Annotated in this window: 43 protein-coding genes, 1 tRNA gene and 1 pseudogene (1 of these 45 running past the window's edge); 24 read left to right on the forward strand and 21 right to left on the reverse strand. The window is 74.1% G+C overall.

Annotated elements, in window-relative coordinates:
- Positions 1 to 742, reverse strand: the 5' portion of a protein-coding gene (locus ACPFP2_RS05960; RefSeq protein ID WP_424086874.1) for a sensor histidine kinase. 428 nt of this gene lie to the left of the window's left edge; 742 of the gene's 1170 nt are visible here — the first part of the coding sequence; the start codon lies at positions 740 to 742; the stop codon falls past the left edge of the window.
- Between the two features lie 193 nt (positions 743 to 935).
- Here ACPFP2_RS05960 and ACPFP2_RS05965 point away from each other — a divergent pair, with 193 nt between their 5' ends.
- Together ACPFP2_RS05965 and ACPFP2_RS05970 are read left to right on the forward strand one after the other, a co-directional pair.
- Positions 936 to 1475 carry a hypothetical protein gene (locus ACPFP2_RS05965; protein ID WP_424086876.1) on the forward strand — a complete coding sequence of 180 codons (540 nt, stop codon included), beginning with the start codon at positions 936 to 938 and terminating at the stop codon, positions 1473 to 1475.
- A gap of 101 nt (positions 1476 to 1576) precedes the next feature.
- The gene (locus tag ACPFP2_RS05970; RefSeq protein WP_424086878.1) at positions 1577 to 1984 is read left to right on the forward strand and encodes a hypothetical protein; all 408 of its coding nucleotides are present in this window, start codon (positions 1577 to 1579) and stop codon (positions 1982 to 1984) included.
- Positions 1985 to 2130: 146 nt separating this feature from the next.
- Here the strand turns inward: ACPFP2_RS05970 and ACPFP2_RS05975 are convergent, their stop codons facing one another.
- On the reverse strand, positions 2131 to 2799 hold the full coding sequence (locus tag ACPFP2_RS05975; RefSeq protein WP_424086880.1) for a hypothetical protein: 669 nt from the start codon (positions 2797 to 2799) through the stop codon (positions 2131 to 2133).
- 274 nt (positions 2800 to 3073) lie between these two features.
- Here ACPFP2_RS05975 and ACPFP2_RS05980 point away from each other — a divergent pair, with 274 nt between their 5' ends.
- Complete coding sequence (locus ACPFP2_RS05980) at positions 3074 to 3613, forward strand: copper resistance CopC family protein (protein ID WP_424086881.1); 540 nt, start codon at positions 3074 to 3076, stop codon at positions 3611 to 3613.
- Positions 3614 to 3668: 55 nt separating this feature from the next.
- On the opposite strand, the gene gltX is transcribed toward ACPFP2_RS05980, so the two are convergent.
- The 3 genes from gltX to ACPFP2_RS05995 all read right to left on the reverse strand — a co-directional run bounded on the left by gltX (position 3669) and on the right by ACPFP2_RS05995 (position 7880).
- Positions 3669 to 5078 (reverse strand): glutamate--tRNA ligase, encoded by a 1410-nt coding sequence (gltX, locus tag ACPFP2_RS05985; protein ID WP_424086883.1) that lies wholly within the window; start codon positions 5076 to 5078, stop codon positions 3669 to 3671.
- 202 nt (positions 5079 to 5280) lie between these two features.
- The gene (locus ACPFP2_RS05990; protein ID WP_424086885.1) at positions 5281 to 6558 is read right to left on the reverse strand and encodes an MFS transporter; all 1278 of its coding nucleotides are present in this window, start codon (positions 6556 to 6558) and stop codon (positions 5281 to 5283) included.
- The gene (locus tag ACPFP2_RS05995) at positions 6555 to 7880 is read right to left on the reverse strand and encodes a GH1 family beta-glucosidase (protein ID WP_424086887.1); all 1326 of its coding nucleotides are present in this window, start codon (positions 7878 to 7880) and stop codon (positions 6555 to 6557) included. The genes ACPFP2_RS05990 and ACPFP2_RS05995 overlap by 4 nt, the downstream gene beginning before the upstream one ends.
- Before the next feature lie 185 nt (positions 7881 to 8065).
- Here ACPFP2_RS05995 and ACPFP2_RS06000 point away from each other — a divergent pair, with 185 nt between their 5' ends.
- A complete protein-coding gene (locus ACPFP2_RS06000) occupies positions 8066 to 8512 on the forward strand; it encodes an SRPBCC family protein (RefSeq protein ID WP_424086889.1) in 447 nt (148 codons plus the stop codon).
- A 96-nt stretch (positions 8513 to 8608) separates the two neighbouring features.
- Here ACPFP2_RS06000 and ACPFP2_RS06005 read toward each other — a convergent pair whose 3' ends face one another.
- From ACPFP2_RS06005 to aceE, 3 genes are all read right to left on the reverse strand, one after another.
- Positions 8609 to 9526: a hypothetical protein gene (locus tag ACPFP2_RS06005; protein ID WP_424086891.1), complete on the reverse strand. Its 918-nt coding sequence runs from the start codon at positions 9524 to 9526 to the stop codon at positions 8609 to 8611.
- Positions 9523 to 10812 carry a choice-of-anchor B family protein gene (locus tag ACPFP2_RS06010; protein WP_424086893.1) on the reverse strand — a complete coding sequence of 430 codons (1290 nt, stop codon included), beginning with the start codon at positions 10810 to 10812 and terminating at the stop codon, positions 9523 to 9525. The genes ACPFP2_RS06005 and ACPFP2_RS06010 overlap by 4 nt, the downstream gene beginning before the upstream one ends.
- A 261-nt stretch (positions 10813 to 11073) precedes the next feature.
- Positions 11074 to 13812: a pyruvate dehydrogenase (acetyl-transferring), homodimeric type gene (aceE, locus tag ACPFP2_RS06015; protein ID WP_424086895.1), complete on the reverse strand. Its 2739-nt coding sequence runs from the start codon at positions 13810 to 13812 to the stop codon at positions 11074 to 11076.
- Between the two features lie 184 nt (positions 13813 to 13996).
- Here aceE and ACPFP2_RS06020 point away from each other — a divergent pair, with 184 nt between their 5' ends.
- The 7 genes from ACPFP2_RS06020 to ACPFP2_RS06050 all read left to right on the forward strand — a co-directional run bounded on the left by ACPFP2_RS06020 (position 13997) and on the right by ACPFP2_RS06050 (position 19630).
- A complete protein-coding gene (locus ACPFP2_RS06020) occupies positions 13997 to 14380 on the forward strand; it encodes a hypothetical protein (RefSeq protein WP_424086897.1) in 384 nt (127 codons plus the stop codon).
- A gap of 23 nt (positions 14381 to 14403) precedes the next feature.
- Positions 14404 to 14808: a YjbQ family protein gene (locus ACPFP2_RS06025; RefSeq protein ID WP_424086899.1), complete on the forward strand. Its 405-nt coding sequence runs from the start codon at positions 14404 to 14406 to the stop codon at positions 14806 to 14808.
- A gap of 379 nt (positions 14809 to 15187) precedes the next feature.
- Positions 15188 to 15583: a MarR family winged helix-turn-helix transcriptional regulator gene (locus ACPFP2_RS06030; protein WP_424086983.1), complete on the forward strand. Its 396-nt coding sequence runs from the start codon at positions 15188 to 15190 to the stop codon at positions 15581 to 15583.
- A 51-nt stretch (positions 15584 to 15634) separates the two neighbouring features.
- Positions 15635 to 18376, forward strand: a complete 2742-nt coding sequence (locus tag ACPFP2_RS06035) for a transketolase C-terminal domain-containing protein (protein WP_424086901.1) — start codon at positions 15635 to 15637, stop codon at positions 18374 to 18376.
- Between the two features lie 111 nt (positions 18377 to 18487).
- A complete protein-coding gene (locus tag ACPFP2_RS06040; RefSeq protein WP_424086903.1) occupies positions 18488 to 18925 on the forward strand; it encodes a DUF3052 domain-containing protein in 438 nt (145 codons plus the stop codon).
- Between the two features lie 81 nt (positions 18926 to 19006).
- A complete protein-coding gene (locus ACPFP2_RS06045) occupies positions 19007 to 19474 on the forward strand; it encodes a peroxiredoxin (RefSeq protein WP_424086905.1) in 468 nt (155 codons plus the stop codon).
- Between the two features lie 84 nt (positions 19475 to 19558).
- Positions 19559 to 19630 (forward strand) — tRNA-Val (locus ACPFP2_RS06050).
- 57 nt (positions 19631 to 19687) lie between these two features.
- On the opposite strand, the gene ACPFP2_RS06055 is transcribed toward ACPFP2_RS06050, so the two are convergent.
- From ACPFP2_RS06055 to ACPFP2_RS06075, 5 genes are all read right to left on the reverse strand, one after another.
- Positions 19688 to 20323: a hypothetical protein gene (locus ACPFP2_RS06055; protein ID WP_424086907.1), complete on the reverse strand. Its 636-nt coding sequence runs from the start codon at positions 20321 to 20323 to the stop codon at positions 19688 to 19690.
- Positions 20324 to 20405: 82 nt separating this feature from the next.
- Positions 20406 to 24320: a trypsin-like peptidase domain-containing protein gene (locus tag ACPFP2_RS06060; protein ID WP_424086909.1), complete on the reverse strand. Its 3915-nt coding sequence runs from the start codon at positions 24318 to 24320 to the stop codon at positions 20406 to 20408.
- 36 nt (positions 24321 to 24356) lie between these two features.
- Entirely contained in the window at positions 24357 to 25241 is an 885-nt protein-coding gene (locus tag ACPFP2_RS06065) for a pentapeptide repeat-containing protein (RefSeq protein ID WP_424086911.1), read from the reverse strand.
- Complete coding sequence (locus ACPFP2_RS06070; protein WP_424086913.1) at positions 25231 to 25584, reverse strand: hypothetical protein; 354 nt, start codon at positions 25582 to 25584, stop codon at positions 25231 to 25233. Before ACPFP2_RS06070 ends, ACPFP2_RS06065 begins: the two co-directional genes overlap by 11 nt.
- Positions 25585 to 25759: 175 nt before the next feature.
- Complete coding sequence (locus tag ACPFP2_RS06075) at positions 25760 to 26383, reverse strand: TetR/AcrR family transcriptional regulator (protein ID WP_424086915.1); 624 nt, start codon at positions 26381 to 26383, stop codon at positions 25760 to 25762.
- A 48-nt stretch (positions 26384 to 26431) separates the two neighbouring features.
- Between ACPFP2_RS06075 and ACPFP2_RS06080 the strand changes: the two genes are divergently transcribed.
- Positions 26432 to 27424 (forward strand): DUF2867 domain-containing protein, encoded by a 993-nt coding sequence (locus ACPFP2_RS06080; protein WP_424086917.1) that lies wholly within the window; start codon positions 26432 to 26434, stop codon positions 27422 to 27424.
- A gap of 135 nt (positions 27425 to 27559) precedes the next feature.
- Here ACPFP2_RS06080 and ACPFP2_RS06085 read toward each other — a convergent pair whose 3' ends face one another.
- Positions 27560 to 28432 carry a hypothetical protein gene (locus ACPFP2_RS06085; protein WP_424086919.1) on the reverse strand — a complete coding sequence of 291 codons (873 nt, stop codon included), beginning with the start codon at positions 28430 to 28432 and terminating at the stop codon, positions 27560 to 27562.
- A gap of 133 nt (positions 28433 to 28565) precedes the next feature.
- Between ACPFP2_RS06085 and ACPFP2_RS06090 the strand changes: the two genes are divergently transcribed.
- Complete coding sequence (locus ACPFP2_RS06090; protein ID WP_424086921.1) at positions 28566 to 30488, forward strand: sigma-70 family RNA polymerase sigma factor; 1923 nt, start codon at positions 28566 to 28568, stop codon at positions 30486 to 30488.
- Between the two features lie 120 nt (positions 30489 to 30608).
- Complete coding sequence (locus tag ACPFP2_RS06095; RefSeq protein ID WP_424086923.1) at positions 30609 to 31406, forward strand: alpha/beta fold hydrolase; 798 nt, start codon at positions 30609 to 30611, stop codon at positions 31404 to 31406.
- Between the two features lie 135 nt (positions 31407 to 31541).
- Here ACPFP2_RS06095 and ACPFP2_RS06100 read toward each other — a convergent pair.
- From ACPFP2_RS06100 to ACPFP2_RS06115, 4 genes and pseudogenes are all read right to left on the reverse strand, one after another.
- Positions 31542 to 32287 (reverse strand): annotated as a pseudogene (locus tag ACPFP2_RS06100) (SDR family oxidoreductase).
- Positions 32288 to 32399: 112 nt separating this feature from the next.
- Complete coding sequence (locus tag ACPFP2_RS06105; protein ID WP_424086924.1) at positions 32400 to 32609, reverse strand: DNA-binding protein; 210 nt, start codon at positions 32607 to 32609, stop codon at positions 32400 to 32402.
- Between the two features lie 52 nt (positions 32610 to 32661).
- Positions 32662 to 33597: an aminoglycoside phosphotransferase family protein gene (locus ACPFP2_RS06110; protein ID WP_424086926.1), complete on the reverse strand. Its 936-nt coding sequence runs from the start codon at positions 33595 to 33597 to the stop codon at positions 32662 to 32664.
- A 48-nt stretch (positions 33598 to 33645) separates the two neighbouring features.
- Positions 33646 to 34215 carry a dihydrofolate reductase family protein gene (locus ACPFP2_RS06115; RefSeq protein ID WP_424086928.1) on the reverse strand — a complete coding sequence of 190 codons (570 nt, stop codon included), beginning with the start codon at positions 34213 to 34215 and terminating at the stop codon, positions 33646 to 33648.
- 76 nt (positions 34216 to 34291) lie between these two features.
- Between ACPFP2_RS06115 and ACPFP2_RS06120 the strand changes: the two genes are divergently transcribed.
- A complete protein-coding gene (locus tag ACPFP2_RS06120; RefSeq protein WP_424086930.1) occupies positions 34292 to 34867 on the forward strand; it encodes a TetR/AcrR family transcriptional regulator in 576 nt (191 codons plus the stop codon).
- 146 nt (positions 34868 to 35013) lie between these two features.
- The gene (locus ACPFP2_RS06125) at positions 35014 to 36162 is read left to right on the forward strand and encodes a polysaccharide pyruvyl transferase family protein (RefSeq protein ID WP_424086932.1); all 1149 of its coding nucleotides are present in this window, start codon (positions 35014 to 35016) and stop codon (positions 36160 to 36162) included.
- A gap of 53 nt (positions 36163 to 36215) precedes the next feature.
- On the opposite strand, the gene ACPFP2_RS06130 is transcribed toward ACPFP2_RS06125, so the two are convergent.
- Complete coding sequence (locus ACPFP2_RS06130; RefSeq protein WP_091291638.1) at positions 36216 to 36413, reverse strand: hypothetical protein; 198 nt, start codon at positions 36411 to 36413, stop codon at positions 36216 to 36218.
- An 84-nt stretch (positions 36414 to 36497) separates the two neighbouring features.
- Between ACPFP2_RS06130 and ACPFP2_RS06135 the strand changes: the two genes are divergently transcribed.
- Positions 36498 to 37019: a DinB family protein gene (locus tag ACPFP2_RS06135; protein ID WP_424086934.1), complete on the forward strand. Its 522-nt coding sequence runs from the start codon at positions 36498 to 36500 to the stop codon at positions 37017 to 37019.
- Positions 37020 to 37068: 49 nt separating this feature from the next.
- Here the strand turns inward: ACPFP2_RS06135 and ACPFP2_RS06140 are convergent, their stop codons facing one another.
- Positions 37069 to 37944, reverse strand: a complete 876-nt coding sequence (locus ACPFP2_RS06140) for a carbohydrate kinase family protein (protein ID WP_424086936.1) — start codon at positions 37942 to 37944, stop codon at positions 37069 to 37071.
- Positions 37945 to 38006: 62 nt separating this feature from the next.
- On the opposite strand from ACPFP2_RS06140, the gene ACPFP2_RS06145 reads away from it, so the two are divergent.
- Together ACPFP2_RS06145 and ACPFP2_RS06150 are read left to right on the forward strand one after the other, a co-directional pair.
- The gene (locus ACPFP2_RS06145; protein ID WP_424086938.1) at positions 38007 to 41276 is read left to right on the forward strand and encodes an SNF2-related protein; all 3270 of its coding nucleotides are present in this window, start codon (positions 38007 to 38009) and stop codon (positions 41274 to 41276) included.
- Positions 41273 to 42274 (forward strand): SWIM zinc finger family protein, encoded by a 1002-nt coding sequence (locus tag ACPFP2_RS06150; RefSeq protein WP_424086940.1) that lies wholly within the window; start codon positions 41273 to 41275, stop codon positions 42272 to 42274. Before ACPFP2_RS06145 ends, ACPFP2_RS06150 begins: the two co-directional genes overlap by 4 nt.
- Positions 42275 to 42414: 140 nt before the next feature.
- On the opposite strand, the gene ACPFP2_RS06155 is transcribed toward ACPFP2_RS06150, so the two are convergent.
- On the reverse strand, positions 42415 to 42672 hold the full coding sequence (locus tag ACPFP2_RS06155; RefSeq protein WP_424086942.1) for a DUF3040 domain-containing protein: 258 nt from the start codon (positions 42670 to 42672) through the stop codon (positions 42415 to 42417).
- Positions 42673 to 43117: 445 nt separating this feature from the next.
- Between ACPFP2_RS06155 and ACPFP2_RS06160 the strand changes: the two genes are divergently transcribed.
- Genes ACPFP2_RS06160 through ACPFP2_RS06180 form a run of 5 tightly spaced genes read left to right on the forward strand, consistent with a single transcriptional unit; the run spans position 43118 to position 49283 of the window.
- Entirely contained in the window at positions 43118 to 45118 is a 2001-nt protein-coding gene (locus ACPFP2_RS06160; protein ID WP_424086943.1) for a DUF1800 domain-containing protein, read from the forward strand.
- 8 nt (positions 45119 to 45126) lie between these two features.
- Positions 45127 to 46506 (forward strand): DUF1501 domain-containing protein, encoded by a 1380-nt coding sequence (locus ACPFP2_RS06165; RefSeq protein WP_424086945.1) that lies wholly within the window; start codon positions 45127 to 45129, stop codon positions 46504 to 46506.
- A complete protein-coding gene (locus ACPFP2_RS06170; RefSeq protein ID WP_424086947.1) occupies positions 46503 to 47924 on the forward strand; it encodes a ferredoxin reductase family protein in 1422 nt (473 codons plus the stop codon). The genes ACPFP2_RS06165 and ACPFP2_RS06170 overlap by 4 nt, the downstream gene beginning before the upstream one ends.
- A 14-nt stretch (positions 47925 to 47938) precedes the next feature.
- Positions 47939 to 48511 carry an FMN-binding protein gene (locus ACPFP2_RS06175; RefSeq protein WP_424086949.1) on the forward strand — a complete coding sequence of 191 codons (573 nt, stop codon included), beginning with the start codon at positions 47939 to 47941 and terminating at the stop codon, positions 48509 to 48511.
- Positions 48512 to 48560: 49 nt separating this feature from the next.
- Positions 48561 to 49283 carry an FAD:protein FMN transferase gene (locus ACPFP2_RS06180; protein ID WP_424086985.1) on the forward strand — a complete coding sequence of 241 codons (723 nt, stop codon included), beginning with the start codon at positions 48561 to 48563 and terminating at the stop codon, positions 49281 to 49283.
- Positions 49284 to 49317 lie beyond the last annotated feature (34 nt).

The raw sequence follows: 49317 nt of genomic DNA on the forward strand, positions 1-49317 counted from the left end.
TCAGCTGGCGCATCTCCGCCATGCCCTGCACGCTGCTCTCCCGGATCACCCGCAGCGCCGCGTCGACCCGGGTCCGCTCCAGCTCCGGCGCGGAGAGCACGGCGGTGGCGTGCAGGGCCACCGCGCTCAGGTGGTTGGCCACCACGTCGTGCAGCTCCCGGGCCATCCGGGCGCGTTCGGCGAGCACCGCCTGGCGGCGGTCCAGCTCGGCCAGCCGGGCGGTCTGCTCGGCCCGGGTCCGTTCGGCCGCCGCCTGGTCCCGGTACTGGCGCACGCTGACGCCGGTCAGCACCGGCAGCACACCGCCCAGCACGAACGGCACCCCGGCCGCCGCGCCGCGCCAGCCCCAGAGCACGGTGCCGATCACCACCCCGGCCACGCTGAGCCAGACCGTGACCCGCAGCAGCCAGCGCCGCACCCGGGGCGGGCCGTAGACGCAGGCGTCGTAGAGCACCTGGGTGTAGACCAGGGCCGTGCCCAGCGACACGCCGAGCGCCGTGTCGGCCAGCACGGCGGCGGTGCCGAGCGCCAGGCTGGTCCGGGTGGCCGCCCGGCGCAGCCCGACGGCGACGCAGGCCACCAGCAGCGGCGCCAGGAAGAACTGCTCCGGCACGTCCGGGTCCCAGGGGAACTGGGGCTGCAACCCCACGCCGTAGAGGACCAGTCCGCCGGCGAGCGAGGCCACGGCCAGCGCCGGGTCACGTGCCGGCGAGCCGGGGCCGATCCAGGCCGGTGTCCGCATGGCCCGATCCCACCACACGCCGCGCCGCCCACCGTCCGCCCGCCGGAGGAGGCCGCCGGCCGCGACCTCCGCCGAAGGAGGTACGCCGACCCGGGGGTCCGCCGAAGGAGGTACCCCGATCTCGTCCCCGCCGTCGAGGTGCCGCCGCCCGTCGCCGGAGAGGCTGATGGCGGACGAACGGGAGGTTCGGGGGATGTTGCTGGCGGTCATCGTCGGGTGTGAGATCGCGTTCTGGGTGGTGCTCGCCGCCGGGTTGGTCGCCCGGTACCCGCTGCGCCGGCCACGGCTGGGCGCGGCGCTGCTGTTCTGCGTCCCGCTGGTGGATCTCGTGCTGCTCGTGGCGACCGTGCTCGACCTGCGCCGCGGTGCGGTGGCGAACGCCGGCCACGGGCTCGCCGCCGCCTACCTCGGCTTCTCGGTGGCCTTCGGGCACTCCATGGTCCGCTGGGCGGACCAGCGGTTCGCCCACCGTTTCGCCGGCGGCCCGCCCCCGGTGAAGCCGCCCCGGCACGGCTGGGCGCGGGCCCGGCACGAGTGGCGCGAATGGGGCAAGGGACTGCTCGGCTGGGCCGTCGCCTGCGCCCTGCTCGGCGCGGCGATCCGCTACGTCGACGACCCGGAGCGCACCCGCGAGCTGGGGAACTGGATCCAGAAGCTCACCGTCGCGATCGTGATCTGGCTGGTCGCCTTCCCGGTCTGGGAGACGATCTTCCCGCGCCGGCCGAAGTCCTGACACCGGGGTACGCGCTGCACGAGCCGTCGGTGCCGGACAGTACGGTGGCACTGCCGCCGGGGCGACCTCCCGGCGCGCGACGCGAGCGTGAGGAGACCGGGATGGCGCACGGGGAGGCCGAACACGGCTGCGCCCAGGGGGAGCCCTGCCGGCCGGGCCACCACGACCAGCCGGGGCAGGTCCGACCCCACCGTCGGCTGGCCGCGCTGCCCTGCCCCACGGAGCAGGCCGGTCGGGCGGCGGAGCGGGTCGACGACGAGGTGGCGGTCCCGCGCCAGCGGGCGGCCGAGCCGTCCGGGCCGGAGGCCACGCCCACGCGTCCCCGCGCCGTCGAGCCGGCGCCCCGGCCGCGTCCCGCCGAGCCGTCCGCCTCCGGCGAGCCCGAGCGGGGCGTGTCGCACGGCTGCCGCAGCGAGCTGGCCGGCTGGGCGGGCGCGCACCGGCACGGCCCGGTCCGCCCCAGCCGCCGTCGGGTCCGCCGGGAGCGGCCGCCGCACCGCTGGTGCTGACCCCCGCGGTGCGTCTGCCGGCAGCTCCGTCTGCGTCGCACAGTCCACGGCGGACCTGAGCGGGCCGGCCGGCCCGGACACGGACAGGTTCCGTGCCGGGACCGAGGTCCGACCGGCCGCCGGTGGACGAGCCCCGCCGGGCGCGCTCAGCGGGTGCGGCGGCGGACCAGCAGGGCGATCCCGGCCAGCCCGGAGGTGATCACCAGCACCACGCCGAGGTTGAGCAGCAGCAGGCGCTGGAGTTCACCGATCGCGGTGTCGAGGTCCTTGGCCGGGTTCAGGGCCTCCTCCGGGATGACCCGCTCACCGCCGCCGATCCCGCCGCTGAGCGTGTCGAACTGCCGCTCCAACGGAACCCCGGCGTGGCGCAGGGTCTCGGACATGTTGAGCCGGCCGAGGAACCAGCCGGCGCTGGTCTTGCGGGCGTCGGGCTGCTTCGCCGGCCGGTACGCCCGCGGCCCACCCTTGGCCAGCGGGTAGAGGTCGTAGGTCTGCTTCGGCGTCTCCCCGGCGAGCACCACGACGGTGTACTTCGGACCGAGATTGGCGGCCTTGGGGCCGGTGGACGCGCCGGTGCGGCCGAACCAGTTGACCTGGTCGATCACCGCGAGCACGAGGGCGGGCTGGGTCTCCGAACGCAGCCGCAGCGGCTCGCTGAGCCCGTCTCCGGTGATGTCCACCCCGGCGGGCGGGGGCTTCGGCGCCGTCCGGGCAGGACCGGCGGCCCGCGCCGGGGCAGCCGCTGCCAGGCCGAGCGCCGCGGCCAGCGCGGCTGCCGCCACCGTACTGAGCAACCGCCTCATCCGTCCGACCATCGCCGCCTCCTCGCCCCGTTCGATGGATGGCTGTGCTGCAGGTCACGCGTTGGCTGGCCGACGGCGGTGACCATGCCCCCAGGCCGGGTACCCACCTCAAAGACTCCGCAGATCGGCGTTCGGTTGCAGCTGCCTGACCAGTATGTGGAACTAATCGCGATCCGGACCCGACTAATGGTCAGCCGTTGATCAGCGGGCGGATCGTACCTTTGCGGAGGGGTTCATGGGGGGCAGGGTCCCACGGGCGGCGCGCACCGCGCCAGTGGTCTTGGGCGTGGCGCTCGGTGTGTCGTTGCTGCTGCCGGCGGCGCCGGCGCTCGCGCACAACTCGCTGACCGGCAGCAACCCGGCCGACGGGGCCCGGGTGGCGAGCGCACCGGCCCGCATCGAGCTGCGGTTCCTGTCGAAGCCGGACCCGGCTACGACGAAGATCACAGTGGTCGGACCGGGCAGCGTGCCGGCCGCCGGTGGCGCGCCGAGCTTCACCGGCAGCCGGGTGAGCGTCCCGTTCGCCGCCGGCCCGGCCGGCGAGTACACCGTGGGCTACCAGCTCGCCTCCAGCGACGGCCACCCGGTGAAGGGGACGGTGCGGTTCACCCTCACCACCGGCGTGTCGAGCACCCCGAGCGCGGGCGGGACCCCGACGGCGTCCGCCCCGCCCACCACCGCCGCACCGGTCACCACCGCCGTGCCGACCACCGCGTCGGAGACCGACGACGACGGCGCACCGGTCTGGCCGTGGCTGCTCGGCGCCGGGGTGCTCGTCGCTGCGGGCGCCGCGCTGCTGCTGCGCCGCCGCGCCCCGCGCGCCTGACCCGGTACGACGCGAGGGCCCGCCGGAGACCGGCGGGCCCTCGTTCGGGTACCCCTCAGACCAGGCGGGCCCGGGCGGCGCGCAACCGGGCCAGGGTGCGCTCCCGGCCGAGCACCTCCAGCGACTCGAACAGCGGCAGCCCGACGGTGCGGCCGGTCACCGCGACCCGGACCGGCGCCTGCGCCTTGCCCAGCTTCAGCCCGCGCTCCGCGCCGACCGCCTCCAGCGTCGACTTCAGCGAGTCGGCGTCCCACGAGGCCAGCCCCGCGTAGCCGGAGATCGCCGCGTCGAGCAGCTCGGCCGCGCCCTCCTTCATCGCCTTCGCCCAGGCGGCCTCGTCGATCAGCGGGTCGGCCACGAAGAGGAAGTCGACGTTCGGCACGATCTCGCTGAGCACCGCGATCCGGGTCTGCGCCAGCGGGGCGACCGTCGCGAACGCCTGCGCGTCGAACTCGGCCGGCTGCCACGGCGGCGGGGCGATGGTGTCGGTGCCGGTCAGCCAGGGCTGGCAGGCGGCGACGAACTCGTCGACCGGCAGAGCGCGGATGTACTCGCCGTTGAACGCGCGCAGCTTCTTCTCGTCGAAGAAGGCGGGGGAGGGGTTGACCTCCTCCAGCCGGAACTCCTCCTCGATGACCGACCACGGCACGATCTCGCGGTCCCCGGACGGGGCCCAGCCGAGCAGCATCAGGTAGTTGCGCATCGCGTCGGCGAGGTAGCCCTCGTCCTTGTACGCCTCCAGGGCGACCTTGTCGCGGCGCTTGGAGAGCTTCTGCCGCTTCTCGTTGACCACCACCGGCACGTGCGCCCAGACCGGCGGCTTGACGCCGAGGGCGTCCCAGAGCAGCTGCTGCTTCGGGGTGTTGGGCAGGTGCTCCTCGGCCCGGATCACGTGGGTGATCCCCATGGTCATGTCGTCCACGACGTTGGCCAGCAGGAAGACCGGGGAGCCGTCGCCACGGGCGATGACGAAGTCCTCGATGAGCTTGTTCTCGAAGGTCGGCTCGCCGCGGATCAGGTCGACCACCACGGTCTCGCCGGTGTCCGGGGTACGGAAGCGCAGCGCGCGTCCCTCGCCCGCCGCCAGGCCCCGGTCCCGGCAGTGGCCGTCGTACCCCTGGTACTGCGAACCGGTGCGGGCCTGCACGGCCTCCCGGGTGCAGTCGCAGTAGTAGGCCCGGCCGGACTCGTACAGCCGCTGGGCGGCGGCGCGGTGCTCGCCGGCGTACGAGGACTGGAAGTAGGGACCCTCGTAGCTGCCGCGCGCGATGCCGATCCAGTCCAACGCCGACAGGATGCCCTCGGTCCATTCGGGCTTGTTGCGCGCCGCGTCGGTGTCCTCGATGCGCAGGACGAAGACCCCGCCCTGCTGCTTGGCGTAGATCCAGTTCTGCAGCGCCGAGCGGGCGCCGCCGACGTGGAACATACCGGTCGGGGAAGGGGCGAAGCGCACACGTACCGTCACGTCCCCCAGCCTACGGCCGGCCGCGACCGCATTCCCCCAGGGGGCCGACCCACCCGCTCCCCGCTCCGGTGATCCGCGCACTTTCACGGAAAGTGTGGCTTCGCGGGGTCGGATAGCCACTCTTTCCGTGAAAGTGCGGGCTGCGAGCGGCGGGCTGCGGGCGGCGGGCGGCGGGGTGGGCTGGGGGAATGGGGGGGGGCAGTCAGCGGACGGCGCGGATCTTGAGGACGAGGGCGCTGCCGAGCAGGGTGACCGCCGCGGTGACCGCGTAGAGCGCGGGGTAGCCGCCCAGGTGCACCACGATCGGGGCGGAGAGCGCCGGGCCGAGCACCTGCGGGGCGGAGTTCGCGATGTTGATCACGCCGAGGTCCTTGGCCCGGTCGGTGGCGCGGGGCAGCACCTCGGTGATCAGCGCCGCGTCCACCGACAGGTAGACCCCGTAGCCGGCGCCGAGCAGCAGCGCGGCGACGACCGCCGTGGACCAGACCGGGGCGACGGCGAGCAGCAGCGCGGCCACCGCCATCACCACCCCGGCGGCGATGACGAAGACCTTGCGCCGCCCGGACCGGTCGGAGAGCCGGCCGGCGACCACGGCGGTGAGCATCATCCCGGCGGTGTAGAGCAGGATCAGCACCAGCAGGGCGCCCTCGGGGTCGGGGTGGCGCACCCCGTCGGTGAGGAAGTACAGCAGGTAGAGGGTGCCCAGGGCGTTGCCGATCTGGACCAGGAACCGGGTGATCCAGGCCCAGGCGAAGTCCGGGTGCCGGCGCGGGCTGATCCACATCGAGGCCGCCAGGGCCCGCAGCCGCAGTGGCGGCCGGTGCGCCCGGGGCAGCGGGTCGTCGCGGGTGAGCAGGGCGAACGGCAGCGACAGCACCAGCACCGCGACGGCGATCGCGGCGTACCCGGCGGCGTTGCCGGTGACCACGGCGGTGACCAGCACCGCGCCGACCACCAGACCGAGGGCCTGCGGGATGCCGACCCAGCCGGAGACCCCGCCCCGCTGGGCGACCGGCACCCGGTCCGGGATCGCGGCGGTCAGGCTGGCCAGCATCGCGTTGAAGCACACCTGGGCGGCGACCCAGCCGAGCGCCACCCCGGCGATGGTCTCCTGCCGGGCCAGCAGCACCAGGGCGAGCGCGCCGAGCAGCGCCCCGCCGGCCGTCCAGACGTGCCGCCGGCCGAACTCCCGCCCGGCCACCCGCAGGCAGGTACGGTCCGACAGCGCCCCCGCGAGCGGGTTGGCCAGCACCGCCGCCAGCGCGCCGAGGCCGGTCACCACGGCGAGCATGGCCTCCTTGTCGGCCGGGGCGATGCGTTCCACCTGCTGCGGCAGCAGCACCTGGATCGGGGTGAAGAACGCCATCCAGACGCCCAGGTTGGCCGCGAAGATCAGGGCGATCCAGTTCCGCCGGACCGGGACGACCGGCTCGGCGAGCGCCGCCGGCAGCGACGTCGGTGTCGGGTCGACGGTGGTCATCGCCGGGTGACGAGGTCGCGGTACCAGGCGTACGAGGACTTGGGCGTGCGGGCTCCGGTGGCGAAGTCGACGTGCACCAGACCGAAGCGTTTGGTGAAGCCCTCCGCCCACTCCCAGTTGTCCAGCAGTGACCAGACGAAGTACCCGGTGACGTCGACCCCGGCGTCGATCGCCTCGCGGACGGCCCGCAGGTGCCCGTCGAGGTACGCGATCCGCTCCGGGTCGTGCACCCGGCCCGTGGTGTCCGGCGCGTCGTCGTAGGCGCAGCCGCTCTCGGTGACCTGGATCGGCGGGAGCGCGTCGCCGTAGCGCTCCTTCAGGCCGGTGAGCAGGTCGCGCAGCCCGCCGGGGACGACCGGCCAGTCGAAGGCGGTGCGCGGGTGGCCCTCCAGCGGCACCAGGTCGAAGGGGAGCGGCGAGTCCTCCTCGGCGGCCCGGATGCCGGTGGGGTTGTAGTAGTTCACCCCGAGCACGTCGAGCGGGGCGGCGATCACGTCGAGGTCGCCGTCGCGCACCCCGGCCGGCTCGATGCCGGCCGGGTAGCCGAGCCCGAGCAGCGGGTCGGTGAAGAGCCGGTTGTGCAGCGCGTCGTACGCGAGCCCGGCCGCCCGGTCGGCGTCGGTGTCGCCGCGCAGCACCACCGGCGAGTAGTTGTTGGCGATCGCCACCGGGCTGCTGCTGCGGGCACGCAGCGCGGCGACCGCGAGCCCGTGCGCGAGGAGTTGGTGGTGGGCCACCGGGAAGGCGTCGAAGAGCAGGAAGCGGCCGGGGGCGTGCACGCCGGTGCCGTGCCCGAGGCTCATGTGGATGAACGGCTCGTTGAGGGTGATCCAGAGCTTCACCCGGTCGCCGAGGCGGGCGGCGACGAGGTCGGCGTACTCGGCGAAGCGGGCGGCGGTGTCCCGGTGCAGCCAGCCGCCGGCGTCCTCCAGCGGCTGCGGCAGGTCCCAGTGGAAGAGGGTGGCGACCGGGTCGATGCCGGCGGCGAGCAGGTCGTCGACGAGTCGCTCGTAGAAGTCCAGGCCGGCCGCGTTGGCCGCGCCGGTGCCGCCGGGCTGCACCCGGGGCCAGGAGATCGAGAACCGGTACGCCGAGATGCCGAGCCCGGCCATCAGCGCGACGTCCTCGGCGTGCCGGTGGTAGTGGTCGCAGGCGACGTCGCCGGTGCTGCCGTCGGCGATCCGTCCGGGGGTGTGCGCGAAGGTGTCCCAGATGGACGGTCCGCGCCCGTCGGCGTCGGCGCCGCCCTCGATCTGGTACGCCGAGGTGGAGACGCCCCAGCGGAAGCCGGCGGGGAACGAGGGCAGCGGCGCGGTCGTCATGGACCCCTCCCGGGAACGCGAATCGTGTTCGCGACTCTAGGGGTCGTCGGGCTGTTGCGCCATAGGCCCTCGGCAATGCGGGCGCAAGGGTTTTCGGCGTGTCTTTACCGAACCCGTCCGCTTACGTCCGAATTTGCGCATAGAGTGCCGAATATCGCGGATGTCCTCAGTGGGGGAAGACAGAAATGATCCTCGTGGAACGCAGTGCGCACGTGATGGCGCCGGTGGAAGCGGTCTGGGACGTCGTGCAGCGGGCCGAGCAGTTGCCGGCCTGGCTGGCGGGCGTCCGCGCGGCCGAGGTCCTCTCGGGTGAGGGCTTCGGTCGGCGGCAGCTGGTCCAGGCCGGACGCGGCGCGGCGCACGAGGCCGAGGTGATCGCCTTCCAGGAGCCGACCCTGATCGGCTGGCGGGAACGGGCCAAGGGCGCCGGCGCCCGGGCCGAGGCGCGCACCGAGATCTACGTCCAGCTCACTCCCGACGAGGAGGAGGGCGGGACGGTCGTGCGGCTCATCGTCGTACGGTGGCCGGCCGGACCGGTCAAGGCGGCCCTGCTCCGGCTCGGGCTGCGTCGGGTCGGCGCCGACCTGGAGGACTCGCTGGCCCGGCTCACCGATCTGGCCGCCGTCGGCTGACCAGGCCACGTCCTCCGGCGTCACCCGCGACGGCGGTGGCCCGGCGTCCCCGCCAGGGGCGTCCGGACCACCGCCGGCTTGCGTCCGGTACGGGAGTCACGCGGTGACGGTGAACGCCGCGACGTGCACGACGTCCCGGTGGCGGAACTCGAAGAACAGTCGGTAGGTGCCCGCCGACGGCACCGTCACGCCGAACGCCACCACCGACTCGGGTCGACTGGCCGCCGCCGGGTGCACGTGCAGGTAGGCCAGGTCGCCGTGGCGCAACGCCACCAGGTGCCCGTACGCGCCCAGGTGCGGTTGCAGGTCCTCGACCGGCCGGCCGTCGCGGCCGAGCCACACCAGCACCTGGTTCGACTCGCCGGGGCGCAGCCCGCCGTCCAGGGTGACCGTGTAGCCGTCGACGAGGATGGTCTCCTGCGGCTCGGCCGGTGGGCGGGGCGCGTACCGGCCGGGCACCGGCACGTCGACGCCCAGGGTGACCTGCCGGGCGGCGTCCTCGGGCCAGAAGTCGGCGATCGCCCGCAGCGGCCCGGGCGCCTCCGGGGTGACCAGGGCCCGCCAGGTCCCGTCGGCGGCCATCTCCGGGTGCACGTGCCGGTAGCCGGTCAGGTCCCGCCCCACCAGGACCAGGTGCATCAGCCGCTCGTGGTTGAGCCGGAACCGGGTCACCGGCGCGCCCGCCGCGTCGGTGATGCGGAAGGCCAGCTCGCCCGGCCGACCGGCGGTCAGGGCGGGGGTGTCCAGCACGAGGGTCCAGCCGTCGCGCGAGACCTGCAACCCGGCCGGGCCGTGATCGGCGTGCGCGGCCGGGCCCGCCACTGCGGATCGGACCGGCGCCGGCGCGGCGTCGAGCCGTCCCGCCACGAAGCCGAGCGTCAGGGTCAGCCCGAGGACCAGGGCGGCGGCCAGGTACCGGTGCGGCCGGCCGCCGTCCGGGCGGGGGCGCCACTGGGACGCCCCCTCGGCTCGGTCGAGGGCCGGCAGCACCGGCCGGTCACTGGTCGCGGTCACGACAACCGGGGCTGGAGGACGAAGAGCCCCTGCTCGATGCCGCTGACCACCACGGTCCCGCTGGGGAAGTACGGGTAGACGCTCCACGCCCCGTTCATCGAGCTGCTGTTGCTGGACGGGTAGACGTCGAAGTACCCGGCCTCCGTCGCGCGGCCGGCCGGCACGTCCCGCAGGTCCAGGATGCGCAGCCCGGCCCGGTAGTTGGCCTGGTAGCTGTAGTTGCCCTTGACGTACTGGTTGTGGTCGGTGGCCTTGACCCCGGTGGGCGCGCTGTAGGTGCCGATGTGCCGGGGCGCGTCCAGGTCGGCCAGGTCCCAGATGTACGTCTGGGTGTTCACCCCGCGCCGGGACTCGTCCAGCTCGTCGTCGAGCAGGAAGTACCGCTGGTCGGCGGTGAACCAACCCTGGTGGGTGTACGCGCGGCCGGTGTAGCCGATCCGGGCGAGCTGACGGGGCGCCGACTTGGTGGTCACGTCCGCCACGGTGACGGTGTCCTCGTTGGAGCTGACGCAGATCTCCCGGCCGCTGTAGGTGGTGTCCGGGCCGCGGTAGACGACGCACTGGGTGTCGTGGGTGTACCCGTCGGTGCTGACGCAGCCGGCCTGCACCGGCGACTTCGGGTTCCGGATGTCGACCATGTGCAGCCCGCCGGAGCAGGTGTTCGACCCCACCGCGTACGCGTAGCCGGTCTCCTCGTTGATCGCGATGTTGTGCGAGTTGCCGAACCGGTTGTACTGCGCGTCCGACGTCCAGGTCTTCGGCGTGGTGACGCCGCGCAGCCGGGTCAGGTCGAAGACCTGCATCCCGTGGCCGGACACGTCGGCCACCACGTACGCGTGGTTCCGGTAGACCTTGATGTCCCGCCAGATCGCCGTCCGGTTCTGGTACGCGGGCAGGTTGCCCAGGTAGACCGGCGCGGTGGGGTTGGACACGTCCACGAACGAGGTGCCGTTGCGGCGCCCGACCAGCGCGTACTCCTTGCCGGTCTGGCTGTCAGTCCAGCCCCAGATGTCGTTGGCCTGGCTGCCGCCGATGTTGGCCAGCGGCATGAACGACAGCAGGTCGACGTTGCGGCAGGGATACCCCGCCGCCTGCCCGTTGGTGCAGGTCGCCGCCGCGGCGGCGGCCAACTGCTGGGTCGGCTCGCGCTGCGCCATGAACTCCTGGGCCGAGGCACGCCCGGCGGGCGTGTCCGGCGAGTGCGCCACCGTGGGCGTCCCCGACCCGAGCATCGACACCGCCAGGGTGCCGACCGCCAGGGCGATTCCGATCCGGACGACTCGCATGCCGCCTCCCTACCGTCGCGCCGGGTGTGGCGTCGGTGTCCCGAGCGGCGGGTGGACGGGCACGACGGGAGGGTCCACCGGACCGGCCCGGGGCGACGCGGCATCGCGCGGCGTCCCGGACGCGCCGACCTTTATCGAGAATTGTGGATGCGATGGCTCGGTGGGGGCAAGAAGCGCGGTGGATACCGGTTGCGTCATACCGCCGTACACGCGCAGAGGCCCGGCGCGCGGTGCGCCGGGCCTCTGCGGGGTACGCGGGAACTAGCTGTCGCCGCCGGTTTCGCCCACCGGGGCCGCGTTGACGTCCTCGATGGCGTACTTCTTGGCCGCCTCGGCCGGCACGTTCGCCGGCACCGTGCCGCGCAGCGCGAGCTGCCGCAGCGTCGCCACCGCCACCGACTCGGCGTCGACGTGGAAGTGCCGGCGCAGCGCGTGCCGGGTGTCCGACATGCCGAAGCCGTCGGTGCCGAGCGAGGTGTAGTCGCCGGGCACCCAGCGGGCGATCAGGTCCGGCACCGCGCGCATCCAGTCGCTGACCGCGACCTTCGGCCCGTCGGCGTCGGCCAGCTTCTGCTGCACGTACGGCACCCGCGGCTCGCCGCCCGGGTTGAGCAGGTTGTGCTCCTCGCACTGCACCGCGTCGCGGCGCAGCTCCGTCCAGGAGGTCACCGACCAGACGTCGGCGGCCACCCCCCAGTCCTGGGCGAGCAGCTGCTGGGCCTTCAGCGCCCACTGCATGCCCGTGCCGGAGGCCAGGATGTTGGCCCTCGGGCCGTCGACCTGCGGGGCCGGCGAGTACCGGTAGATGCCCTTGAGCAGCCCCTCGACGTCCACCTCGGCCGGCTCGGCCGGCTGGTGGATCGGCTCGTTGTAGACGGTGAGGTAGTAGAAGATGTTCTCCTGCTGCTCGCCGTACATCCGGTGCAGGCCGTTCTCCACGATGTGCGCGATCTCGAACGCGAACGCCGGGTCGTACGCGACCACCGCCGGGTTGGTGGCGGCCAGCAGCAGCGAGTGGCCGTCCTCGTGCTGCAGGCCCTCACCGTTGAGCGTGGTCCGGCCGGCGGTCGCGCCGAGCACGAAACCGCGGGTCATCTGGTCCGCCGCCGCCCAGAAGCCGTCGCCGGTGCGCTGGAACCCGAACATCGAGTAGAAGATGTACATCGGGATCATCGGCTCGTCGTGCGTGGCGTACGAGGTGCCGGCGGCGGTGAACGAGGCGACCGAGCCGGCCTCGTTGATGCCCTCGTGCAGGATCTGCCCGGCGGTCGACTCCTTGTACGACAGGAACAGCTCCCGGTCGACCGAGGTGTAGCGCTGGCCGTGCGGCGAGTAGATCTTCGCGGTCGGGAAGATCGAGTCCAGGCCGAAGGTGCGCGCCTCGTCCGGAATGATCGGCACCCAGCGCTTGCCGAACTCCTTGTCCTTCATCACGTCCTTGAGCAGGCGGACGAAGGCCATGGTGGTGGCCACCTTCTGCTTGCCCGAGCCGCGCTTGATGTCGGAGAACCGCTCCGAGCCGGGAATGGCCAGCGACTTGAACGTGGTCCGCCGCGACGGCAGGTAGCCACCGAGCTGCTGGCGCCGCTCCTTGAGGTACGCCATCTCGTCGGAGGACTCACCCGGGTTCAGGTACGGCGGGAGGTACGGGTTCTCCTCCAGGACCTTGTCCGGGATGTCCAGGTAGAGCCGGTCGCGGAAGAGCTTGAGGTCCTCCAGCGTCAGCTTCTTCATCTGGTGGGTGGCGTTGCGGCCCTCGAAGTGCGAGCCGAGCGTCCAGCCCTTGATCGTCTTGGCCAGGATGACCGTCGGCTGCCCGGTGTGCTCGGTCGCCGCCTTGTACGCCGCGTAGAGCTTGCGGTAGTCGTGCCCGCCCCGCTTGAGGTTCCAGATCTCGTCGTCGCTGAGGTGCTCGACCATCTTGCGGGTCCGCTGGTCGCGGCCGAAGAAGTGCTCCCGCACGTACGCCCCGGACTCCGCCTTGTAGGTCTGGTAGTCGCCGTCGGGCGTGGTGTTCATCAGGTTGACCAGCGCGCCGTCGGTGTCCGCGGCGAGCAGCGGGTCCCACTCCCGGCCCCAGACCACCTTGATGACGTTCCAGCCGGCGCCCCGGAAGAACGCCTCCAACTCCTGCATGACCTTGCCGTTGCCGCGGACCGGACCGTCCAGCCGCTGGAGGTTGCAGTTGATCACGAAGGTGAGGTTGTCCAGCTCCTCGCGGGCGGCCACCCCGATCGCGCCGAGGGTCTCCGGCTCGTCCATCTCGCCGTCGCCGAGGAACGCCCAGACGTGCTGGTCGGAGGTGTCCTTGATGCCACGGTGGTGCAGGTAGCGGTTGAACCGCGCCTGGTAGATCGCGTTCAGGCCGCCCAGACCCATGGACACCGTGGGGAACTCCCAGAAGTCCGGCATCAGCCGCGGGTGCGGGTACGACGGCAGCCCGCCGCCCGGGTGGGACAGCTCCTGGCGGAACCCGTCGAGCTGGTGCTCGCTGAGCCGGCCCTCGAGGAAGGCCCGGGCGTACATGCCGGGGGAGGCGTGGCCCTGGTAGAAGATGTGGTCGCCGCCACCGGGGTGGTTCTTGCCCCGGAAGAAGTGGTTGAAGCCGACCTCGTAGAGCGAGGCGGAGCTGGCGAAGGTGGAGATGTGCCCGCCGACGCCGATCTCCGGGCGCTGCGCCCGGTGCACCAGCATCGCGGCGTTCCACCGCACGTACGCCCGGATCCGGCGCTCGACGTGCTCGTCACCCGGGAACCACGGCTCGCGCTCCGGCGGAATGGTGTTGATGTAGTCGGTGGTGGTCAGCGACGGCACCCCGACCTGGCGCTCGCGGGCCCGCTCCAGCAGGCGCAGCATGACGTAGCGGGCGCGTTTGGTCCCGCGCTCGTCGATGACACCGTCGAGCGACTCGACCCATTCGCCGGTCTCTTCAGGGTCGATGTCCGGAAGCTGGCTCGGCAGACCAGCGGTGATCACCGGGCGCTTGCGTTCCGTAGCCACAGGCGTTCCCTCGGTTGTGTGTGGGATAGGTCTCTAGCGCCATCCTGCCCCCTGTTGGCACCCGTCGTCACGTCCACCGCCCGGAGACGCGACGCTCGACACAGGTACCCACCAGTAACTTTGTGCGACCGGCACGCGCGCCGCCCCGACGGCCGGCTTGCCGCTGCCGCCTACCCTCCGGGCCATGCGATGGCAGGTGGCGTCCCTCGGGCTCGTGACGGCCGGCGCCGGGCTCGCCGGGATCGTCCTGGGACTGGTCGGCCTGGCCCTGGGGAGGGTGGAGATGGTGGGTTTCCTCGTGCTGGGCGTGTTCGCGCTGCTGCTGGTCGTCGGGCTGGCGCGGGACACCCGGCGGACCCGTGGCCGGCGCCCGGCCCGCGACGACGGCGGCTACTACGGTTACGGCGTCGTCGCCCCCGGCGCGGCGGACTCCGACCCGCGCTGCTCCGACGACGGGTCGAGCGGGGACCGCTCCGGCGGCGGGTGGGGCTGGGGCGACTCCGGCGGCTGGAGCGGGGGTGACTCCGGCGGGTCGGGTGGTGGCTCGGACGGTGGCGGCAGCTCCTGAGCGGGTGCGGCAGAATGCGCCGTATGCGCAGTGAGGTGATCACCGTCCGGACCGGTGCCCGGCCCACCGTCCTGGACATCACCGCCGAGGCCGAGCGGTTCGTCTCCGGGCAGGGCGACGGGCTGCTGCACGTCTTCGTGCCGCACGCCACCGCCGGCCTGGCGATCATCGAGACCGGCGCCGGCTCCGACGACGACCTGCTGCGGGCCCTCGACGACCTGCTCCCCACCGACGACCGCTGGCGGCACCGGCACGGCTCGCCGGGGCACGGCCGCGATCACGTGCTGCCCGCGTTCGTCCCGCCGTACGCGACGCTGCCGGTGCTCGGCGGGCGGCTCCAGCTCGGCACCTGGCAGTCGGTGTGTCTGGTGGACACCAACGGCGACAACCCGACTCGCCAGGTCCGCTTCTCCTTCCTCCCCGGCTGACGCCCGCCCCGGCCCGACGTCGCCCGCCCGGGCCGCGATGCCCGCCCCGGGCCGCGATGCCCGCCCCGGGCCGCGATGCCCGCCCCGGGCCGTGCGCCGTGGCCACTCTTTCGTGGAAAGCGTGGTCACGCGGCAACGGCATGGCCCCTCCTTCCGGGAAACTGCCGGTCGCCGGGAGCGCGAGGGGGGTGCGGCACCGGCTTCCCGGCAGCCTGTCGACGACCGTCTGCGGCGTCACTACCGGCGGGGCTGGTTGACCTACCCGACAGTGGAGCGGGTCAATTGTTGCGGGATGCGTACCATTGTCGGTGTGACTGACAGCGTCGGGGCCGACCCGGGCGACCGCGCCGAGCTGGCCGGCGACGCGGTCCGGCGGATCATGCACGTCGCCGCCGCCATCCGGCACTACCAGGACGTGGACATCGCCGGGCTGGGCCTCACGCCGGCCGCCGCCCGCGCTCTGCACCAGCTCGATCCGGACCGTCCGTCGCCCGCCCGCGACCTCGCCGAGCAGCTGCGCTGCGACCGCTCCAACGTGACCGCCCTGGTCGACAAGCTGGAGCAGGCCGGTCTCGTCGAGCGTCGGCTCGACCCCGCCGACCGGCGGCAGAAGACGCTGGTCGTCACCGAGGCGGGCCGCCGGATGCGCGAGCGGGTGCACCGGGTGATGTCGGACTCCCGGCTGCTCGCCCCGCTCAGCACCGGCGAACTGGCCGTCCTGCGCGAGCTGGTGTGGAAGGTCTCCGACGGCGGCTGCCCGGACGGTGAGGTGTGAGACCGCCCGGGCGGATCGTGTCTGAGTGGGCGACCCTGGCCTCCGTCGGTAATGCTGATCGACGTGACCACCCCGCAAGATCTCGACGACCGGTTCCGGGAGACGCTGGGCGCGCTGCCCGAGCCCGAGCGGCGGCGTGACCCGGGCGAACCGGTGCGCGCGGGCGCCGCGCTGACCGGGCGGCACCTGCTCGCCCTCTTCGACGCCCAGGTCACCAGCCGCCAGCTCGACCTGGCCGGGCGCTGGCTGCGCAGCTTCGACGAGGGCTACTACACCATCGGCTCGGCCGGCCATGAGGCCAACGCGGCGGTCGCCGCCGCGCTGCGCCCCACCGACCCGGCGCTGCTGCACTACCGCTCGGGGGCGTTCTACTGCACCCGCGCCGCGCAGGCCGCCGGCGAGTTCCCCGCCCCGGGCCCCGGCGACGGCACGCCCACCTCCGGCGGCCCCACCGCTGCCGGCGGACCCGACGACGGCGTGGCCGACGGCGGGCCCGACGGGCGGCGGACCGGCCCCGACGACGACGTGGCCGGCGACGGCCCCGACGACGACAGGGCGGACCCGACGGGCGGCGGGCCGGAGCCGGCCGACCGTTCCGGGCCCGCCGCCCCTACCGTCACCGAGGCCGGGGTGGCCGGCACCGTGACGGCCGGGTACCGGGTCGGGGTGGACGGCACCGCCGAGGCGGTCACCGTCGAGCTGCCGGCCGACCCGGCGGCGGCCGACGACGCGGATGCTGCGCGCCCCGCGGCCGGCACGAACCCGGTCAGGCGGGAGGAGGTCGCCGCTGAGCCTGCCACGCCCGCCCTGGCCGAGCCCCCACCGGGCGGACCCGGCGACGACGCGTACGCGGCCGCGGCGCGGGACGTGCTGCGGGGCATGGTCGCCTCGTCCCAGGACCCGATCGCCGGGGGCCGGCACAAGGTCTTCGGCCGGGCCGACCTGGCCGTCGTGCCGACCACCTCGACGATCGCCTCGCACCTGCCCCGGGCGGTCGGCCTCGGGCTGGCCCTGGAACGGCTGCGCCGGGTGGAGACCGCCGGCCGGCGCGGCGGCGACAGCCCGCTGCGCTCGCCCTGGCCCCGGGACGCGATCGTGGTCTGCTCCTTCGGCGACGCCTCGGTCAACCACGCCAGCGCCACCGCCGCGCTGAACACCGCCGGTTGGTACGACCACACCGGGCTGCGCATCCCGGTGCTCTTCCTCTGCGAGGACAACGGCCTCGGCATCAGCGTCCGCTCGCCCGACGGCTGGGTCGAGCGGGCGTTGCGGGCGCGTCCCGGGGTGCGGTACTTCGCCGCCGACGGCGAGGACCCGGTCGGCACGTACGCGGTGGCGGCCGAGGCCGCGGCCTGGGTACGGCGGCACCGGCGGCCGGCGGTGCTGCACCTGCGCACGGTACGGCTGATGGGGCACGCGGGGGCCGACGCCGAGACCGCGTACCGCAGCACCGCCGAGATCGCCGCCGACGAGGCGCGCGACCCGCTGCTGGCCACCGCCCGGATGCTGGTGGAGGCCGGCGTGGCCACCGGAGAGGAACTGCTCACCCGGTACGACGAACGCGGCTGGCAGGTCCGCCGGATCGCCGAGGAGGTGCTGGAGGAGCCGAAGCTGGGCGGCGTGGCCGAGGTGGTGGCCCCGCTGGCGCCGCGCCGGCCGGCCCGGGTCGCCGCGACGGTGGCCGAGCTGGCGGCCCGGGCCGCCGGGCCGGGTGCCGCGACGCGGAACGAGGTCTTCGGCGGGAAGCCGCCGGAGCTGGCCGGCCCGCTGACCCTCGCGCAGAGCGTCAACGCGGCGCTCGCCGACGCGATGCTCGCGCACCCCGGCATGGCGGTCTTCGGCGAGGACGTCGCCGCCAAGGGCGGGGTGTACGGGGTGACCAAGGGGCTGCGCGAGAAGTTCGGCGCGGCCCGGGTCTTCGACACGCTGCTCGACGAGACGTCGGTGCTCGGGCTCGGCCTGGGCGCCGGGCTGGCCGGGATGCTGCCGGTACCGGAGATCCAGTACCTGGCGTACCTGCACAACGCCGAGGACCAGGTGCGCGGCGAGGCGGCCACCATGCAGTTCTTCTCGCAGGGTGCGTTCCGCAACCCGATGGTGGTGCGGGTGCCGGGGCTGGCGTACCAGGAGGGTTTCGGCGGGCACTTCCACAACGACAACTCGGTGGCCGTACTGCGGGACGTGCCCGGCCTGGTGATCGCGGTGCCGGCGCGGCCGGACGACGCCGCGCCGCTGCTGCGGACCTGCCTGGCCGCCGCGGCGGTGGACGGCACGGTGAGCGTCCTGCTGGAGCCCATCGCGCTCTACCACGTGCGTGACCTGTACGAGCCGGGCGACGGCGAGTGGCTGGGGCAGTACGCCGAACCCGGCGCGTGGGCGGCCGGGCACGTGCCGATCGGCCGGGCCCGGGTCTACGGCGTCGGCTCCGCCGAGGACGTCACGATCCTCACCTTCGGTAACGGGGTGCGGATGTCGCTGCGGGCGGCGGCCATCCTCGCCGACGAGGGGATCGGCACCCGGGTGGTGGACCTGCGCTGGCTGGCCCCGCTGCCGGTGGCGGACATCATCCGGGAGGCGTCGGCGACCGGCCGGGTGCTGGTGGTGGACGAGACGCGCCGCTCCGGCGGGGTGGGCGAGGGGATCATCGCGGCCCTGGTCGATGCCGGATATGTCGGAGCCGCGCGGCGAGTAGCCGCAATTGACTCGTTTGTACCATTAGGTCCGGCGGCGCGTCAGGTTCTGGTCTCCGAGGAAGCCATTACCCAGGGTGCCCGCGCGCTGCTGGCACGGTAAATTCCGTTCCACCCGGTGCGCCACTTGCGCGGGGGGCCGCAACTGTGTGGACTTGGCCCGACGGCGTCGACGACGCCGTCGGGCGAGGATGAGATGAGGAGGCACGCGACAGTGAGCGCGACCGCTGGTCAGGCCGCCGACGGGGTACGCAGCCTGGCGGACCGGTTCGGAATCGAGCCGGGGATGGTCGTCATGGAGATGGGGTACGACGACGACGTCGACTCCGATCTCCGGGACGCCCTTACCGACCGCTGTGGAGATCTGGTCGACGAGGACACCGACGAGGTGGTCGACGCGGTGCTGGTGTGGTACCGCGACGGCGACGGTGACCTCTTCGAACTCCTCGTCGACGCCCTCGGCCCGCTGGCCGACGCCGGTGTCGTGTGGCTGCTGACCCCGAAGGCCGGCCGCGACGGGCACGTCGAGCCGAGCGAGGTCGCCGAGTCGGCGCAGACCGCCGGCCTGCAGCAGACCTCCACCGTCAACGCCGGTCGGGACTGGAGCGGAGCCCGCCTCGTGCTGCGGCGCGGCTCCAAGGGCAAGAAGTAGCCCGAGCGCCGTGGCCCGGCGGCAGCCGCCGCCGGGTGTGGCAGGCTGATGCCACCTCCAGAATCGACCCAAGGAGCTCGCATGCCGATCGAGGTTGGCGCCCAGGCGCCCGACTTCGTGCTCAAGGACCAGAACAACCAGGAGGTCCGACTCTCGGACTACCGGGGCAGGCGCACCGTGCTGCTGGTCTTCTACCCGCTCGCCTTCACCGGCATCTGCCAGGGGGAGCTCTGCGAGGTGCGCGACAACCTCAACGAGTACGTCAACGACGACGTCCAGGTCCTCACCGTCAGCGTCGACTCGGTCTACGCCCACAAGATCTGGGCCGACAAGGAGGGGTACCAGTTCCCGCTGCTGGCCGACTTCTGGCCGCACGGGGCGGTCGCCCAGGCGTACGGCGTCTTCAACGACGTCGCGGGCATCGCCAACCGGGGCACGTTCGTGATCGACAAGGCCGGCGTGGTCCGGTTCGCCGAGATGAACATGCCGGGTGAGGCGCGCGACCAGCAGGGCTGGCGCAAGGCCCTCGCGGAGGCCGTCGCCGGCTGACGCCCCCACCGGGCACACCGTTCGACCGGGCCGGAGGGCGGCAGGTAAGCTTGCCAACCTCCGGCCCGCCGTACGGGGCGTTCCGGGCGCGTAGCTCAGTGGGAGAGCACTCGCCTTACAAGCGAGGGGTCGCAGGTTCGAAACCTGCCGCGCCCACCTTTCATCACCAAGATTGCGGGTTCTCCGTGAGCGCCGCCGAGGCCGGCGGGGATGTCACCAGCCCAGCGCGGGCTCACCCCTGACCTGTCCTCCTACGGCCGCCGCGAGGTCGTCCGCAAGCTCGGGTCTTGCCGGATGGACGTGTACGTAGAGACTGTGGCCGGGCGGCGCCGGAGCGTGCCACAGTTCGGACCCGTTGATGGCGAGTTCGAATCCGCTCCGGTTGTGTTCGCTCGGCCAGCAGGTGTCCCACGAGATCGATGCAGGGTCCGTGTCCGCCGCTACCAGGAACGCGTCGACCGAGGTGTCCGGCAGCGGGTGTTCGGGTGTGGAGACCTCGGCGCTGATCGGTGACACCTGACGGAACGCTGTCACGACCTCGGTCGTCATGTCCGTCATGAGGAATGCGCTGCCGTCCCGGTCCGCTCTCGGTCTGTCGGCCGGTGGCAGCTGTGGGTCCAGGACGTTCCGCACCTGAGCGAGCAGGTGCGCCGGGATGGACAGGGACACGAACGCGGGGCGGATGCCCAGGTACCGGTCCAGTTCATGAGTGTTCGTCTCTGCGTTGGCGCTGACCGTTTGCGGGCAGCGGCAGTCGACCGATGTGTGGGCGAGCAGACGCCGGGCCATCGCATACGCTGCGTCGAGGTCGTCGCCGGTGTGTATCCGGTAGACCGCCGAATTCCCCATGCCGCGCAGTCTCCCAGTCCGGAGCGCGAGGCTCCGGGGAGTTTTCCGCGCACCAGCCTTCCCGACGCCGCCGTCCGCGACGTCATCGGCCCGGTGCCCGACGAACCGGATCCCCCCGGCGGGTCGGGCTCGCGCGTTCGGCCGACAGCTGTCTGCGTACGTGATCGAGGTCGGCCAGCGAGTCGTCCATCTGTTGCCGGTCCCCGGCAATCCGCCACGTCGGCACCCAGACCTCGAGCCGGCCCACCAGGGCCAGCGCCGCCGAAGGCTCCAGCCGCCCGGTCCGCAGTATCGCGCAGATCCGGGAGACCAGCGACTGGTAGTACGAGCCCTCGGGGCAGGGCTGCACCAGCGCGTCCGGTCTGGTGACCCAGGTGAGGACGATGTCGTCGAGGCGGGCGCCGCCGATGCCCTTCAGGTACGTCACGGTCCGGCAGAGTTCGTTGACGAGGCCGTACATCTCGGGCCTCGAGGCGAAGGTGTCCGGGATGGCGGTCACCGCCGCGAGGTGCCGGTCCACGGCGGTGAGCATCCGGTCGGCGAGCAGCGGCTCACGGTCCAGGAGCTTGCGGGTGCGGATCTCCTGTCTCGGGCCGCCGTGCTCCGGCAGGCGGGCCTTCGCCACGGGGGTGAGCCGCCATCCGACGTCCGTCGCGTCCGGCGCGGCGATGACGCCGTCCACGATGGCGCTGGCCATGGCCGGGCTGAGCCGCTGCTGACGGGCGAGGTGCTTGGCGACGAAGCCGACGTCGGAGCGGTCGGCGTGCGCCACGATCCATTCTTCCACCTTGGCGACGAACGACGGCTCGCCCGCGATCGTGGGGACGCGGGCCAGCAGCTGCGGCAGCACGAAGCCCGCGTCGATGGTGGTGTGGTGGTGGTCGAACCAGACGCGGGCGTGCTCGGTTACCCGCCGCAGGGTGGGCGCATCGGTGGCGTGCTCGAACAGCCCGCAGAGCAGGAAGGCCGCGTTGGTCGCGTTGGTCGTACGGTGCTGCTGCAGCCAGGTCAACCCCTGCGCGATCTCGCGTCGCCGGCCGGGCGGGTCGGGGGCACGGTCGAGCAGCACGTTGATCACCAGGGCCGCCTCGACGGTCGAGCCGTGCTGGTCGAGCCAGGCGCGGGCGTGGTCGGTGGCACGGCGGGTGTCGGCGGGATCCAGCGGGTGGGGCAGGATCGCGGAGAGCACGAACTGTGCGTCCACGAGTGCTCCGTGCCGGTCGAGCCAGTTCAGCGCGTACGGGACACCACGACGGTGGGTGTCGGGATCGGGGGCGCGCCGGAGCAACGCGTAGAGGACGTACCCCGCCTCCGGGGCGAGCCCGTGCCGCTGCAGCCACTGCAGGGCGTGGGCAATGACCTCGGGGTCGGGGCTCCGCTCGATCAGCGGCCCCAGCACGAACGCGCTGACGGGCGCGTCATGGTGGCGGTCCCACCATCGCAACGCGATGCCGGTGCTCCACTCGGCCAACTCCGGTTCCTCCCGGCCCAGCAGCCTGCTGATCACGTGGCTGGCCTCGACGCGGTCGCCGTGCAGCGCCAGCCACCGCCGGGCGGCGTCCCGCAGCGATGGCGTCAGCGGCGCCCGGCGCAGCGTGGTGTCCAGGACGTAGCTGGCCTCCATGGTGGCGCCGTGGCGGTCCAGCCAGGTGGCGGCGGTCGTGGTCGCCTGCTCCTGCACGTCCGGCGGCAGGTCCTCGCGGCTGAGCAGAGGATGCAGAACGTAGCCGGCGTCCATGGTGGCGCCGTGGCGGTCCAGCCAGGTGGCGGCGGTCGTGGTCGCCTGCTCCCGCACATCCGGCGGCAGGTCCCAACGGCTGAGCAGGGGATGCAGGACGTAGCTCGCCTCCAGCCGCGTCCCGTGTCGCCGCAGCCAGGTCGACGCGACGCCGAGGAGTTCGTCCAACTGCTCCGGGCGCACCGCCCGCAGCCCCTTGTAGAGCAGGTGTCGTGCCGGCAGCGACCGGCCGTGCAGGGCGAGCCAGGGCGCCACGACCTGCTCCCACCTGCGGAACAGCACCGGTGACCAGGCGGGATCGTCGATGATCGAACCCAGGGCGTAGGACCCCTCGTCCTGGCCGGTGGAGAGCACCGCGCCGACGGCGGTGGCGTGGGTGTCGAACCATGCCGCGCAGTGCTCGCCGAGGCGCCTGACCCGCTCGTCGTCCTCCAGGTCGCGCAGCAGCCGGGCGAGGTTCATGGCGTACCGGCCGATGCTGCGCGCCCGGGTGAGGCTGCCGTCCAGGATCCGGTCGGCCACCGCCCGGCGTACGGTGTTGGTCGCCGGCCTGAGCGTGGTGCGTTCCAGCAGTTGGTCGACGACGATGTCGTGGACCATGCTGACGCCCTCCGGCGTGTCCACCGCCCAGCCCATCGCGAACAGCACGTCGAGCAGGCGCTCGGCCTGTTCGACGTCGTCGCCGTGCACCAGCGCGCCGCAGCGCAGCACACTGGCCCGGTCCTGCGGCATCGCCGCCCCCATGGCGGCGTAGCACTGCAGCGCCGGCGGCGGGTCGTCGTCGGAGAGCAGGTCGGCGGCGGCGTAGAGCAGCCCGTCCTCCTGAAGCCGGTTGACCAGCCACGGCAGCAGTTGCTCCGGGCGGAGCCGGCCGGACTCCACGGACTGCCGCAGCCGCCCCGAGACGGCCTGGACCTCGGCCTCGGTGGCGATGAGGGTGGCGATGACCGGTCGGGTACCGCACAGGTCCGCGAGCCTGTCCTCACCGAGCTGGGCACGCGCGGTCGGGGCGAGGGTCGTCATGATCTGGTGACGGATCCGGTGCAGGTGACCGGCTTCGGGTTGCAGCCCCACCGGCGTGAAGACCTGGTTGACCGGGGCGTTGTCCTTCTTGTGGTACCAGCCGGGACGGGCCGAGGCGAGCAGGGCGACGCGGACGTTGCGGCGTCGCGCCTCGGGCAGCAGGCGGTACCGGACGGCCGGGTAGTCCAGGCGGCTCAGGTTCAGGTAGTCGACGATGAACAGCACCCGATCGGTCGAGCCGGTCTGCAGCACCTGTACGAGGTGGTCTGTGGTGACCGCCGGCTCACCCGGCTTCACGTGCAGCACCCGCCAGCCGGACTCCACGGCCAACTGGCCGACCTCGTAGCAGGTGCGGGTCTTGCCGATCCCGGCCGGGCCCACCAGCAGCAGACCGGTCTCACCCGCGCGCCGGTCCAACTCGGCCAGGATCCGTCGAGGGTGGATCGGGTCGTCCTCGTCCGGCGCGACGTACGGCAGCCGATCGGCGCGCAGCGCGCTGGCCCGGTCCAACTCCAGCAGCGCCTCGTCGTGCTCCAGCACGCCGCTGGGCAGCACCACCGGCGGGATCTGCTCCACCTGCTCCGGACCACTGCCGACCAGGTGCGCGAACATCTGGTCGGCCAGCAGGGTGACGACCCGCACCGCCTCCAGCCGGCCGGTCGGGTAGGCGGCCGGATCGGTGATCATCACGCCGATCAGGACCTGTTCGTCGGCGGTCAGCAGCGCCGCGCCGGAGTGGCCGGCGTACGGCGATGCCGGCCGGGCGGGCTCATCCGTGCCGTCGGATGCCGGCGGCAGCGGCTCCGGCGGGATCAGGGCCGAGTTGAACGCGTAACGGCCGTCCTCGAAACCCAGCGTCGGCATGACGGCGCCGAAGAGTTCGTCGACCCGGCGCCGGCCGGCGGAGTCCCGGCGGACCTTCGGGTAGCCGACCGTGACGCAGTCGACCGGGCGGACGCCGCGCAGCTCGCCGTAACGGGTGAGCACCTCCCCGGGGTCCCACAGCGACGTGCAGACCCGTACGAGTGCGGCGTCCGCGCCCAGGTGGTCGCCGGTCCAGACGACCACGGCGGGGTGCTCTGCGTCGCCCTCCGCGCGCGCCACCACGCAGGTGTCACCCACCCGGCCGGCGACGTGCCGCGCGGTCAGGACGAGTTCGGTGCTGACCGCGTACCCGGTGCCGTACTTGACCCCGGTCACCTTGACGGTCCGTCGCACGTGCTCTTCGAGCGCCACGCCGTCGGCACCTCCTGTCGTGGCTCCGCTGCTCGCTCAGGACAGGTGGCCGGCGCAGGTCCCGTCGCTCGCGTCGCTGTTGGTGCCGTCGGGGCAGGTGGTGTCCCGCCACACGACGCCGCGGATCGAGGCACCGGTGAGATCCGCGCCGGTCAGGTCCGCTCCGGTCAGGTCGGCGTGGTCCAGCTTGGCGTCGCGCAGGTCGGCGTCGCGCAGGTACGCCCCGATGAGTCGGGCGTGCCGCAGATCGGCGGCCGGCGTACGGGCCGGCGGGTTCGCCGCCCAGGCGAACGCCACGATGCCGGCGGCGGTGAGGCCGGTGGCGAACAGCAGCCGGCGCAGGGTGTGCTGGAACTGCGCCCGCAACGCCTCGTGGGTGGCGATGTCCTCGATCGCGGTGATCCGCTCGTCCAGGTCCGCCAGTCGGACGCGGACCGCCGCCCGGTCCACCGGCGGCTCGCCCTCGGCCGGCGCCCGGCGCTGCTCGGCGATCAGCCGTTCCCGGGCGTCGATGACCTGCTGCGGCGTGGCGAAGCCCTGCAGGTACTTCGGGTTCGCCCGGAACCGGGCGACGACCGGCGCCGCCGCCCGGCCGGGTCGCTCCCACTCGGCGGCCAACTCCCCGACCAGGACGAGCTTCGGCAGCAGGATCTGCACCGCGGTCCACACCGCGTACACGACCGCCCCGAGACCCGCGATGGCGCCGGCCGCCGCGACCCACAGCCGGGCGTGCTCGACCGAGTCGGGCCAGGCCGGCTGGAGCCGCCCGATGCTGGACAGCTGGCTGCCGGCCAGCAGCGCGGCACCGACCGCCGCCGCGCTGGCCACCAGCCACTTCGCGGTGTCCCGGATCCGGTCGTTGGCCTTCTCCAGCGGGTCCGGCGCGTCACCCGGCACGCCGGTCGACGGCTCACTCGTCACGGTCACCGCCGTCGTAGCCCGGCTTCGGGCGCACGATCGGTGGCAGCTCGCCGAGGATGTCCTCGCCGATCTCCTCGTCGTCCGGCAGGGGCGGCCTCCGCCGCGGACGCGCCGGTACCGATCGGGTCGACGGCACGGCGGGCACGGGACGGCTCAGCGTGACCGTCACCCGGTGCGGCGCGTCGTCCCCGGCCCCGGCGAGACGCCAGCGGACCTGGTCACCGTCCCGTTCGGCGACCACCGCGAGTTCGACCTCGAACCGGTCGGCGGTGCCGTCGGACAGGGCGCTGCCGAGTTCCTGGCGTAGGCGCGTGAGCGCGGTGGCGAGGGGGATACCGGTCACGACGCCTCCCACGTCCGGCGCTGTTGTCGATCACCTGGAACGCTACCCGGACCGCCCACTGTGGTGGCCGCCCGTACTGTCGGACATGCGTCAGCAGGCGGTCCCGTCGAGACTCGGACGGAGTCCGTGCCGGCACTGAGGGAGAGGCGACGGCCGAGGGCGCTCGGGGCAGGGGTTATTGCCGCTGCGGCTCGGGGGCGGTGAGCAGCCGGAAGACCTGCTCGACGTAGCGGTGGCGGTCCGCCTCGGTGGCCGGCAGGGTTCCCGGCGCGACGTGTGCCATCTGCGCGTGGCCCAGGTAGGCGGTGACCGCCAGCAGCGCACGCCGACGGGCCTCTTCGGCCGGCCAGCCGAGCTCGGCGAACAGCTTCGCGGTGTACGCCACCCGTCGCTCGGTGACCCGGGCGAGCACCGGGGCGACGTGCGGATGGTCGGCGGTGGCCAGCATCGCCAGCTCGACTGAATTGTCCGCCTGGAGCACGGTGGACTCCAGGACGAGGTCGAGGAGCAGCCGGAGGCGGGCCACCGGGTCGGGTTGGGCCTCGACGTGGCCGATGACGGCCTCGGTGTGCTCTCGTTCCCACCGCAGCACGGCCGCCTCGATCAGGGCGTCCCGGTTCGCGAAGTGCCAGTAGAAGCTGCCTTTGGTGGCGCCGAGCCGGGCCGCGAGCGGCTCGACGGCGACCGCCGCGAGGCCCCCGCCGGCCATCGCGTCCAGCGCTGCGGAGGTCCAGTCGTCGGCCGTCAGCCGGGGCGCCGTCCGCTTCCCGTCACCGTGCTTGACGCGTCGCTCGCTCATCACTGTACGGTAGCGTACGGAAACATACGGGAGCGTATGGAGGCGACGATGGCTGCCACGGTGCACAACGTCCACGAACGAGCGTTACCTGTTCCCGCCGCGGTGGTGGGCCGGCTGGTCGACCGGATCGGCGCCGCCGACGACCCGCTGTGGCCCGTACCCGCCTGGGTGCCGGTGCGGTTCGACCGACCGCTCGCCGTCGGCGCCGACGGCGGGCACGGCCCGATCCGCTACCACGTCACCGGGTACGAGCCGGGCCGGCGGGTCGAGCTGACCTTCCACCCGCGCACCGGCCTGATCGGCACCCACACCCTGGAGGTCGAGGAACGCGGCCCGGACGCCTGCGTGCTGCGGCACCGGTTGAGCGCGCGGCCGGTCGGGCGGATGCGCCTGCTCTGGCCCACCCTGGTACGGGTCTGCCACGACACCGTCATCGAGCACCTGCTGGACAACGCCGAACGCGTCGTGACCGGCGCCGTCGCGCACCCCGTCCGGTACCCGTGGCGCGCCCGGCTCGCCGTCGGCGTGGAGAGCGTCCGGGTACGCGTCGTGCCGGTCCCCGCCGCCGCGACCCTGCTGCACGGCTCCGTCCACCGGCCCGACCTGGCCGACGCCTTCGCGCTGCGGGTGCCACCCGGCACCACCACCGACCCGCAGGACTGGGCGGACGCGGTCTTCCGCAATCCGCCCCGGGTAGTGCTCGCGCTGCTGCACCTGAGGAACCGGCTGGTCACCCCGCTCGGCATCGAGCGCGGCGACGCCTCCGCCTTCGACACCATCACCCGTACCGACCGTGAGGTGCTGCTGGGCACCGATGCCGGCCACCTGGACTTCCGCGCCGGCGTCCTGGTCGAGCCGGACGCCGACGGCACGACGGTCACCGTGGCCACCCTGGCGGCGACCCGGTCCCGGTCCGGCCGCGCCTACCTCGCCGTCGTACGCCTGGTGCACCCACTGGTGGTCCGGGCGATGCTGCGCCATGCCGGCCGGACCACCGTCGCCCCGTGGCGCTCCACGGGCCCCGTCCGGACACCCGCCTGACCGGCGCGCCGTCCGGGTACGCGGCGGCGGGGCCGGCCCGCCCGGACGGCGCGGGGCCACGTCGTCCCGAGTCGTGCGGCGGGCCGGGCGTGGTGGTCCGTGCCGGACGGCCGGCACGGACCACACATCGGCGGGTCAGCTCGCGCAGACGGCGTACGCGCGAACCTTCCAGTTGCTGCCGAAGCCGTCCTCGTCCTCGGCGGCGGCGACCGTGACCGTGGTCGAGGTCCGGGCCCGCATCTCGGTCAGGCGGACCTCGCCGTCACCGCCGAGGATCTCGCCGCCCACACCGTGCACCCGGGTGCCGGTCGGGCAGGTGGCCGTCACGGACCGGGTCGCGGCGGAGCTGTAGACGCTGTCGTCGGTGACCCGCTGCTCGCCGGGCAGCGGGTCCGCGCAGATCGCGGTGGCGTCCAGCCACCACGACTTGTCGAAGCCGGTGCCGTCCTCGGCACCGGCCACCACGACGCTGCTCTGGTGGATGCGCAGATCCTCCAGGACGACCTCGCTGTTCGGCGCTCCGACGACCGCGCCACCGACCCCGATGGCGTGCTTGCCGAGCGGGCAGGACTTCTCGAACCAGTTGGCCGAGCCGAGGCTGGGCGCCGAACTGCCGGACACGGTCACCAGGCCCTTGGGCGCCGGGGCGCACACCGCGCTCGCCGTCACCGCCCAGTTGCCGGCGACCCCGTTCTCGTCCTCACGACCGGTCACCGAGTACGTGGTCCCGCCGATCAGCGGACGCATGATGTCCATGCCGACCTGCCCGAGCCCGGAACCGGTGATCGCGCCACCACCGCCGATGACCACGGTGCCGGCCGGGCAGGTCGCGTTCTGCGACTTCGCGATGCTGTTGCTGGGGCCGGTCGTCGTCTTGATGCTCAGGCCGGGCACCGCCGCCACCGGGCCGGTCAGGGCCAACTGGCCGAGCACGAGCGCGCTCAGCGCGGACCCGACGACAACGGGGGTGCGACGCGACCACCGGGTGCGGTTCGATCCATCTCGCATGGTGTCTTCCTCTCCTACGAATGTTCAGTGCGACACCGGTAGGAGCGCCCCCGGGTCGGGATGCCAACAGAAAGTTCCGAAGAAAAAATTCGGCGGTTCTACTGGACCGGTCGACGAGTAGCGGGGGACACGGATGGACACGGCGGCACAGGACGACATCGCCCTGGTGGAGGCGGTGCGTCGGGGCGAGCGGGCCGGCCTGGAGGGCATGTACCGGCGGTACGCCGACCGGCTGTACACGTACGCGCGGACCGTGCTGCGGGAGCCGGAGGCCGCCGCGGACGCCGTGCACGACGCGTTCCTCACCGCCGGGCAGCGCATCGGCCAGCTCCGCGAGCCCGACCGGTTGCGCCCCTGGCTGTACGCGATCGTGCGCAACGAATGCCTGCGGCAACTGCGGGACCGGTCCCGATCCCGGCCGCTGGAGGAGGCCGGCGAGCCGGTGGCCGACCTCGCCGACCCGGCCACGGGGGTCAACGCCGAGCAGGTACGCCACCTGGTGCACGCCGCCGCCGACGCGCTGAACCCGGGTGACCGTGAGGTGGTCCACCTGGCCATCCGGCACGACCTGTCGTCCGCCGACATCGGCGCGGCCCTCGGGGTGCCCACCAACCATGCGCACGCCCGCCTGTCGCGTGCCCGCTCGCAGCTCGAACGGGCGTTGGGGGCGTTGCTGGTGGCCCGTACCGGGGCGCGGGACTGTCCCACCCTGGCCGGACTGGTCGACGGCTGGCAGGGCCGGCTCACCCCGACCCTGCGCAAGCGCGTCTCGCGGCACATCGAGAGCTGCGCGGTCTGCGGATCGCTGCGGCGGGAGCAGCTCAGCCCCGCCGCGCTGCTGTCGGCGTACACGGCACCGGCCTTCCTGGTCGTCGCCGACACGGTGTGGCCGCGCCTCGTCGGCGCGACCCCGGCCGATGCGGCGACCGGGCCGGGCGCGGTGACGGCCGACCCGACGGCGGACCTGCCGCCCGGGTCCGACGAACCCGGCGGGCCGGCGGACGGACCCACGTCGGCGGCGTCCCCGGACGGTGCGACCGTGTCGCCGGACCACGTGGCCGTGTCGCCGGATGGTGCGGCGGCGTCGCCCGACCACGCGGCCGTGCCGCCCGACCAGGCGCCCGTGCCGGCGGAGGCTGCGGTAGCGCCTCCGGAGCATGGGGCCGTGCCCGTGGACGGTGGGGCGGGACTCCCGGATCGTGCGGCGGTGCCGGTCGAACCGGCCGCGATGTCGGTGGAACGCACGGCGGTGCCGGCGAATCGTGCGGTGGCGCCGGCGGACTCGGCGGTGCCGGCGAAGCCTGCGGTGGTGCGACGGGGTGCGGCGCACCCCGTCCGGGTGACCTCGCCGGCGCAACGCCGCCGCAGGCGTCGCCGGGTGGCCGCGACGGCGGCGCCGCTGGTCCTGCTCGCCGTGCTCGGCGCCTGGGCGCTGGCGCCCGGCCGCCCGACCGCCGCCCAGGACGGCCCCGGCCGGCCGGTGTCCGGGGCACTCGGGCCACGGGCCGACGAGCCGGCGGCACCCGCCGCCGTGCCCCTGCCGTCCGGCGCGGCCACCGCCGCCGGCAACCCGGCACCCGGCACGCCACCGCCGTCCGGCGTCGCCGACGCGACGTCCGGATCGGTGGACGCGACCGAGGCGGCCCGGCCGGGTACGCCCGCCACGCCTGACGCCGCGCCGGGCGACGCCGCACCGGCCTCGACCGCGGCGCCGGCCCCGGTGCCGACCGCGCCCCGGCCGACCGGCCCGGCGCGGGTCACCGCGCCGTTCACGGTCTCCGCCACCGGCGTGGTGCGGTGCGGTGCGCAGACGTACAGCCTCGCCGTGCGGGTCGCCGGTAGCGCCACGCTCAGGGACGCCGTGGTGCGGTGGACACCCGCCGGAGGCAGGACATCGGTCCGGGCCACCACCGTGGACGGATCGGCCGCGCGGGCGACCATCGGGTCCCTGAGCGCGTCGACGCTGACCTGGTCGGTACGGGCGACCGCCACCGACGGCCGCACGGCGCAGAGCCCGACCTACACGGTCACCGACCCCTGCGTCCGGCCGGGATAGCCGCCGACGGCCGGGATCGGCCGGTGCCGCGTCGTCCGGCGGTGCGACCCGCGCGCGTCGCCCGTGCAGGGCCGGCGCGGCGTACCAGAATCACCTGACGGGGGACGACGGGAGGCGCTGGTGGGCTACGCGGACGTGAACGGCCTGCGCCTCTGGTACGAGGTGCACGGCGCCGGCCACCCGCTGGTGCTGCTGCACGGCGGGTACGGCGCGGTGGAGATGTTCGCCCCGGTCCTGCCCGCCCTCGCCACCCGGCGGCAGGTGATCGCCGTCGACCTCCAGGGGCACGGCCGCACCGCCGACGTCGACCGTCCACTGCGGTACGAGTCGATGGCCGGCGACGTCGCCGCGCTGCTGCGCCACCTCGACCTGCCCGAGGCCGACGTGCTCGGCTACTCGCTCGGCGGCGGGGTGGCGTTGCGTACCGCGATCCAGCAGCCCGGGCTGGTCCGCCGGCTGGTGCTGGTCTCCACGCCCTGCCGGCGGCAGGGCTGGTACCCGCAGGTGCTGGCCGCGATGGCAGCCCAGGACGAGCGGGTCGGCGAGCAGATGCGCGGCACACCCCCGCACCAGCTGTACGCCCGGATCGCCCCCCGCCCCGAGGACTGGCCGCGACTGTGGGCCCGTACCGGTGAGCTGCTGCGCCGCGAGTACGACTGGTCGGCGGAGGTGGCCGCGCTCACCACCCCCACCCTGCTGGTCTACGCCGACGCCGACTCGATCCCGGTGACCCACATGGCGTACTTCTACGGCCTGCTCGGTGGCGGGCACCGGGACGCCGGCTGGGACGGCACCGACCGGCCCGCCTCCCGGCTGGCCGTGCTGCCCGGCCTGACCCACTACGACGTCATCGCCTCGCCGGCCCTGCCCGCCGCCGTCCTGCCCTTCCTCACCCACGAGGTCCGCGCGCCGCAGTGACCGGCCCACGACCGCTGCACCACGAACTCGTGGAACGACTCGACCATCTCCGCCCCTCACCGTCATCGGGCGCGGGTCCGGGCGTGGATGGTCGGGGCGGGTGCGGAGCAGGTCGCTCCGCACCCGCCCGGCGGGTCAGACGGTGAAGCCACCGTCGACGGTGATCGTCGCGCCGGTGACGTCCCGGCGTCGGGGCCGGCGAGGTGGGCGACCGCGGCGGCCACCTCGTCCGGGGAGGCGTACCGGCCGAGGGCGGTGAAGCCGCGGATCGTCTCGGCGTTCGGGCCGTCCGCCGGGTTGGCGTCCGTGTCGGTCGGCCCGGGTACGACCAGGTTGACCGTGACGCCGCGTGGCCCGAGGTCCCGGGCGAGCCCCTTGGTCATGCCGACCAGCGCGCTCTTGCTCATCGCGTACGCGGCCAGCCCGGGGAAGACCGCCCGCTCGGCGACGTTGCTGCCGATCGAGATGATCCGGCCGCCGGCACCCAGGTGCCGGGCGGCGGCCTGCGCGGCGACGAAGGGTGCCCGGACGTTGACCGCGATGGTGCGGTCCAGGTCGGCGGCGTCGAAGTCGTCGACCGCGCCGACCAGGAACACCGCCGCGTTGTTCACCAGGATGTCGAGCCGGCCCAGCTCGTCGGCCGTCCGGTCGACCGCCTCCCGCAGGGCGGTCGGGTCGGCGCTGTCGGCCCGCAGGGCGAGCGCCCGGCGGCCGGTCGCCTCGATCCGCTTCACCACCGTCGCCGCCTGCTCGGCGTCCTGCCGCCAGGTCAGTGCCACGTCGGCGCCGTCCGCGGCCAGCCGCAGCGCGGTCGCCGCCCCGATGCCCCGGCTGCCGCCGGTCACGAGGGCCACCTTGCCGTCGAGAAGTGTCGTCGTCATGGCAACCAGCCTGGTCGGTGACTGCCGGCGGGTCTGGCGGTCATCGGACGCCTCGTTCGAGATGCGTCGGACCGCCCGCGAGCTTCGGTCGACGTCCACGCCGGGGCGACCGTCAGGCGGTGGTGTCGTCCCCGTCGAGGCGCAGGCCGCGCTGCCGCAGCGCCTCCCGCAGCACGCCGATCGCCTTCGGTCCGACGCCGTGCAGGGCGCGCAGCTCCCGCTCGGTGACGCCGGTGAGCTGGTCGAGTCGGGTCCAGCCGGCGGCGGTCAACGCGCGGCGGGCCGGCGCGCCGACCGCCGGTGGGATGTCCGTCGTGGTCACCTGTGGCTCCTCCCGCGTGGACGGTCCCAGCCTGCCACAGGAGCGCCCCGGTTCAGCGCAGCCGACGGCGTACCCAGGGCAGCAGCGCGTCGCCCTGGGCCCGCTGGAACGCCCGGACGGTCGGGATGCCGGGTGGCGGCGGTCGCCGGGCGCCGTCGAGGAAGAACCCGGCCAGGCCGGCGTGGACCCCGGTCAGGGCGTCGGGGTCGACGGCGGCGGTGAGCGGCAGCCGGCGCAGCAGCGCCTCGACGTCGTGCCCGCCGTGCAGCAGGACGTTGACCAGCAGCAGGGCGGTGTCGAGCCAGGCCGGGCCCCGACAGGCGTGCGGCCAGTCGACCACGGTGACCGCGCCGGCCGTGTCGAGCAGCAGGTTGTCGGCCCGCAGGTCGACGTGGCAGAGGGTCTCACCGTCGAGCGCGGCCAGACCCCGTTCGGCGGCGGCGCACAGCTCGGGCAGGTGCGCCCGGGCCCACGGGTCGAGGTCGGCGGGTGGGTCGGCGGCGATCCGGTGCCAGCCGGTGAAGTCCGTCGCCAGCCGTTCGGCGGCGGCCGGGACGTGCGGGACGGGGTTGGGGGTGAGGGTGGCCGCCAGCACCTCCAGCGTCCGGAGTACGGCGGCGAGTTCGTCGTCCCGCCACGGGGTTCGCGGGTGCCGGCCGTCCACGTCGGTGAAGACCAGCGCCACCCACTCGCCGTCGTCGTGGCAGCCGAGCAGCCGGGGTGTCGGGGCGTACCCGGGCAGCCCGGCCGCGACGGCCGCCTCCGCGCGGTGCAGCGTGACGCTGTGCGCGTTCAACGTGGGGCAGACCGCCTTGACGAACGCCCGCCCGCCACGCGCGGTGCGGACCCGGTCGGCGGTGCCGGGGGAGTATCCGCCGGGCTGGGAGATGGCGGCGACCACCTCGTCGCCGAGCATCTCCTGTACGGCGGAGCGGACCTGCTCGGGCAGGTCAGGCCAGCCGATCCGGCTCTTCGTCGGCGCACCCATCCGTCCACGGTGGTGGACGGATGGGTGCGGGACAACCGGTTAACCGGCTCACCCGGCGAGGTAGCGCAGGACGACCACTCCGCTGTCGAAGGGGCGGGTCTCCACCAGGCGGAACCGGCGCGGGTCGAACTCCCGGTCGACGATCGGCACCCCGCTGCCGAGCAGGAACGGGTTGAGCTTGACGACCAGCTCGTCCACCTCGGGGAGCAGCTGCCCGGCGAGCTCGCCGCCCCCGCACAGCCAGATGTCCCCGCCGTCGCGCCGCTTCAGTTCCCGGACGAAGGCGACCGGGTCGCCGTCGACGATCTCCACCTCCGGGTAGTCGGCCGGGGCCAGGGAGCGGGAGAAGACGTACTGCTCCAGGTGGGCGTACGGGCTGGTGACGCCCACCTTCAGGGCCGGCTCGTAGGTGTGCCGGCCCATCACCACCGCGTCGAACCGCCCCTGCGGCCGGTCGATGCCGAGCTGCCCGTGGGCGAAGCCGGGGAACGTCTGGGGCCAGTGCGCCACCAGGTGCTCCCGCACGTCGTCGTCGAGCGGGAAGAAGTCGTACGACCCGTCGGGGGCGGCGATGAAGCCGTCGAGGGTGCTGGCGACGTAGTACACGAGCTTGCGCAATCGAACTCCTCAATCACTACTGCTGTCGTGGTTGAGAAACTACAACACCTGTCGTGGTTGCGCTAGGGTGATTCTCGTGGCGAGGAACGTGGAGCGGCGGACGGCGCTGGCCGACGCGGGGTTGCGGGTGCTGGCGGCGACCGGGGCGCGCGGGCTGACCCATCGCGCCGTCGACGCCGAGGCCGGCGTGCCCGTCGGCACCGCCTCGAACTACTTCCGGTCCCGGGACGCGCTGCTCGGCGCGCTCGGCGAGCGGATCATGGAACGGTTCGCCCCGGACGAGCACCGGCTCGCCGAACTGGGCGCCCGCGAGCCCTCGCCGGAGCTGCTCACCGACTACGTGCGCTACATCGTCGAGCGGACCACCGCCCAGCCCGAGCTGACCCGCGCGCTGATCGAACTGCGGCTGGAGGCCGTCCGCCGCCCCGGGCTGGCCCGCGTCCTCGGGGACACGCTGCGCCGCGGGTACCGCGACGACGTCGCCTTCCACGTCGCGGCCGGGCTGCCCGGCGGGGCCTTCGAGGTGGCCCTGCTGCACTACGCGGTGGACGGGCTCCTGCTCGACCTGCTCAGCACCTCGATCGACGCCGGGTTCGACCCCGACGAGGTGGTCTCGGCCCTGGTGTCCCGGCTGCTCGGCCGCCCCGGCTGAGCGTCGCGCATCCGGGTGCAGAACAGCTCTGCACCCGCCGCCGCGCCGCCGCGCCGAGGCAGGGCTCCGCGTGGCCGCCGTGCGACGAGGCATGGCCCGGCGCGCAGCGGGAAACCGCCCCGGACGTACCCGGGGAGGAGTGACGGATGAGAGACGACACCGGACTGACCATCGGTGTGCTCGGTTCGTACGGCGGCCGGAACCTCGGTGACGAGGCGATCCTCACCGGCCTGCTGGCCGATCTGCGCCAGCAGGAGCCGAACGCCCGGATCATCGTCTTCTCCCGCAACCCGGCCCACACCGCTCTCGCCCACCCCGACGTGGAGGCGGTGCCCTGGGAGGGCGTCAGCCGGGTCGACTCCGCCGAGGTGCTGGCCCAGCTCGACCTGCTGATCCTGGGCGGCGGCGGCATCCTCTACGACAAGGAGGCCCGCCGCTACCTGCGGGTCGTCCGGGTCGCCCAGGAACGCGGACTGCCCCTGCTGACGTACGCGGTCGGTGTCGGTCCGCTCAACGACGGGGTGGACACCGGCATGGTCCGGGAGACGCTGGCCGGAGCGACCGAGGTGACCGTCCGGGACCAGGAGTCCCGGATGGTGCTGGAGGAGGCCGGTCTGCTCAACCCGATCACCGTCACCGCCGACCCGGCGTTCCTGCTCACACCGGAGGAGTTCCCCGCCCGGCTGCTGCGCGAGGAGGGCGTTCCGGCCGGCCGACGCCTGGTCGGGCTGAGCGTCCGGGAGCCCGGCCGGGCCGCCGAACGGCTCGACGTCGACGGGTACCACCGGCTGATCGCCCAGATCGGGGACTTCCTGGTGCAGCGGATCGACGCGTACGTGCTCTTCGTGCCGATGGAACGCGACGACATCCGCCACTCGCACGGCGTGCTGTCGCACATGGTCGCCGCCGAGCGGGGCCGGATCCTGCACGGCGACTACTCACCCCGGCAGGTGCTCGGCCTGATGAGGCACTTCGACCTGGCCGTGGGCATGCGGCTGCACTTCCTGATCTTCGCCGCGATGGTCGGCACCCCGTTCCTGCCCCTGCCGTACGCCGGGAAGGTCTTCGACCTGGCCCAGCGGCTCGGGGTGCCGGCGCTGCGCGGCGTGGAGCGCGAGGTGGAGGGTCCGCTGCTCGCGGAGGTCGACCGGCTCTGGGACGAGCGGGAGTCCCGCGCGGACGAGACCGCCCGGCGCGTCGCCGACGTCTGCGAGCAGGCCCGGGGCACCTCCCAGGTCACCCGCGCGGTGCTGGAGAGCCTGCGCAACCGGAGCCTGGCCCGGATGGCCGCCTGACCGGCCGGCGGGCGGAGTGACCCGACCGCCGCCCGCGCCGCCACACCCGGTGCTCAGACCGCCGGGCCCCGCCAGCGGTAGCACCACTGCTCGCCGACGGACTCCAACTCGTAGATCTGGGCGTCGGCCAGCCCTTCCGCGCCCAGGTGGTGATGGGTCAGCGGGGGACGGTCGTTGCTGTCCAGCTCGGCGTCGATCGTCTCGCCGTCGGCCGGGCCGTCCACCAGGGGGATCCTCACCGTTGATGCCATGGGCCCATCCTGCCCGGCGGATCGCCGGTCCGCAGGGTTTGCCGGGGCAGCGCGCCCGGCCACCCGCCGACTAGGGTCCTGCGAATGGCGGACATCCGGATCGATCCCACCCTCGCGCCGGTGGTGGCCCGCACCGGCGACGAACGAGCCATCCTCGAGGCGTTCCTCGACTTCCACCGCTCCGTCGTGCTGCGCAAGGTACGCGGGCTGACCGACGCCGACGCCACTCGCCGGCTGGTGCCCTCCGCGACCACCCTCGCCGGCCTGGTGAAGCACCTGGCCGTCATCGAACGCAACTGGTTCCCGATCCTGCTCGACCCCGCCCCCGGCGAGGAGTTCCCGACCTCCGAGGAGGACGCGGCCGCGAGCTTCGCCCTGGCCGAGGGGGAGACCCTGGAGTCCCTCGTCGAGGCGTACGAGGCGGCCTGCGTGCGCTCCCGCGAGGTGGCCGCCCGGTTCCCGCTGGACCACGTCGTCGGGCAGCCGCAGCTCGGCGAGGTGTCGCTGCGCTGGATCCTGGTGCACATGATCGAGGAGACCGCCCGGCACGCCGGGCACGCCGACATCCTCCGCGAACTGACCGACGGCGAGACCGGCGCGGTCTGAGACCGTCCCGGCCGCGCCGGGCGGGTGGCGCGGCCGGGCAGCGGCGGGGTCAGCGGGTCGGCAGCAGGCCGGGCGGGTACTCCATGCCGTCGTGGGTGCACGCCGCGGCGGCGACCCGGGCGGCGTGCGCGGCCGCGTCCGGCAGTGCCACGCCGGTCAGCCGGCCGGCGATCAGCGCGGCGGCGAAGGCGTCCCCGGCGCCGTTGCTGTCGATGACCGGGGCGGGTGGCACGGTGGCCCACACGTGGTGGCGCGCGCCGTCGCCGGGGTACAGGTCCGCGCCGTCCGCGCCCCGGGTCACCAGCACCGTGCGGGGCGCCAGCGCGGCGGCGAGCGCGGGCGCGTCGTCGCCCAGCCGTACGCCGCTGACGAAGACCAGGTCCGCCGCCTCGGCGAACGGGCGGTGGTACGGGTTCTGCCCGTCCCAGTCGTGCAGGTCCGTGGAGAGTGCCACCCCGTCGGGCAGGGCCGCGCGCAGCACCGGCAGTCGGTCCCGTGCCCAGTCCATGATCGAGACGTGCACGTGGGCGGCGTCGCGGACCAGCGCGGCGAGCCGGTCGTCGTCGAACGGGGCGTCCGCCCCCGGCCAGGGGGCCGGGTCGTACAGCGACATCCGCCGTCCCGCCGGGTCCACCAGGTTCACCGACTGCCGGGTGCCGCCGGGGCTCTCCGCGAGCACGGTGTGCACCGAGGTCCGGGCCAGCGCCGCGCGGACCACCTCGCCGGCCGGGTCGGCGCCGAGCACGTCGACCAGGGCCACCCGCAGCCCGAGGGCGTGCGCGGCCAGGGCCACCCCGGCGCCGGTGTTGCCGATCCGGGCCCGGATCGGCGGGACGGTCAGCGAGTCGGCGGCGGGCGGCGGGATGGCCGGCACGTGGACCCGCAGGTCCACTCCCAGGCCGCCGATCACGAGAAGGTCGAACATGGCGCCGACGGTAGCCTGACCGCGCCGCCTATCCTGGGCCCGGGCGTCGACGAGGGGGAAGTGTGCTGGTCATCCACGGGGTGTGGCTGGTCGGTGCCGGTCTCGCCGTCTGGGCCGAGGACAGCGCGCTGCCGGCGCGCGCGCCGCGCCGGCCCGGCCGCGCGCCGCGGGAACGTCCGCACCCGTTCGCCGCCGACCACGCCACGCTGGCCGCCGCGCTCGGCGACGTCCCGGCCGTGGCCGGGTCCCTGCCACTCACCCTCCCCACCCGCGCCGGCTCGCCGCTGGACTCGCCCGAACTGGTCCGGACCACCGTCGTCGAGCCGGTGCGCGGTCCGGTCACCCTCGCCGGGTGGCGCGCCCCCGTGCTGGCGTACGACCCGGACGACGCGCTGGCCCTGCTGCGTACCCTCGCCGGCTGCCCGGCCGTGCCCGGCGCCACCCTGCGTCACCTCGCCGGGCTGGCCGACTTCGCCGTCGATCTGGTGGCCCGGGGCCGGGTGCTGCCCGGCCTCGCCGACCCGCCGCCGAGGTCGCCGGCCACCCTGGTCGGCGCGGCCGCCCCCACCCCGGCCGACAGCACAGGCGCGACGACCCTCACCCCGGCCGTGGCCGACGGCGCCCCCGAGACGGCCGGCCGGTGGCGTCGGCCGGGCGTGGCCGACGGTCACCTGCCGGCGTGGGCGGTGTGGCGGCCCCTGCTCACCGGCGTCGACGCGGGTTGGGCCCGGTCGCTGGCGCTGGCCCTGCCTCCGGCCGCCCGCGCCGCCGCCGTCCCGTTCCCGCCCCGGGCCACCGGTGCGGCCGGCGGCGGTGGCCGTGCCGCACGGGACACCGTCGGAGTCGACGCCGCCGCGCTGGTCGCCGACGCGCTGGACGCCCTGACCGACGCCGCCGCGCGGCTCGCCCTCGCCGACGTCGACCTGGCCCGGGGCGGCCGGCGCGACGGCGTGGTCGGCGGCTGGCTGACGGCGCTGACCGGCCCGCACCGGGGATTCACCGCCGAGCCCGAGCCGTTGCGCACCCTGCGCACCGAACTGGACGCCTGGCAGCGCGACGCCGCCGGCGGTGCGGTACGGGCCAGCTTCCGCCTGGTCGAGCCGGAGGCCGAGGAGATCGTCGACCCGCTCGTGGTGGTGCCGGCGGACCCGACCACCGTGGTCCGGCGCGACGGCCCCTGGCGGGTCGAGTTCGGGCTGCAGGCCGCCGAGGAGCCCGGCCTGCACGTCGGGGCCGGGCAGGTGTGGCGGGCGCCGGAGACCGTACCCGTGCTGGCCGGGTCGCTGGAGAGCCCGCAGGAGACGCTCCTGGCCGAGCTGGGGCGGGCCGGGCGGCTCTGGCCGGAGCTGGACGCGGCGCTGCGCACCGCGGCGCCGGAGGAGTTGGAGCTGGACGCCGAGGGCGCCCACCGGTTCCTGCGCGACGGCGCGCCGGTGCTGCACGCCGCCGGTTTCGGGGTGCTGTTGCCCTCCTGGTGGCAGCGCCCGTCGGCGCGGCTCGGCGCCCGGCTACGGGCGCGCGGACGGACCGCCCCCGGCACGGTCGCCGACGCCGCCGGCGGGCTCGGCCTCGACGCCCTGGTCGACTACCGGTGGGAGGTGGCGCTCGGCGACGAGACCGTCGACGCCGACGAGCTGGCCGCCCTCGCCGCGCTGAAGACGCCACTGGTCCGGCTGCGCGGCCGGTGGGTGGAGCTGGACCCGAAGCGGCTCGCCGCCGGGCTGCGCCTGCTGCGCTCCTCCGGCGAGCTGACCGTCGCGGACCTGCTCCGGCTCGGCCTCGCCGAGGGCGACCGGCCCGAGGCGCTGCCGGTGCTGGAGGTGAGCGCCGACGGGCCGTTGGGGGACCTGCTCGCCGGGGAGGCCGAGCGCCGGCTCACCCCGCTCGACCCGCCGCCTGCGTTCAAGGGCACGCTGCGGCCGTACCAGCGGCGCGGGCTGGCCTGGCTGGTCTTCCTCCAGTCGCTCGGTCTCGGCGGGATCCTCGCCGACGACATGGGGCTGGGCAAGACGGTGCAGTTGCTCGCCCTGCTCGCCGGGGACCCGCCCGGCGTCGGCCCGACCCTGCTGGTCTGCCCGATGTCGCTGGTCGGCAACTGGCAGCGGGAGGCGGCGAAGTTCACCCCCGGGTTGCGGGTGCACGTGCACCACGGCGCGGACCGGGCCCGGGGCGCGCAGTTCGAGGAGGCGGTGCACGCCGCCGACCTCGTGCTCACCACGTACTCGGTGGCCGCCCGGGACGCGGCCGCACTCGCCTCGCTGGCCTGGCACCGGGTCGTCGTGGACGAGGCGCAGGCGATCAAGAACGCCTCGACCCGGCAGGCCGAGGCGGTCCGGTCGCTGCCCGCCCGGCACCGGGTGGCGGTCACCGGCACGCCGGTGGAGAACCGCCTCGCCGACCTCTGGTCGATCATGCAGTTCGCCAACCCCGGGCTGCTCGGCCCCGCGTCCAGCTTCAAGAAGTCGTACGCGGTGCCGATCGAGCGGCACTCCGACGCCGAGACGGCCGCCCGGCTGCGCCGGATGACCGGCCCCTTCGTGCTGCGGCGGCTCAAGACCGACTCCTCGATCATCTCCGACCTGCCGGAGAAGCTGGAGATGGAGGTGGTCTGCAACCTGACCACCGAGCAGGCCTCGCTCTACCGGGCGATCGTCGACGACATGCTGGCGAAGATCGAGTCCAGCGACGGGATGGAGCGGCGCGGCCTGGTGCTGGCCACCATGACCCGGCTCAAGCAGGTCTGCAACCACCCGGCCCAACTGCTGCGCGACGGCTCCGCCCTGCCCGGACGCTCGGGCAAGCTGGAACGGCTGGAGGAGATCCTCGACGAGGTTCTCGCGGCCGGGGAGAAGGTCCTGCTCTTCACCCAGTACGCCGAGTTCGGCGGGATGCTGCGCGGTCACCTGTCGGCCCGCTTCGGCCGGGAGGTGCTCTTCCTGCACGGCGGGGTCGGCAAGGCCGACCGGGACGCGATGGTGACCCGGTTCCAGTCCCCGGACGGCCCGCCGGTCTTCGTGCTGTCGCTCAAGGCCGGGGGCACCGGGCTCACCCTCACCGCCGCCAACCACGTGGTGCACGTGGACCGTTGGTGGAACCCGGCGGTGGAGGACCAGGCCACCGACCGGGCGTTCCGGATCGGCCAGCGCCGACGGGTGCAGGTCCGCAAGTTCGTCTGCGCCGGCACCGTGGAGGAGAAGGTGGCCGCGATGATCGCCGACAAGCGCAGCCTGGCCGCCTCGGTGGTGGGCAGCGGCGAGCAGTGGGTCACCGAGCTCTCCACCGCCCAGCTGCGCGAACTGTTCACCCTGGAGGCCGGGGCGGTGGTCGAGTGACCGGCCGGAACTCCACGCCCCGGCCGGACGACGCTGCGGCCGGGGCCGGCGGCGGCCCGGCGGGTGCCGGCCGGTTCGCCGACTTCGGCCGTCCGCGCCGGGTCGACGGCGGGCTCAGGGCGCGCAGCACCCGGGGCGCGATCGGCGTGTCCTGGTGGTCGCGGCGCTTCCTGGAGGTGCTGGAGTCGTTCGCGCTCGGCACCCGGCTCACCCGTGGCCGCTCGTACGCGCGGCGGGGCCAGGTGCTCCGGCTCGACGTGACGCCCGGCCGGGTGACGGCGAGCGTGCAGGGCTCCCGGGCCGAGCCGTACCGGGTCACCATCGCGCTGGCGCCCTTCCCGGCGGAGCTCTGGGAACTCCTCGAGCGGGACCTCGCCGGGCAGGCGTTCTTCAGCGCCCGGCTGCTCGCCGGTGACCTCCCGGCCGAGCTGGAGCAGGTGTTCGCCGACGCGGGCGCGCCGCTCTTCCCGGCCGGGGTCGACGAGTTGAGCCAGCGGTGCAGCTGTCCCGACTTCGCGGTGCCCTGCAAGCACCTCGCCGCGACGTTCTACCTGCTCGCCGAGGCGTTCGACGCGGACCCGTTCCAGTTGCTGCACTGGCGGGGCCGCAGCCGGGCCGACCTGCTCGACCGGCTGCGTACGCGACGCGCCGCCGCGTCCGGGGTGGACGTGGCGGCCGGGTCGTCCGGAGGGGACGGGCCGGTGACCGTCCCCGCGCCGGCAGGCGTCGCCGGCGTCGTACCCGGTGGCCCGTTCGGCGACGACGGCGCTCCGGCCGCCGGTGCGGCGCGGGTGCTGGCGGGCCTGCCCGCGGCCCCGTTGGACGAGGCGGTGGACCGGTTCTGGCTGCCGCCGGTGCCGCTGCCGGACCGCCCGGCCACGCTGGCGACCGGCCCGGAACTGCTGCTGCGGCAACTCGGCGCGCCCGCTCCGGCGATCGGTGGCCCCGGCCTGCTGGAGCGGCTGCGACGCGGGTATCGGACCTTCGGCCGGTCGTAGCGCGGTGACCGGCGGCCGCACGAGCCCCGGCGGCGACGTCCGGCTGTGCGCAGGACACCGGATCTTGGACAGTTACCGTCCTGGTCGGACGCCAACTGTCCAAGATCTCGGTGTCCGGGTGGGGCGACCGGATGCCACGGTCACAGCCAGCGGCGGCGGAAGCGCCACATCAGTGCGGCGTTGACCGCCAACACCACGGCACAGATCGCGCCCGCCGGCCGTCCGGCCAGTACGGTCATCGCCGGCAGCGACGCCCAGAGCACGATCGTGAGCAGCATCAGCCAGCGCCCGCGCCGGGCCCGCGCCCGATGGTCGAGTCTCGCGAAGAACTTCGGGTCGCTCTCCCGCAGGTTCCGGGTGATCTGTTCGAATCTGCGCTGATCCTCTTTGCTGAGCATGGCGGTGCCTTCCCCTCACGGCTTCAGCGGTTCGGCGGCTTACCCGCTGCGGCGGCGGCTCACGCACTCCTGCCGCTGCTAACTTCGCGACCGGGCCGGGGCCTGCTCAGGGGCGGCTCAGCACAGGCTTATCCCTTCCTTAAGTTTCACTGTGCCGGTGAACGTCGCGTCCAGCGCCGCGTACGCAGGAAACGTTACGCCCGGGCCGTCGGCGGGCGTGTCACCCCTGCTCGGGACGGTGCTGCCCAGCCGGGGTGAAACCGCCTCATCTTCTGCGCTGCTGAGCGGTGCCTTAAGTGCGGTGAGTGGGCCTCTCCGGCCGTCTTGAGGCAGGTGAACCGCTTGGTTACTTTCCCGTAGCAACCCCCTCAGGCAACAGTCGCCGCACCCTTCGCCCCGCTCCGGTCGCAGCGTGTCGGCGCCTTCAAGAAATCGGGATTGGTGCATGGCCGACCAGAACGTGCCACCGCGTGGACCGTGGGACGACCGCGGTGGAAACCCCGGGCAACACCCGTACGCCCCGCAGTACCAGGGACCGAGGGACGTGGCCCCCGGGTACCCGGCCGCGCCGCCGGCCCAGGGTCCGCAGTGGGTCGGCCCGGAAGGGCTGGGCCGACAGAGCTTCCACCAGCCGGCCGGAACCGGACTGCCCACGCTGGACGATGACGACGAGCCGGGCCGCCGCACCGGCCGGCGTCGTGCCCTCGCCACCATCGGCGGAGTCGCCGCCGTCGTGGCCGGCGGCGCGGCCCTCGCCCCGGCCGTGCGCGGGTTCTTCGACGACGGCGCGGTGGCCGGCGACGCCACCGGCACCACCGTCACCGACGGCACCGCCGCCCGCCCCAGCGGCCAGCAGCCGAGCAGGGTGCGCACCTACACCGAGCAGAACGAGAGCTACATGGGCTCCCGGGCCGGGGCGGTGCTGAAGAAGAACAACCCCACCGGTGGCCGGCTCTACTCCGGCCCGGCCTCCGCCGCCGCGGAGACCCCGGTGACGGTGAAGACCGTCCTGGCCAAGGACCCGGTCCGGCACCTGGCCAGCCGGGCCACCTTCGGCGCCACGCCCAAGGTGCTCGCCGACATCCGGCGGATGGGCATCGACGGCTGGATCCGCTGGCAGCTCGACCCGGAGAAGATCTCGCCGAGCCCGGCCGAGCTGAAGCTCGCCGAGTTGCCCAGCCTCAAGCTGAGCCCGCAGCAGCTCCGCGAGCAGCGCGACCAGCTCAACGAGCGGGGCGTGCAGCCGGAGAAGGAGACGGTGGACGCCACGCTGGCCCGGCAGATCTGGTCGGAGCGCCAACTCTTCGAGGTGATGGTCGACTTCTGGAACGACTTCCTGCACGTCGCCGCCGACTTCGACGGCGGCGAGGTCTACCGCAACTCCTTCGACCGCGACGTCGTACGGGCCCACGCCCTGGGCAGCTACCCGGAGATGCTGGTCGCCGCGAACAGGCACCCGGCGCTGCTGCTCTACCTGAACCAGAACGACTCGCGCGCCGACGCCGTCAACGAGAACCTGGCCCGGGAGAACTTGGAGCTCTACTCGGTCGGCGTCGACGGCGGATACACCGAGAAGGACGTGCGGCAGGCGGCCCTGCTGCAGACCGGGCGGGGTGTCCAGGACGGGAAGTACGTCTTCCGCGCCAACCAGCACTACCGGGGCAAGGTGAAGATCCTCGGCTTCACCCACGCCAACGCCTCGGACGACCCGAAGCAGGCCGACGCCGCCATCGACTCCTACCTGCGCTACATCGCCCTGCACCCGTCGACCGCCCAGTACGTGGCGCGCAGCCTGGCCACCCGGTTCGTCTCGGACACCCCGCCGAAGTCCCTGGTGGACCGGCTGGCCAAGACGTACACGGTGAACAAGGGCATGGTGAAGCCGCTGCTGATGACGCTCTTCAGCTCCTCGGAGTTCTGGGCCGCGGTGGGGCAGAAGGTGCGCCGGCCGATGGAGTACCTGATCGCCACGTACCGCACCCTCAACGTCCGGCCGGAGGCCTCGCCGGCCTTCAAGCAGGACGGCGGCCGGCCCGCCTTCGCGCGTGGCCTGCGGCAGATCCACGACAAGCTGCGCCAGCTCGGCCAGTACCCGATGGGCCAGCCCACCCCCGACGGCTACCCCGACGTCTACGTCGCCTGGACCTCCGCCGGGACGATGGTCAGCGGCTGGAACGAGGCGGGGGACCTGCTCGCCGGCTACCGCACCGAGTTCACGTTCACGCCCGCCGAGGCGCTGGTGGCCCGACCGCCAACCACCGCCGGGGCGTACGTGGACGCGCTCGCCCAGCGGCTGGTGCACCAGAAGCTGAGCGCCAAGGAGAAGGCGCTGATCCTGAGCGTGGCCGGCGTCCCGGCGGGCGCCAAGGTCGACGCGACGTTCAACGGGGCCGTCACCGCCGTCGCGCGGGCGATCCTCGCTTCCCCCCAGCACCACCTCCGGTGAGGCACCCGATGGAGAAGACTGTGCACTCGTTCCCCCTGCACCCCGAATGCCCCGACGTGCGGCGGCTGGCCGACAACCCGGCCGAGGCGCTGCTGCGCGCGGAGGCCGACGTCGTCGCCGCCGAGAACGCCGCCGAAGCCGACCGGTACCGCCGGCTGGAGGACCTGGAGGAGGCCCAGCAGGACGGGCGGGGGGTGACCCGGCGGACCTTCGTCGCCGGCGCCGCCGCCACCGCCACCGCGCTGGCCACCGCCCAGTTCGTCACCACCTCCGCGTCGTTCGCCGCGACGAAGACCGGCACCCTGATCCACGTCTTCCTCTACGGCGGGCTGGACGGGCTGAGCCTGGTCGCCCCCGCCGAGGACCCGGTGCTGGCCAAGGCCCGCCCCGACCTGCTGCTCGGCGACGACTCGCTGGCGTTGGGCCGCGGCTTCAAGCTGACCAGCGCGTTCGCGCCGCTGGAGAAGTGGCTGCGGGCCGGGCAGCTCGGGTTCGTCCCGGCGGTCTCCGACGAGCGGCTGTCCCGCAGCCACTTCCAGGCCGCCGACGCCTGCAACCTCGGCGGCCTGCCCGGTGAGACCGGCGGTCGGGGCTGGCTGGACAGCCTGGTCGACGCGCTCGGCAAGGGCACCGCGTTCCGCAGCGTCGGCATCGGCAGCACGCTGCCCCGGTCGCTGGTCGGCAACAACGGCGCGCTCTCGATCAACAACGTCGGCTCGCTGAAGCTCAACGGCGAGGAGAAGTACCGGGCGGCCACCGAGAAGGCGATCCGCGGCCTGTTCACCGGGATCAACCACCCGGTCCAGGAGGCGGTGCTCGACGGCATGTCCGCGCTGACCACCGCGCAGAAGCTGTCGGCCCGGCCGTACCAGCCGGCCGAGGGTGTGGAGTACAGGGGCGTCGGCTCCGCGTTCCAGCAGCTCGCCCAACTGATCAAGGGCGGGGCGAACGTCCGGGTGGCCACGGTCGGCATGGGCGGCTACGACACCCACGAGAACCAGGGCACCCGCCCCGGCGGACAACTGCACCGGCGGCTCAACGAGCTCGCCACGGCGCTGGCCGCGTTCTTCACCGACCTCGGCGACTCCGCCGCCGACGTCACGGTCATGGTGTCCAGCGAGTTCGGCCGGCGGGTCGCCTCCAACGGCGGCGGCACCGACCACGGCCACGGCGGGGTGATCACCGTCCTGTCGGGCCGTAAGCTCGCCGGCTCGCTGCTGGGCACCTGGAACGGCTTGAACGATCTGGACTCCGGCGACGTACCCGAGTACAACAACATGTTCAACGTCTACGGAAGCGTGGCGCAGGGGCGGTTCGGCCTGACCAACGCCGAGGTGGACAAGATCTTCCCGAGGCAGAAGTACACCCCCATGAAGCTGTACGCGTGACATACCAGGACACCTGGGCCGCCGGCCGCCGTACGGGGACGACCTCCCCGCACGGCGGCCGTTCGGCTGCCCCCGTACCCCCGACACCGGCGCCGCCGCGACGCGGGCCCGGCGGCCGGCGGGCCCTGGCCCTGCTCTTCTGGGCGGGCCTGGTGGCCGCCGTGCTGCCGTGGTGGCTGGACACCCCCGCCGGGGCGCTGAAGGACACCGGCGACCTGCTCACCGCCGCCGGGCGGATCACCGGGCTGGTCGCCGGCTACCTGCTGCTGGTGCAGGTGCTGATGATGAGCCGCCTCGGCGCGCTGGAACGCTGGGTCGGCGGGGAACGGATCTCCCGCCTGCACCGGGACCTCGGCGCCACCCTGCTCGTCGCGGTGCTGGCCCACCTGTCGCTGCTGCTGGTCGCGTACGCCGAGGCCGACGGGGAGTCCGTCCCCGGCGAGGTGGGCGTGCTGCTGCGCGACTACGAGGACATGCTCTCCGCGTTCCTCGCCGCCGGCATCATGGTCCTCATCGGCTGCACCGGCATCCGGGCGATCCGCACCGTCATGCCCTACGAACTCTGGTACCACCTGCACCTGGCCAGCTACGCCGCGCTGCTGCTCGGCTTCGGCCACCAGTTCAGCAACGGCGCGCAGCTGCACCCGCCCGGTCCGGTGCGCACCGGCTGGATCGCCGCCTACCTGCTGGTGCTCGCCGCCCTGCTCTGGGGGCGGGTGGTCGCCCCGCTGCACTTCAACCTGCGGCACCGGCTGCGGGTGGCCGACGTGGTGGCGGAGAGTCCGGACACCGTGTCGATCTACCTGACCGGCCGACGGCTCAACCAGATCGACATGCTCGGCGGGCAGTACTTCCGCTGGCGCTTCCTGGCCCGCGGCTGCTGGTGGCAGTCGCACCCGTTCTCGCTCTCCGCCGCGGCCAACGGCCGCTGGCTGCGCCTGACCGTCAAGGTCGTCGGCGTGCACACCGCCGACCTGCGCGACCTCGACTCCGGCACCCGGGTCTGGGCGGAGGGCCCGTCGGGCACCTTCACCGCCGCCCACCGGACCAGGGAGCGGGCGCTGCTGATCGCCGGTGGCAGCGGCATCGCGCCGCTGCGGGCGATGCTGGAGGAGCTGCCGCCCGGGGCGGCGCTGATCTACCGCGCCCGTACCCCCGCCGACGTGCTGATGCACCACGAGCTGGACTGGCTGGCCCAGGCCCGGCACACCTCCGTCTGGTACGTGATCGGGTCCCGCGACGACCCCGGCCCTCGGCAGGTGATGAGCCCCGACGGGCTGCGCCGCCTGGTGCCGGACGTGGCCCGTCGCGACGTCTACCTCTGTGGGCCGGCCGGCCTGGTCGAGGAGTCGGTACGGGCGCTGCGCGCCGCCGGCGTGCCGCGCCGGCAGATCCACCTCGCCACGTTCGAGCTGTGAGAGAGGCACTTCAGATGCGTCGCGCGCTCCTCGCGATCACCGGCCTGGCCGCCGGCACCACCGCCCTGGTGGTGCTGAAGGGCTCCCCGGGGGCCAGCCAGGTCGCCGCCGTCGAGCAGCCACCGGTCGTCCCCGCCGGCTCCGACCCGGCCGCGCTCCCCGAGGCCGCTTCCACCCCGACCGCCTCCGGCCCGGCCCGCTCCACCCGGCCCACCCCGGGCGCCCGGCAGAGCCCGACCGGCCGGGCGGGCGCCGACGCGCCGAGACCGGCGGCCCCGGCTCCCACCAGCAGCGCGCCGAGGCCGACCCTGCGCACCGTCAGCGGCCCGCAGGTCACCTACGAGTACGGCACCCTGTCGGTGCAGATCACCCTCTCCGGCACCCGCATCGTCAACGCCACCGGCATCGGGCTGCCGCAGAGCGGGCAGTCGGGCCAGCGCAGCGACGACGTGCAGGCCACCTACAGCGGGACGTCCGGCGAGGTGGTGCGCAGGCAGAGCGCCGGCCTGGACACCGTCTCCGACGCCACCGCCACCAGCGACGCGTACAAGAAGTCGCTCCAGGCCGCGATCGACCGGGCCCGCTGAGGTGCCGGTGGCACCGGCCCGGCCCGGCCTGCGCCGGGTCGAGCAGATCATGGGTACGGCGATCAGCCTGGACCTGGCCGACGACCTGCCCGCCGCGACCCTGCACGAACTCGCCGAGCAGACCTTCGACTGGCTGCGCGAGGTCGACGCCCGGTTCAGCACCTGGCGCGACGACAGCGAGGTGTGCCGCCTCGACCGGGGCGAGCTGCCCCTGGCCGAGGCGTCGGCGGACCTGCGGGCGGTGCTGGAACGCTGCGCCGACCTGTGGCGCGTCACCGACGGGTTCTTCGACGCGTACGCCACCGGCCGGCTCGACCCGTCCGGCTACGTGAAGGGCTGGTCGGCGCAGGTCGCCTCGGACCGCCTGGTCGCCGCAGGGGCGGGCAACCACTGCCTCAACGCCGGCGGCGACGTGGTGGTGCGCGGGCTGTCCCCGACCCGACGGCCGTGGCGGATCGGCGTCGCGCACCCCTGGGACCCGACGGCCACCTGCCTGGTGCTCGCCGGCACCGACCTGGCGGTCGCCACCTCGGGCGTCCAGCACCGGGGCCACCACGTACACGACCCGCGTCGGGGTGTGCCGGCCCGCGGGCTGCGCTCGGTCACCGTGGTCGGGGCGGACCTGGGCCTTGCCGACGCGTACGCGACCGCCGCGATGGCGATGGGGGAGTCCGGCGTCGGCTGGCTCGACCGCCTCGACGGCCACCTGCACGCCGTCGTCACCGACGACGCCCGCCTCCTCCACTCCACCACCCTCCCCCTAACCCCCTGACCATCCCCCCGCCCTCCCGCCCCGCCCCGCCCCG

The sequence above is a fragment of the Micromonospora citrea genome (assembly GCF_049629545.1).
Classification (GTDB): Bacteria; Actinomycetota; Actinomycetes; order Mycobacteriales; family Micromonosporaceae; genus Micromonospora; species Micromonospora citrea_A.

Bases quoted from the DNA above. Each gene is read 5' to 3' on its own strand.
- ACPFP2_RS05965 (WP_424086876.1), top strand. From the start codon at position 936: ATGTTGCTGGCGGTCATCGTCGGGTGTGAGATCGCGTTCTGGGTGGTG.
- ACPFP2_RS05970 (WP_424086878.1), top strand. From the start codon at position 1,577: ATGGCGCACGGGGAGGCCGAACACGGCTGCGCCCAGGGGGAGCCCTGC.
- ACPFP2_RS05975 (WP_424086880.1), bottom strand. From the start codon at position 2,799: ATGGTCGGACGGATGAGGCGGTTGCTCAGTACGGTGGCGGCAGCCGCG.
- ACPFP2_RS05990 (WP_424086885.1), bottom strand. From the start codon at position 6,558: ATGACCACCGTCGACCCGACACCGACGTCGCTGCCGGCGGCGCTCGCC.
- ACPFP2_RS05995 (WP_424086887.1), bottom strand. From the start codon at position 7,880: ATGACGACCGCGCCGCTGCCCTCGTTCCCCGCCGGCTTCCGCTGGGGC.
- ACPFP2_RS06000 (WP_424086889.1), top strand. From the start codon at position 8,066: ATGATCCTCGTGGAACGCAGTGCGCACGTGATGGCGCCGGTGGAAGCG.
- ACPFP2_RS06010 (WP_424086893.1), bottom strand. From the start codon at position 10,812: ATGCGAGTCGTCCGGATCGGAATCGCCCTGGCGGTCGGCACCCTGGCG.
- ACPFP2_RS06020 (WP_424086897.1), top strand. From the start codon at position 13,997: ATGCGATGGCAGGTGGCGTCCCTCGGGCTCGTGACGGCCGGCGCCGGG.
- ACPFP2_RS06025 (WP_424086899.1), top strand. From the start codon at position 14,404: ATGCGCAGTGAGGTGATCACCGTCCGGACCGGTGCCCGGCCCACCGTC.
- ACPFP2_RS06030 (WP_424086983.1), top strand. From the start codon at position 15,188: ATGCACGTCGCCGCCGCCATCCGGCACTACCAGGACGTGGACATCGCC.
- ACPFP2_RS06035 (WP_424086901.1), top strand. From the start codon at position 15,635: ATGCTGATCGACGTGACCACCCCGCAAGATCTCGACGACCGGTTCCGG.
- ACPFP2_RS06045 (WP_424086905.1), top strand. From the start codon at position 19,007: ATGCCGATCGAGGTTGGCGCCCAGGCGCCCGACTTCGTGCTCAAGGAC.
- ACPFP2_RS06055 (WP_424086907.1), bottom strand. From the start codon at position 20,323: ATGGGGAATTCGGCGGTCTACCGGATACACACCGGCGACGACCTCGAC.
- ACPFP2_RS06075 (WP_424086915.1), bottom strand. From the start codon at position 26,383: ATGAGCGAGCGACGCGTCAAGCACGGTGACGGGAAGCGGACGGCGCCC.
- ACPFP2_RS06080 (WP_424086917.1), top strand. From the start codon at position 26,432: ATGGCTGCCACGGTGCACAACGTCCACGAACGAGCGTTACCTGTTCCC.
- ACPFP2_RS06085 (WP_424086919.1), bottom strand. From the start codon at position 28,432: ATGCGAGATGGATCGAACCGCACCCGGTGGTCGCGTCGCACCCCCGTT.
- ACPFP2_RS06090 (WP_424086921.1), top strand. From the start codon at position 28,566: ATGGACACGGCGGCACAGGACGACATCGCCCTGGTGGAGGCGGTGCGT.
- ACPFP2_RS06110 (WP_424086926.1), bottom strand. From the start codon at position 33,597: ATGGGTGCGCCGACGAAGAGCCGGATCGGCTGGCCTGACCTGCCCGAG.
- ACPFP2_RS06125 (WP_424086932.1), top strand. From the start codon at position 35,014: ATGAGAGACGACACCGGACTGACCATCGGTGTGCTCGGTTCGTACGGC.
- ACPFP2_RS06130 (WP_091291638.1), bottom strand. From the start codon at position 36,413: ATGGCATCAACGGTGAGGATCCCCCTGGTGGACGGCCCGGCCGACGGC.
- ACPFP2_RS06135 (WP_424086934.1), top strand. From the start codon at position 36,498: ATGGCGGACATCCGGATCGATCCCACCCTCGCGCCGGTGGTGGCCCGC.
- ACPFP2_RS06140 (WP_424086936.1), bottom strand. From the start codon at position 37,944: ATGTTCGACCTTCTCGTGATCGGCGGCCTGGGAGTGGACCTGCGGGTC.
- ACPFP2_RS06155 (WP_424086942.1), bottom strand. From the start codon at position 42,672: ATGCTCAGCAAAGAGGATCAGCGCAGATTCGAACAGATCACCCGGAAC.
- ACPFP2_RS06160 (WP_424086943.1), top strand. From the start codon at position 43,118: ATGGCCGACCAGAACGTGCCACCGCGTGGACCGTGGGACGACCGCGGT.
- ACPFP2_RS06165 (WP_424086945.1), top strand. From the start codon at position 45,127: ATGGAGAAGACTGTGCACTCGTTCCCCCTGCACCCCGAATGCCCCGAC.
- ACPFP2_RS06175 (WP_424086949.1), top strand. From the start codon at position 47,939: ATGCGTCGCGCGCTCCTCGCGATCACCGGCCTGGCCGCCGGCACCACC.
- ACPFP2_RS06180 (WP_424086985.1), top strand. From the start codon at position 48,561: ATGGGTACGGCGATCAGCCTGGACCTGGCCGACGACCTGCCCGCCGCG.